The sequence below is a fragment of the Streptomyces sp. NPDC029122 genome, assembly GCF_055569445.1.
In genome coordinates this window covers 135,426-191,007 of the sequence record NZ_JBVHWK010000005.1, presented here as the reverse complement: position 1 = coordinate 191,007, position 55,582 = coordinate 135,426, and the positions used below count along the sequence as shown (strand labels likewise).

At 74.0% G+C, this 55,582-nt stretch carries 50 protein-coding genes (1 of these 50 running past the window's edge); 24 read left to right on the top strand and 26 right to left on the bottom strand.

Features of this window, described 5'->3' with window-relative positions:
- The 6 genes from ACZ4WZ_RS09010 to ACZ4WZ_RS08985 form a co-directional block, all read left to right on the top strand.
- On the top strand, positions 1-823 hold the 3' portion of the coding sequence (locus ACZ4WZ_RS09010) for an amino acid aminotransferase (RefSeq protein WP_467887078.1). Its footprint begins 365 nt before the window's first position; only the last 823 of its 1,188 coding nucleotides appear in the window; the start codon falls outside the window, past its left edge; it ends in the stop codon at positions 821-823.
- Positions 824-1,249: 426 nt separating this feature from the next.
- A complete protein-coding gene (locus ACZ4WZ_RS09005) occupies positions 1,250-1,867 on the top strand; it encodes a hypothetical protein (RefSeq protein ID WP_467887075.1) in 618 nt (205 codons plus the stop codon).
- Complete coding sequence (locus tag ACZ4WZ_RS09000; RefSeq protein WP_467887073.1) at positions 1,864-3,081, top strand: MAB_1171c family putative transporter; 1,218 nt, start codon at positions 1,864-1,866, stop codon at positions 3,079-3,081. The genes ACZ4WZ_RS09005 and ACZ4WZ_RS09000 overlap by 4 nt, the downstream gene beginning before the upstream one ends.
- A complete protein-coding gene (locus ACZ4WZ_RS08995; RefSeq protein WP_467887070.1) occupies positions 3,078-4,001 on the top strand; it encodes a DNA-binding protein in 924 nt (307 codons plus the stop codon). The genes ACZ4WZ_RS09000 and ACZ4WZ_RS08995 overlap by 4 nt, the downstream gene beginning before the upstream one ends.
- A gap of 102 nt (positions 4,002-4,103) precedes the next feature.
- Positions 4,104-4,583 (top strand): DUF3574 domain-containing protein, encoded by a 480-nt coding sequence (locus tag ACZ4WZ_RS08990; protein ID WP_467887068.1) that lies wholly within the window; start codon positions 4,104-4,106, stop codon positions 4,581-4,583.
- Positions 4,584-4,939: 356 nt separating this feature from the next.
- Positions 4,940-7,009, top strand: a complete 2,070-nt coding sequence (locus ACZ4WZ_RS08985; protein WP_467887065.1) for a SpoIIE family protein phosphatase — start codon at positions 4,940-4,942, stop codon at positions 7,007-7,009.
- Between the two features lie 19 nt (positions 7,010-7,028).
- On the opposite strand, the gene ACZ4WZ_RS08980 is transcribed toward ACZ4WZ_RS08985, so the two are convergent.
- On the bottom strand, positions 7,029-9,830 hold the full coding sequence (locus tag ACZ4WZ_RS08980; RefSeq protein ID WP_467887062.1) for a SpoIIE family protein phosphatase: 2,802 nt from the start codon (positions 9,828-9,830) through the stop codon (positions 7,029-7,031).
- Positions 9,827-10,813: a GlxA family transcriptional regulator gene (locus ACZ4WZ_RS08975; protein WP_467887060.1), complete on the bottom strand. Its 987-nt coding sequence runs from the start codon at positions 10,811-10,813 to the stop codon at positions 9,827-9,829. Before ACZ4WZ_RS08975 ends, ACZ4WZ_RS08980 begins: the two co-directional genes overlap by 4 nt.
- 112 nt (positions 10,814-10,925) lie before the next feature.
- On the opposite strand from ACZ4WZ_RS08975, the gene ACZ4WZ_RS08970 reads away from it, so the two are divergent.
- Entirely contained in the window at positions 10,926-11,528 is a 603-nt protein-coding gene (locus ACZ4WZ_RS08970) for a cysteine hydrolase family protein (protein ID WP_467887058.1), read from the top strand.
- 100 nt (positions 11,529-11,628) lie between these two features.
- On the opposite strand, the gene ACZ4WZ_RS08965 is transcribed toward ACZ4WZ_RS08970, so the two are convergent.
- Complete coding sequence (locus tag ACZ4WZ_RS08965; protein ID WP_467887055.1) at positions 11,629-12,777, bottom strand: glycerate kinase; 1,149 nt, start codon at positions 12,775-12,777, stop codon at positions 11,629-11,631.
- 142 nt (positions 12,778-12,919) lie between these two features.
- Here ACZ4WZ_RS08965 and ACZ4WZ_RS08960 point away from each other — a divergent pair, with 142 nt between their 5' ends.
- From ACZ4WZ_RS08960 to ACZ4WZ_RS08950, 3 genes are all read left to right on the top strand, one after another.
- Positions 12,920-14,635: a BCCT family transporter gene (locus ACZ4WZ_RS08960; RefSeq protein ID WP_467887053.1), complete on the top strand. Its 1,716-nt coding sequence runs from the start codon at positions 12,920-12,922 to the stop codon at positions 14,633-14,635.
- Between the two features lie 70 nt (positions 14,636-14,705).
- Positions 14,706-15,206: an NUDIX domain-containing protein gene (locus tag ACZ4WZ_RS08955; protein ID WP_467887051.1), complete on the top strand. Its 501-nt coding sequence runs from the start codon at positions 14,706-14,708 to the stop codon at positions 15,204-15,206.
- A 43-nt stretch (positions 15,207-15,249) separates the two neighbouring features.
- The gene (locus ACZ4WZ_RS08950; protein WP_467887048.1) at positions 15,250-15,678 is read left to right on the top strand and encodes a hypothetical protein; all 429 of its coding nucleotides are present in this window, start codon (positions 15,250-15,252) and stop codon (positions 15,676-15,678) included.
- 1 nt (position 15,679) lies between these two features.
- Here the strand turns inward: ACZ4WZ_RS08950 and ACZ4WZ_RS08945 are convergent, their stop codons facing one another.
- The 11 genes from ACZ4WZ_RS08945 to ACZ4WZ_RS08895 all read right to left on the bottom strand — a co-directional run bounded on the left by ACZ4WZ_RS08945 (position 15,680) and on the right by ACZ4WZ_RS08895 (position 28,918).
- Positions 15,680-16,186, bottom strand: coding sequence for a methylated-DNA--[protein]-cysteine S-methyltransferase (locus ACZ4WZ_RS08945; protein WP_467887046.1), 507 nt, complete (start codon positions 16,184-16,186; stop codon positions 15,680-15,682).
- Positions 16,183-17,673 carry an AlkA N-terminal domain-containing protein gene (locus ACZ4WZ_RS08940; RefSeq protein WP_467887043.1) on the bottom strand — a complete coding sequence of 497 codons (1,491 nt, stop codon included), beginning with the start codon at positions 17,671-17,673 and terminating at the stop codon, positions 16,183-16,185. The genes ACZ4WZ_RS08945 and ACZ4WZ_RS08940 overlap by 4 nt, the downstream gene beginning before the upstream one ends.
- A gap of 167 nt (positions 17,674-17,840) precedes the next feature.
- Positions 17,841-18,701, bottom strand: coding sequence for a CDP-diacylglycerol--serine O-phosphatidyltransferase (gene pssA / locus ACZ4WZ_RS08935; RefSeq protein ID WP_185911220.1), 861 nt, complete (start codon positions 18,699-18,701; stop codon positions 17,841-17,843).
- Positions 18,688-19,344: a phosphatidylserine decarboxylase gene (locus ACZ4WZ_RS08930; protein ID WP_467887039.1), complete on the bottom strand. Its 657-nt coding sequence runs from the start codon at positions 19,342-19,344 to the stop codon at positions 18,688-18,690. Before ACZ4WZ_RS08930 ends, pssA begins: the two co-directional genes overlap by 14 nt.
- A 186-nt stretch (positions 19,345-19,530) precedes the next feature.
- Positions 19,531-20,736 carry an acyl-CoA dehydrogenase family protein gene (locus ACZ4WZ_RS08925; protein WP_467887036.1) on the bottom strand — a complete coding sequence of 402 codons (1,206 nt, stop codon included), beginning with the start codon at positions 20,734-20,736 and terminating at the stop codon, positions 19,531-19,533.
- A gap of 2 nt (positions 20,737-20,738) precedes the next feature.
- On the bottom strand, positions 20,739-21,251 hold the full coding sequence (locus ACZ4WZ_RS08920) for a MaoC family dehydratase (protein ID WP_388942681.1): 513 nt from the start codon (positions 21,249-21,251) through the stop codon (positions 20,739-20,741).
- 3 nt (positions 21,252-21,254) lie between these two features.
- The gene (locus tag ACZ4WZ_RS08915) at positions 21,255-22,229 is read right to left on the bottom strand and encodes an HpcH/HpaI aldolase/citrate lyase family protein (protein ID WP_388942678.1); all 975 of its coding nucleotides are present in this window, start codon (positions 22,227-22,229) and stop codon (positions 21,255-21,257) included.
- Positions 22,226-24,295: a protein meaA gene (locus tag ACZ4WZ_RS08910; RefSeq protein ID WP_467887032.1), complete on the bottom strand. Its 2,070-nt coding sequence runs from the start codon at positions 24,293-24,295 to the stop codon at positions 22,226-22,228. The genes ACZ4WZ_RS08915 and ACZ4WZ_RS08910 overlap by 4 nt, the downstream gene beginning before the upstream one ends.
- 31 nt (positions 24,296-24,326) lie before the next feature.
- On the bottom strand, positions 24,327-25,664 hold the full coding sequence (gene ccrA / locus ACZ4WZ_RS08905) for a crotonyl-CoA carboxylase/reductase (RefSeq protein ID WP_467887029.1): 1,338 nt from the start codon (positions 25,662-25,664) through the stop codon (positions 24,327-24,329).
- Between the two features lie 469 nt (positions 25,665-26,133).
- Positions 26,134-26,949, bottom strand: a complete 816-nt coding sequence (locus tag ACZ4WZ_RS08900) for a TetR family transcriptional regulator (RefSeq protein WP_467887026.1) — start codon at positions 26,947-26,949, stop codon at positions 26,134-26,136.
- Between the two features lie 166 nt (positions 26,950-27,115).
- Positions 27,116-28,918 (bottom strand): 3-hydroxyacyl-CoA dehydrogenase family protein, encoded by a 1,803-nt coding sequence (locus ACZ4WZ_RS08895; RefSeq protein WP_467887022.1) that lies wholly within the window; start codon positions 28,916-28,918, stop codon positions 27,116-27,118.
- A 384-nt stretch (positions 28,919-29,302) separates the two neighbouring features.
- Between ACZ4WZ_RS08895 and ACZ4WZ_RS08890 the strand changes: the two genes are divergently transcribed.
- The gene (locus ACZ4WZ_RS08890; protein WP_467887019.1) at positions 29,303-29,872 is read left to right on the top strand and encodes a HEAT repeat domain-containing protein; all 570 of its coding nucleotides are present in this window, start codon (positions 29,303-29,305) and stop codon (positions 29,870-29,872) included.
- A 25-nt stretch (positions 29,873-29,897) separates the two neighbouring features.
- Here ACZ4WZ_RS08890 and ACZ4WZ_RS08885 read toward each other — a convergent pair whose 3' ends face one another.
- From ACZ4WZ_RS08885 to ACZ4WZ_RS08875, 3 genes are all read right to left on the bottom strand, one after another.
- Positions 29,898-30,335, bottom strand: a complete 438-nt coding sequence (locus ACZ4WZ_RS08885) for a RidA family protein (RefSeq protein WP_467887016.1) — start codon at positions 30,333-30,335, stop codon at positions 29,898-29,900.
- Between the two features lie 24 nt (positions 30,336-30,359).
- On the bottom strand, positions 30,360-31,946 hold the full coding sequence (locus ACZ4WZ_RS08880) for an alpha/beta hydrolase (RefSeq protein WP_467887013.1): 1,587 nt from the start codon (positions 31,944-31,946) through the stop codon (positions 30,360-30,362).
- Between the two features lie 134 nt (positions 31,947-32,080).
- Positions 32,081-33,115 carry an Rv2578c family radical SAM protein gene (locus ACZ4WZ_RS08875; protein ID WP_467887009.1) on the bottom strand — a complete coding sequence of 345 codons (1,035 nt, stop codon included), beginning with the start codon at positions 33,113-33,115 and terminating at the stop codon, positions 32,081-32,083.
- A 203-nt stretch (positions 33,116-33,318) separates the two neighbouring features.
- On the opposite strand from ACZ4WZ_RS08875, the gene ACZ4WZ_RS08870 reads away from it, so the two are divergent.
- From ACZ4WZ_RS08870 to ACZ4WZ_RS08855, 4 genes are all read left to right on the top strand, one after another.
- The gene (locus ACZ4WZ_RS08870) at positions 33,319-33,762 is read left to right on the top strand and encodes an SRPBCC family protein (protein WP_467887007.1); all 444 of its coding nucleotides are present in this window, start codon (positions 33,319-33,321) and stop codon (positions 33,760-33,762) included.
- Between the two features lie 199 nt (positions 33,763-33,961).
- Positions 33,962-34,795: a M55 family metallopeptidase gene (locus tag ACZ4WZ_RS08865; protein ID WP_467887004.1), complete on the top strand. Its 834-nt coding sequence runs from the start codon at positions 33,962-33,964 to the stop codon at positions 34,793-34,795.
- A gap of 1 nt (position 34,796) precedes the next feature.
- Positions 34,797-36,197, top strand: coding sequence for a M20/M25/M40 family metallo-hydrolase (locus tag ACZ4WZ_RS08860; RefSeq protein WP_467887395.1), 1,401 nt, complete (start codon positions 34,797-34,799; stop codon positions 36,195-36,197).
- Positions 36,197-38,206 carry a prolyl oligopeptidase family serine peptidase gene (locus ACZ4WZ_RS08855; RefSeq protein ID WP_467887001.1) on the top strand — a complete coding sequence of 670 codons (2,010 nt, stop codon included), beginning with the start codon at positions 36,197-36,199 and terminating at the stop codon, positions 38,204-38,206. Before ACZ4WZ_RS08860 ends, ACZ4WZ_RS08855 begins: the two co-directional genes overlap by 1 nt.
- Before the next feature lie 14 nt (positions 38,207-38,220).
- Here the strand turns inward: ACZ4WZ_RS08855 and ACZ4WZ_RS08850 are convergent, their stop codons facing one another.
- The 4 genes from ACZ4WZ_RS08850 to ACZ4WZ_RS08835 are packed head-to-tail and all read right to left on the bottom strand — an operon-like array spanning position 38,221 to position 41,066.
- On the bottom strand, positions 38,221-38,631 hold the full coding sequence (locus ACZ4WZ_RS08850) for a hypothetical protein (protein ID WP_467886998.1): 411 nt from the start codon (positions 38,629-38,631) through the stop codon (positions 38,221-38,223).
- Complete coding sequence (locus ACZ4WZ_RS08845) at positions 38,624-39,484, bottom strand: heavy metal-binding domain-containing protein (RefSeq protein ID WP_467886995.1); 861 nt, start codon at positions 39,482-39,484, stop codon at positions 38,624-38,626. The genes ACZ4WZ_RS08850 and ACZ4WZ_RS08845 overlap by 8 nt, the downstream gene beginning before the upstream one ends.
- Position 39,485: 1 nt before the next feature.
- A complete protein-coding gene (locus ACZ4WZ_RS08840) occupies positions 39,486-40,316 on the bottom strand; it encodes a heavy metal-binding domain-containing protein (RefSeq protein WP_467886992.1) in 831 nt (276 codons plus the stop codon).
- A 36-nt stretch (positions 40,317-40,352) separates the two neighbouring features.
- Entirely contained in the window at positions 40,353-41,066 is a 714-nt protein-coding gene (locus ACZ4WZ_RS08835) for a hypothetical protein (RefSeq protein WP_467886989.1), read from the bottom strand.
- Positions 41,067-41,100: 34 nt separating this feature from the next.
- On the opposite strand from ACZ4WZ_RS08835, the gene ACZ4WZ_RS08830 reads away from it, so the two are divergent.
- Complete coding sequence (locus ACZ4WZ_RS08830) at positions 41,101-41,655, top strand: GNAT family N-acetyltransferase (protein WP_467886986.1); 555 nt, start codon at positions 41,101-41,103, stop codon at positions 41,653-41,655.
- Positions 41,656-41,916: 261 nt separating this feature from the next.
- On the top strand, positions 41,917-43,893 hold the full coding sequence (locus ACZ4WZ_RS08825; protein WP_467886983.1) for a DUF5107 domain-containing protein: 1,977 nt from the start codon (positions 41,917-41,919) through the stop codon (positions 43,891-43,893).
- Positions 43,894-43,967: 74 nt separating this feature from the next.
- Here ACZ4WZ_RS08825 and ACZ4WZ_RS08820 read toward each other — a convergent pair whose 3' ends face one another.
- On the bottom strand, positions 43,968-44,819 hold the full coding sequence (locus ACZ4WZ_RS08820; protein ID WP_467886981.1) for a methyltransferase domain-containing protein: 852 nt from the start codon (positions 44,817-44,819) through the stop codon (positions 43,968-43,970).
- Between the two features lie 205 nt (positions 44,820-45,024).
- Between ACZ4WZ_RS08820 and ACZ4WZ_RS08815 the strand changes: the two genes are divergently transcribed.
- The 3 genes from ACZ4WZ_RS08815 to ACZ4WZ_RS08805 all read left to right on the top strand — a co-directional run bounded on the left by ACZ4WZ_RS08815 (position 45,025) and on the right by ACZ4WZ_RS08805 (position 48,133).
- Positions 45,025-45,597 (top strand): TIGR03086 family metal-binding protein, encoded by a 573-nt coding sequence (locus ACZ4WZ_RS08815; RefSeq protein ID WP_467886978.1) that lies wholly within the window; start codon positions 45,025-45,027, stop codon positions 45,595-45,597.
- A gap of 136 nt (positions 45,598-45,733) precedes the next feature.
- Positions 45,734-46,978: an aminotransferase class I/II-fold pyridoxal phosphate-dependent enzyme gene (locus tag ACZ4WZ_RS08810; RefSeq protein ID WP_467887393.1), complete on the top strand. Its 1,245-nt coding sequence runs from the start codon at positions 45,734-45,736 to the stop codon at positions 46,976-46,978.
- A 45-nt stretch (positions 46,979-47,023) separates the two neighbouring features.
- The gene (locus tag ACZ4WZ_RS08805; RefSeq protein ID WP_467886975.1) at positions 47,024-48,133 is read left to right on the top strand and encodes an MBL fold metallo-hydrolase; all 1,110 of its coding nucleotides are present in this window, start codon (positions 47,024-47,026) and stop codon (positions 48,131-48,133) included.
- Here ACZ4WZ_RS08805 and ACZ4WZ_RS08800 read toward each other — a convergent pair.
- The 4 genes from ACZ4WZ_RS08800 to ACZ4WZ_RS08785 form a co-directional block, all read right to left on the bottom strand.
- Positions 48,130-48,798, bottom strand: a complete 669-nt coding sequence (locus ACZ4WZ_RS08800) for a helix-turn-helix domain-containing protein (protein ID WP_467886973.1) — start codon at positions 48,796-48,798, stop codon at positions 48,130-48,132. The genes ACZ4WZ_RS08805 and ACZ4WZ_RS08800 overlap by 4 nt on opposite strands.
- Before the next feature lie 66 nt (positions 48,799-48,864).
- Positions 48,865-49,200, bottom strand: coding sequence for a MazG-like family protein (locus tag ACZ4WZ_RS08795; protein ID WP_388942611.1), 336 nt, complete (start codon positions 49,198-49,200; stop codon positions 48,865-48,867).
- Complete coding sequence (locus tag ACZ4WZ_RS08790; protein WP_467886969.1) at positions 49,197-49,838, bottom strand: DedA family protein; 642 nt, start codon at positions 49,836-49,838, stop codon at positions 49,197-49,199. Before ACZ4WZ_RS08790 ends, ACZ4WZ_RS08795 begins: the two co-directional genes overlap by 4 nt.
- On the bottom strand, positions 49,835-50,611 hold the full coding sequence (locus tag ACZ4WZ_RS08785; protein ID WP_467886967.1) for an MBL fold metallo-hydrolase: 777 nt from the start codon (positions 50,609-50,611) through the stop codon (positions 49,835-49,837). Before ACZ4WZ_RS08785 ends, ACZ4WZ_RS08790 begins: the two co-directional genes overlap by 4 nt.
- 127 nt (positions 50,612-50,738) lie before the next feature.
- Here ACZ4WZ_RS08785 and ACZ4WZ_RS08780 point away from each other — a divergent pair, with 127 nt between their 5' ends.
- The 4 genes from ACZ4WZ_RS08780 to ACZ4WZ_RS08765 all read left to right on the top strand — a co-directional run bounded on the left by ACZ4WZ_RS08780 (position 50,739) and on the right by ACZ4WZ_RS08765 (position 55,451).
- Positions 50,739-51,143, top strand: a complete 405-nt coding sequence (locus tag ACZ4WZ_RS08780) for a hypothetical protein (RefSeq protein ID WP_467886964.1) — start codon at positions 50,739-50,741, stop codon at positions 51,141-51,143.
- A 213-nt stretch (positions 51,144-51,356) separates the two neighbouring features.
- Positions 51,357-53,477 carry an alkaline phosphatase family protein gene (locus ACZ4WZ_RS08775; protein WP_467887390.1) on the top strand — a complete coding sequence of 707 codons (2,121 nt, stop codon included), beginning with the start codon at positions 51,357-51,359 and terminating at the stop codon, positions 53,475-53,477.
- A gap of 75 nt (positions 53,478-53,552) precedes the next feature.
- Positions 53,553-54,968 (top strand): amino acid permease, encoded by a 1,416-nt coding sequence (locus ACZ4WZ_RS08770; protein WP_467886962.1) that lies wholly within the window; start codon positions 53,553-53,555, stop codon positions 54,966-54,968.
- A 42-nt stretch (positions 54,969-55,010) separates the two neighbouring features.
- Positions 55,011-55,451: an SRPBCC family protein gene (locus ACZ4WZ_RS08765; RefSeq protein WP_467886959.1), complete on the top strand. Its 441-nt coding sequence runs from the start codon at positions 55,011-55,013 to the stop codon at positions 55,449-55,451.
- The last annotated feature ends 131 nt before the right edge of the window (positions 55,452-55,582 follow it).

Here is a 55,582-nt window from a genome sequence, read left to right as displayed (position 1 = left end):
CAGCGACCCCGCCTACGTCAACCACCGCCCCATCCTGGAGGCCGCGGGCCTGGAGGTCCGTACCTTCGGCTGGTGCGACGCCGAGGGCGGCTTCGACGCCGCCGGGGTCCTGGGCGACCTCGCGGGGGCGCGGCGCGACGACGTCGTCCTGCTCCAGGGGTGCTGCCACAACCCGACCGGCGCCGACCCCGCGCCGCAGGACTGGGAGGCGCTGGCGGAGCTGGCGGCCCGCAACGGCTGGGTCCCCTTCGTCGACCTCGCCTACCACGGACTCGGCGACGGGCTGGAGGCCGATCTGGCGGCCACGCGCCTGCTGGCCGGGCGGGTCCCGGAGATGCTCATCGCCGTGAGCTGCTCCAAGAACTTCGGCCTCTACAGCGACCGCACCGGCTGCGCCATCGTCCTCGGCGCGTCCGCCCGGGCGGTGCGGCACGCCGAGACGGCCCTGCAGAACGCCGCCCGGACCCTGTACTCCATGCCGCCCGAGCACGGGGCCGCCGTCGTCACCACGATCCTGGACGACGCGGGGCTGCGGGACCTCTGGCGCGCGGAACTGGACGCGATGCGCGGCCGGATCGAGGCCAACCGGGCGGACCTGACCGCCCGCCTGGACGCCATGGGACACCGCTCACAGGCGCGTTCGCTCGCACGGCAGCGGGGCATGTTCTCGATGCTGCCGCTGACGGCGCACGAGATGCTCCGGCTGCGCCGGGAGTACGCGATCTACGGGACCACCGCCGGGCGGATCAACATCGCGGGCATCCCGGCCGACCGGATCCCCTGCCTCGCGCGGGGCATCGGGGGAGTGCTGGCGGGCCGCTGACGAGCCGAGGGGGCGTCGGGAGCGAGAGCGCCGGGGGGCACGCGGGCGGCGGAACGCGGAAGTGAGGGAACGCGCAACCCGTTCCACGGGCACCCCCGGACGTGACAGTCCCCGGTCGTTCCGCCGGTGCCATGAGCCATCCGCCGTCGCCGATGGCTCCCGTGGTCCGCGAGAACGGCCGGGGGCCTGGCCAGAGCCTGGACAAGGGTCACGCGGGCCTCGGAACGTCTCCCGAGGGAGGTGCGGCTCTTTCCGGTATTCCGGTGTATCACCAATTTTCCTCCGCGTCATCCCGTAGTCAAGGGGAATGGGCGGATGAAATCCAGGAGCGAATGGCCGGATAGAACTGGCCTTGCGCAGGGCTGAGTTGGGGTGTGGCATCATGGCCGCATTGTCCGACCGCTGGGTTCGCCGGAGGACTGAGGGATGAAGTTACCTGGCTCCGCGTTACCGGCGTCGGAGGACAGGCGGCTCAGGCGCCGTCTCAAGAAGGTCCGCCACACCTGCGAGGGACTGCTCGCGCAGTGGGGCATGGAGCACGGATGCGGCATCGACGAACTCCACGCATATCTCAGCGAGCAGCGTGGACGCCCCATCCATTTGATTCCGACGGCCTTCCCCGAGCGGCATCTCTTCGGCGTATGGCTGAAAACCGATGACTTCGACATCATCGCCTTCGAGAAGGCCGCTTCGGCGTCGCACAAGGAACACATCATCGCCCACGAGCTCGCCCACATCGCCTTCGACCACAACGGATCCGTCCAGCTGGACCAGCTCGGCGGCCCCGCCGAGGCCCCGGCGGCCGACGCCGACGGCTCCGGCGGGCTGTTCTCGGACGTCGACCCCGACGCCGTCCGCGGCGTGCTGATGCGTTCCCGCTACAGCGACGACGAGGAGCAGGAGGCCGAGACCATGGCCTCGCTGATCCTCGCCCGGGCCACCAAGCGCTGGACCGAGCGCGCCTGGGGCGTGCCGGACGAGGCCGCCGAGATCGTGGCCCGGATCGAGAGCGGGCTCGGCAGGCCCGACCAGGGGCCCGCGTGATCTACACCGTCCTCGCGTGGGTCTGCGCCTTCGTGGGCCTCGCGGCCTTCGCCTACCGGCTCCCGGACCTGCTGCGCCGGAGGAACGACATCGCCCTGTGGGCGCTGTGCACCTACTTCCTGTGCTCCGGGATCAGCTTCCTCGTCGACCTGGACCAGCTCCGGCTGCACATTTCCGCCTTCTTCGGCCTGCCCAACATCACCTCGCTGATCACCCAGGCCGCCGTGGTGGTGCTGACCGCCGCGCAGCAGGTCGTCCTCGTCTACTGGTCCTCGCCGCCCGCCGAGGCCCGGCGCATGGCGCGCCGCCGCGTCCTGTTCTTCGGGGCGGCCCTCGCGGTCCTGGTCGTCGCCTCCTTCGCCGTCGGCCCGGTGGCGCACTCGGAGACGGCCACCTCCACGATCCTGCTCAGCATCCAGCACGGCAGCTACGCCCTCTACATGTCCTTCTACCTGCTGATCTGCGCCGTGGGCCAGTTCGAGACGGTGCGGCTGTCGCTGCGCTTCACGACGATGGCCAACCGGCAGTGGCTCAAGGTCGGCATGCGCACCGTCACCGTCGGCGCCAGCATGATCCTCGTCTACTGCGTCACCCGCGGCATCCAGATCGCCGGGACCCGCCTGGACTTCGACGCGGCCGTGCTCGACCCGATCCAGTGGACCTGCGGCAGCGTCGGCGCCCTCCTCCAGATCGCCGGCTGGACCATCCCCTCCTGGGGGATCCGCATCACCCGCGCCCGGGGCTGGGCCCGCAGCTACCGCTCCTACCTGCGGCTGCGGCCCCTGTGGTGGGCGCTGTACGAGGCCACGCCCGACATCGCGCTGGACCCGCCGCGCTCCTGGCTGCGCGACCTGGTGCCGCCCCGGGACCCGCACTACCGCCTCTACCGGCGCGTCATCGAGATACGCGACGGCCAGCTCATCCTGCGCACCTCCCTCTCCCTGGAGGACTTCGTCCGCGTGGCCCGCTCCCTGGACCTCCCCGAGGACCCCACCTCCCCCCTGGGCGAGGCGCTCCAGGTGCGCGCCGTCCTGAGCCGCCCGGCCGAGGAGCGGGCCGAGCGCGCCGAGCGGGCCGACACCTCCGACATCCCCGTACGGCCCCCGTACGAGGACTTCCGCGACGAGGTGGACTGGCTCAGCAAGGTGGCCTCCTCCTTCGACGACCTCCGCCAGCGCCGCGCCGGCGGGGTCGACGCCGGTCTGCTGTCATGACGGCGCCCGCCGGCCCGCCGGGCGGCGCCGAGGCACGTGACGCGGCGGTCCGGCTCGCCGTACGCACCATCGGCCGCCTCGTGGCCCTGGACACGGAGCGCGGCGCGACGGCCGCCCTGCCCGCCGTACACGAGGCCGTGCGGCGGATCCCTGAACTGGCGGCCGACCCGCCGGCCCTGCGCGCGTACGACCCGGACCGGCTCGCGGCCCTCGCCGAGCTGAGCGAGGTCATCGGCTGGATCCTCTTCGACGCGGGCCGCTACCGGCAGGCCCGCCGGATGAACGCACGGGCGCTGGCCCTGGCGGAGCTCTGCGGCGACCGCTGGACGGCCCGGCTGGTCCTGCTGAACCACAGCATGCTCACCGCCCACACCGGACGGCCGCGCGCCGCTCTGGAGGCCGCGGCCCGGGTGGGCGGACCACGGCCGCTCCCGGCGAGGGTCGCGAGCCTCGTCCTGATCCGGCAGGCCCACGCCACGGCCCTGCTCGGCGGCCGGAGGGAGCCGCTGGAGCTGGTGTCCCGCGCCCGCAGCCGGTTCCTCGACGGCGTCTCCCGCCGGGATCCGCACTGGGCCTGGTGGATCGACGAGACCGAACTGCTGGGCCACGAGGGCTGGGTGCAGGCCAGGCTGCGCCGCTGGGACCGGGCCATCGCGCTGCTGCACCGGGCGGCCACCGCCCCGGGCCCCTCCTACCGGCACCTGTTCACGGCGCAGCTGCTCGCGGCCCTCGCGGGCGCAGGGGCCTGGCGCGAGGCGGAGGAGCTGATCGCAAGGGTCGCTCCGGGCGCCGCCGCCATCGGGTCGGTACGGACCACCGAGACCCTCGGCGGGACGGCGCGCGCCCTCCGCCGTGACGCGGGCGTTCCGGCCCGGCTGCGGGACGCGGCGGCCTTCCTCCAGGAATCGCTGCCCGCATAGGACCCCGCAGGACCGGCAGCCGGAACCGCCCGTCGGGCGGGGGCCGCGGACCAGCAGGTCCGCGGATCACCGGACAACACACGGAACAGACAGGACGACCCCATGCGCCCCTTAAGGATCTCCACGCCCGCCGCCGGCCTGCTGGCGGCGGCCGCGCTCCTCTTCGCCTTCGGCGGACCGGTGTCGCAGGCCTCCCTCGGCACCCGCACCGCCTCGGCGGCGTCGGCGGAGGCGGACGCCGCCGCGACGGGCAGTGCGTACATCTCGACGCACCTCTACTTCGGTACGGGCAGGCACGACGGGCACCCGCCCATCACCGAGGAGGAGTTCAACCAGTTCATCGCCGACGTGGTCACGCCGCGCTTTCCTTCCGGGCTGACCCTCCAGGAGGGCCGTGGCCAGTGGCGTGACAAGGAAGGCGACATCAACCGGGAGAGATCGTACGAGCTGACGGTCATGTACCCGGTGCGCGAGGCCCACGCCCGGAACGCCGACATCGAGTACATCCGCAGGCTCTACTGCACGATGTGGGAACTGGAGTCGGTCGGCCGGGCCGATGTCCGGGCGGCGGTCGACTTCTGACGGACGACCGGTCCGGGGCCGTCGGAGGACGACCGCCGTTCCGGTGCGGCCCCGGTCCGTGCACCCCCGGACCGGGGCCGCCCGCCGCCGGCCCCGGGGAGCCCGCCGCCGTGCCGCCCGTCAGCGGCGGCACCGGCCGCTTCCCGCGGCCCGGAAAGCCGGGTACGGTGATCGCCACGACGGGCCGACCCGTGTGCGGCCTCCGGCGCCGATCGGCCGCCCGCCCGTCCGCCCGCGGCGCCGACCGCCGCCGGCCGCCCGTACCGGGTGCCGGCGCTCGACGCAGAGCCCCGCGCCGGGCCCTCGGATAGGGTGAATCGGTACGAATCAGGCCCCCTCGGGGTGAGGTCGGTGCATTGGACACTTACCAGTCGACGAGCAAGGTGCCCGATCCGCCGGCGGCGGCGGTCGGGTACGCCGGCGTACTGCGCGAACTGCTCCCGATCGCCCTGTGGCGGGAGGACGCGGACGGCCGCGTCGTGGAGTGGTCCCTGGCCGCCCAGGACCTGCTGGGCCACCGCCCCGAGGACATCCTCGGCCGCCCCGGCACCGCCGTACTCGTCCCCGAGGCCAACCGCGAGCTCGCCGACGACCTGACCCGCCGGGTCCAGGCCGGCGAAACCGTCGTCGGCACCCTGCCCGTGCGCCACCGCGACGGCCACCGGGTGGCGATGGAGATGTGGATCGTGCCCGCCGCCGACCCCCAGGGCCGTACCGGCGCCATGCTCATCGCCGTCGAGACCTCCGAGGTCCTGCGCATGCGGGACTCCCTCGCCGCCCTCCAGAGCCTCTTCACCCAGTCACCCATCGGCCTCGCCACCCTCGGCCCCGACCTGCGCTTCCTCCGCGTCAACGACGCCCTCGCCCGGATGAACGGCGTCTCCGCCGCCGAGCACCTCGGCAAACGCCTCACCGAGGTCGTACCCGGCGTCAACGCCACCGCCCTCGAGGACACGATGCGCCAGGTGCTCGAACAGGGCACCGCCGTCGTCGACGTCCGCCGCACCGGCCGCACCCCCGCCGACCCCGACCAGGACCGCACCTGGTCCTGCTCCTACGCCCCCCTGCTCGACGGCGGCGGCCGCCCCCTCGGCCTGATCGCCTCCCTCATCGACATCACCGAGGGCCAGCGGGCCCAGCTGGAGGCCGAGCGGGCCCGGGCCCGCTTCGCCCTGCTCGCCGAAGCCGGCACCCGCATCGGGACCACCCTCGACCTGCGCCAGACCGCCCAGGAGATCGCCGACCTGCTGGTCCCTCAGCTCGCGGACTCGGCCGACGTACAGCTCCTCGAGGCCGTACTGGACCCCGACGAGAGCGCCGTCGCCGCCGCCTCCGCCCACGGGCTGCTGCGCAGGCTCGCCGCCACCTTCCCCGACCCCTCGGCCCCCACCTCCCGCCTCGCACCGGGCCAGACCTTCCGCATCCCCGCCGGGACCGTGTACGAGCGCGTCATCGCCGAGGGCGTGCCCATGAACCTGTACGTCTCCGACATCCCCGCGCTGATCACCGACCCGCGCGCGGACGCCCTGCGCGACTACCTGGCCACCCTCGGATCGGCCCGGATGGTGCCCCTGGTCGCGCGCGGCAAGGTGCTCGGGGCGGTCGCCGTGACCCGGCTGCGCTCCCGCGAGCCCTTCGACGCGGAGGACTGCGTGCTCATCGACGAACTCGTCGCCCGGGCCGCCCTCAACATCGACAACGCCCGGATGTACACCAGCCAGCGCCAGGCCGCCCTCACCCTCCAGCGCAGCCTCACCAACAGCGCCCTGCCCGACGTGCCCGGCCTGGAACTCACCGGCCGCTACCTGCCCGCCAGCGAACACGACGTCGGCGGCGACTGGTACGACGTCATCCAGCTGCCCGGCGGCCGTACCGGACTCGTCATCGGCGACGTCATGGGCCACGGCATCCACGCGGCCGCCGTCATGGGCCAGCTGCGCACCGCCGTGCGCACCCTCGCCCGCCACGACGTACCGCCCGGCCGACTGCTGCGCTCCCTCGACGCGGTCGTGGCCGACCTCGGCGAGGACGTGATGGCGACCTGCGTCTACGCCGTCCACGACCCGGCCGCGGGAGGCTGCGTCATCGCCCGCGCCGGCCACCCGCCGCCCGCCGTGGCCACCCCCGACGGACGGGTCGCCTTCCTCCAGGGCCCGCCCAACACCCCGCTGGGCACCGGCGGGCGGGAATTCCGCACCGAGGAGGTCCCGCTGCCCCCCGGCAGCCTGCTCGCCCTCTACACCGACGGGCTGATCGAGTGCCGTGACCGGGACCTCGACGAGGGGATGGACCGCCTCGCCGGGGTCCTGCGCCGGGCGGGCAGGCCGCTGGAGGAGCTGTGCGACGGCATCCTGGCGCGGCTGCTGCCCGCCGCCCCGCAGGACGACGTGGCCGTACTGCTGGCCCGTACCGCCCGGACCGGGTGACGGCCCGCCCGGGCGGAGCTCACCAGCCCAGGTCCTCCAGGGCTTCCAGGTCCATGCCCAGCGGCAGCGGGGCCTCACCGCCCGACGGTGACAGCTCCGCCCAGATGACCTTTCCGCGCTCCGTGTAGCGGGTGCCCCACCGTTCGGCGTACTGCGCGACCAGGAACAGGCCCCGGCCCCCTTCGTCGGTGGTGGCCGCGTACCGCAGGTGCGGCGAGGTGCTGCTGCCGTCGGCGACCTCGCAGATCAGGTTCCGGTCGCGCAGCAGGCGGACCCGGATCGGTTCGTTCGCGTACCGGATGGCGTTGGTGATCAGCTCGCTGAGGATCAGCTCGGCCGTGAAGGACGCCTCGTCCAGCCCCCAGTCCCGCAGCTGGGCGGCGGCCTCCCGGCGCACCCGCGAGACGGCCGCCGGATCGTCGGGCACGTCCCACTCCGCGATCCGGTCCGGCTCCAGCCGCCGGATGTCGGCCACCAGCAGCGCGATGTCGTCGCTCGGCGCCGGGAAGAGCATCGCCGCCAGCACGTCCGCGCAGGCCTGCTCGGGGCTGCGGCCGCGCCGCGACAGGGTCTCGCTCAGCAGCGTCAGCCCGTTGTCGAAGTCCCGGCCGCGGTCCTCCACCAGCCCGTCCGTGAACAGCACCAGCCGGCTCCCCTCGGGCAGCACCAGCCCCGCCGTCTCGAAGGGCATGCCGCCCACCCCGAGCGGGAGCCCGGTGGGCAGCTCGGGGAACTCGACCCGCCCGTCGGGGTGCACGAGGGCGGGCCCCGGGTGGCCGGCGCTGGCCATCGTGCACTGCCCCGACACCGGGTCGTAGACGGCGTACAGGCAGGTGGCGCCCGTGATCCCGGCGGGCGGCTCCTCCGTCCCCCCGGCGAGGCCCGCGCCCCCGGCGTCGCCCTCGGCCGGCCCGCCGTCCTCCAGCTGGTCGATCCGGTCGGTCAGCTCGTCCAGATGGCCCAGCAGCTCGTCCGGCGGCATGTCCAGCGTGGAGAAGTTGTGCACGGCGGTCCGCAGCCGGCCCATCGTCGCCGCCGCGTGCACCCCGTGGCCGACCACGTCACCCACCACCAGCGCCACCCGGGCCCCCGGCAGCGGGATCACGTCGAACCAGTCCCCGCCCACCCCCGCCTTCGCCGGCAGGTACCGGAAGGCCGTGTCCACCGCGCTCAGCTCCGGCAGCACCCGGGGCAGCAGGCTCCGCTGGAGGGCCACCGCCGTCGCGTGCTCGCGCGTGAACCGGCGGGCGTTGTCGACGGAGACCGCCGCCCGTGCCCCCAGCTCCTCCGCGAAGGACAGGTCCTCCTCGTCGAAGGCCTCCGGGGTGTCCGCCGCCCGCCAGAAGTTGGCCATGCCCAGGACCACGCCCCGGGCCTGGAGCGGTACGGAGATCAGCGAGTGGAGCCCGTAGTCCAGGGCCTGCCGCGTCCCCGCCTCGTCCTGGGCCCGCCAGCCCATCGCCGCGTTCAGGTCGGCGGCCAGCACCGCGTGCCCGTCGGCCAGGGCCGCCGCCATCGGGGCCGTGGGCACCTCGAAGCGGATGACGTCCCCGACCGGCTGGAGCGGCTGGTCGGTGCGCCTCCCGCTCATCGCCGCCCGGCGCATCTCCGTGTGCACCCCCGCCGCCGGCGAGGGCTCGTCCCCGCGCAGCACCGGCTCCAGCAGCTCCACGGTGACGAAGTCCGCGAAACGCGGCACGGCCACCTCCGACAGCTCCTCGGCCGTCCGCACCACGTCCAGGGTGGTGCCGATCCGCACTCCCGCCTCGTACAGCATCTGGAGCCGCTCCCGGGCGACCTCGGCGCGCCCGGACAGCGCCGCGAGCTCGGTGGTGTCGCGCAGGGTGGTGACGCTGCCCGACGGTCGCCCGGCGAAGGGCTCCGTGGGGCGTACGTTGACGGCGAGCAGCCGGTCTCCCGCCAGATGGACCTCGTCGGTGGCGACCCGCCCCGACAGCAGCAGCTCGGTGGTGCGCGGGTCCAGGCCGAGGTCGCCGACGTGCCGCTGCTCGGCATCGGGCGGCAGGTTCAGCAGCCGCCGGGCCTCGTCGTTGGCCAGCAGCAGCCGGTGATCGGCGCCGACGATCAGCACGCCCTCGCGCACGGCGTGCAGTACCGCCTCGTGGTGCTCGTTCATCCGGGCCATCTCCACGGCCCCCAGGCCGCGGGTCTGGCGCCGCAGCCGCCGGCTGACCAGGGCGGCGCCGCCGGTGCCCAGCAGCAGGGCGCCCGCCGCGGCGCCGAGGAGCAGCGGCAGCTGGCCCTCCACCGTCTCGCCGACGTTCTCCACCTCGATGCCGGTGGCGACCAGCCCCACGACGGCGCCCCGCGCGTCCCGTACGGGGACCACGGCGCGGACCGCGTCACTGGGATCGCCCGTGAACACCTCCGTGAAGGACTCCCCGGCCGCCGCGCGGGCGAGGTCTCCCGTGGCGCGCTGCCCGATCAGCTCGGGCCGGGAGTCCGTGTAGCGGACCCCGTCGGTGGTCATGACGGCGACGAAGTCCACCCCGGAGGCGCGGCGGGCACCGTCGGCGAGCGGCTGCAGTTCGGCGGTGGGGTCGGGGGACTTCAGGGCCGCGGGCAGGCCCGGGGCGTGGGCGAAGGCCTCGGCGGCGGCCAGCGAACGGTCGCGGGCGTTGCGCTGGCTGTCGTAGCGCGCCTGGAACACCAGGGCCAGCGCGGCCGTGGTGATCAGTACCAGCACGATGACGGCGGTGACGGAGAACACCTGGCCGGCGATGCTGTTCCGGGCCAGCCAGAGGCGCGCGGGCAGGCTCGCCGGCCGCGTCTCCCTGTGCCGACCCGAACGTCCGGTCATGAGCCCTTTCTAACACTGTCGCCGCTCGCCGGAGCGCTGGCCGCGGCCGCCCGGTACGCGCGGGGGCTCAGACCGAAGGCGGCGCCGAAGTGCTGGCGGAAGGTGACCTCGCTGGCGAACCCGGCGCGCCGGGCCACCTCGGGCACCGGATGGTCGGTGCGCTCCAGCAGTTTGCGCGCCTCGTCCAGACGGCGGCTCAGCAGCCATTTGTGGGGTGTGGTGCCGGTGGCCGCGGTGAAGTGCCGGGCGAAGGAGCGCGGGGACATGCCCGCCCAGCGGGCCAGTGCGGCCACGTCCAGCGGCTCGTGCAGCCGCCGCAGGGCCTGCTCCCGCACGGCGGCCAGCGCCTCGGCGGTACGGTCCGCCGCCGGGGTGGGCCGGTCGAGGTACTGGGCGTGGTCCCCGGTCCGGAAGGGGCCGGTCACCATCGAGCGGGCGATGGCGGCGGCGGCCTCGGCGCCGTGGGCCTCGCGGACCAGGTGCAGGCACAGGTCGATCCCGGAGGCCACCCCGGCGGAGGTCCACAGCCCGTCGTCCTCCACGAAGAGCGGGGCCTCCTCGACCAGCACCGCCGGGTAGCGGGCCGCGAGCTGAGGGGCCAGCCACCAGTGCGTCACCGCGCGGCGGCCGTCCAGCAGACCGGCCTCGGCGAGTACGAACGCCCCGGCGCAGAGCGCGGCCACCGGCACCCCGCGGGCGTGGGCGGCGCGCAGGGCGGCGAGGACGGGCTCGGGCGTCGGGTCGGCCGGTTCGGCCAGCGCCGGTACGACGATCAGGTCGGCCCGGCCGAGCCAGTCCAGGCCCCGGTCGGGCATCAGGGTCAGCCCGCCGGGCAGGCGGATCGGCCCGTCGTCCAGGGCGCAGCGGCGCAGCTCGAAGGGGGGCACCCCGGAGCGGCTGCGGTCCGGGCCCCAGACCTCCGTGATGACGGCGAGGTCGAAGCTGCGGATCCCTGGCTGGGCGACGATGGCGACGCGCTGCATGCGGCCACTGTGCCAGAGCCGGACCGGAACGACTGCCAACCTGGCAGGATCTCATCGGTTCCCGGCTGCGTCGCCCCTGGGGCGGGAGCGGCCGCGGAGACACGATGGAGCCATGACAGAGAACGCGATCGAGATCGCAGCCGACAGTGCCCTGCTCGTCATCGACGTCCAGAAGGGCTTCGACGACACCTCCTTCTGGGGGCCGCGCGACAACCCGGCCGCCGAGGGGAACATCGCCGCCCTCATGGACGCCTGGCGGGAGACCGGCCGTCCCGTGGTGCTGGTCCGGCACGCCTCGCGGCCCGGCTCGGTGCTGGCCCCGGACCAGCCGGGACACGCCTTCAAGGACTTCGTCGAGAACCGGCGCGGACAGGAGTCCCTGCTGGTCACCAAGACCGTCAACTCCGCCTTCTACGGCACCCCGGACCTGGCCGGGTGGCTCGACGGGAACGGTGTCCGCCAGCTGGTCGTCGCCGGGATCCAGACCAACATGTGCGTGGAGACCACGGCCCGGATGGCGGGGAACCTCGGTTACGAGGTGCTGGTCCCGCTGGACGCCACCCACACCTTCGACCTGGCCGGCCCGGACGGCCTGTCCCTCACCGCCGGCGAGCTGGCCGCCGCCACAGCGGTCAACCTCCAGGGCGGCGGCTTCGCCCGCGTGGTGACCACGGCCCGGCTGCTGGAGGCCGCCGCGGCCGTTCGGACCCCGTAGCGGCCTTCGCCGCCGCCCGGGCGTCGAACGCCCGGGGCCCGGCACCCCCGGGCGGGGGGTACCGGGCCCCGCGGGTCCGGGCGCGGTGTGTGGGAGGGCCTCAGAGCACGTCGGCGGCGATGTTCTCCGCGACCCGCTCCAGCAGGGGACCGGCGTTCGGAATGGACTTCGCCGGGTCGGGCTCCAGGTCCGTCAGCGGGTACGCCTTGCGGATGCCCGCCGCCTCCAGCGCCTCCTGGCCCAGCAGCAGCCGGCCGCAGACCGCCACCACCGGCTTGCCCGCGGCGCGCGCCGCGGCGGCGACCCCGGCCGGGGCCTTGCCGTGCAGGGTCTGCTCGTCCAGGGAGCCCTCGCCGGTGATGACCAGCGTGGCCCGCTCCAGCGCGGGGGCGAAGCCCAGCACCTCCAGCATCAGCTCGATGCCGGGCCGGAACGTCGCGCCGAGCAGCAGGGCCCCGTAGCCGATGCCGCCCGCGCCGCCCGCGCCCGGGAGCACCGCGCAGTCCGCGGCCTTCGCGCCGATCGACTTCTCCAGCACCACCGCGAAGTGCGCCAGCGCCGCGTCGAGCGTGGCCACGTCCTCGGGCGAAGCGCCCTTCTGCGGGCCGTACACCGCCGCGCAGCCCTTGGGGCCGGTCAGCGGGTTGTCCACGTCGCTGGCCAGGACGAAGTCCACCTCCGCGAAGCGGGGGTCGACACCGGAGAGGTCCGCCGACGCCAGGGACGCCAGCGCGCCGCCGCCCGGACCGACCGGTTCGCCGTTCGCGTCCAGGAACACGGCGCCCAGCGCGGCCAGCATGCCCGCGCCGCCGTCGGTGGTGGCGCTGCCGCCCACGCCGAAGACGATGGAGCGCGCGCCCGCGTCCAGCGCGGCCTTCAGCAGCTCGCCGGAGCCGTACGTGGTCGCCGTCAGCGGGGCGAAGGTGCCCGCCGGCAGCAGCTGGAGGCCGGAGGCCTCCGCCATCTCGACCACGGCGGTGCCGTCGCGCAGGGCGAAGGCGGCCGTGACCTGGTCGCCGAGGGGTCCGGTGACCCGTACCTCCCGGCGTTCGAAACCGGCCGCGACGGCGGCCGCGACCGTACCGTCGCCGCCGTCCGCGACCGGGAGGGTCTCGACCTCCACGCCCGGGACGGCCCTGCGAAGGCCGGCCGTCACCCGCTCGGCGACCTGAACGGCCGTGAGCGAACCCTTGAATTTGTCCGCGGCGATGAGCACGCGCGCGGCCTCAGTTACTGCTCCGTCCGTCACCTTGCTATCCCTTGCTATCGAACAGTGCAGTCGCGCCACCATGAGCTTATCCGGAGGATCCTCCTATGCCCACGAGTGGCCTGGGCCACATGCGGCGCGCCATACCGCTAAATAGGGATATATGCCTGCATAGTGTGGCCGCATGAGCGCGGAATCACTGGAACAAGCAGCTGCGGACGCCCCCGCGGCGGGGTTCGGCGGCCCGGCGGACGCCTCCCCCGACCTCGGCGTCGTCACCGTCGGAGTGCTCGCCGTGCTCGCCGTCGTCGCCTGGGCGGCCCTCGGCAAGGACTCCTTCGAGACCGCCTCCAGTACCGCGCTCGCCTGGGTGCTGAACAACTTCGCCTGGCTGTTCGTGATCGCCGCCGACGTCTTCCTCGTCATGTGCGTCCTCCTCGCCATCAGCCGCTTCGGCCGGATCCGGCTCGGCGCCGACGGCTCCGAACCGGAATTCGGCAACCTCGCGTGGATCGCGATGATGTTCAGCGCGGGCATGGGCATCGGCCTGATGTTCTACGGGGTGGGGGAACCGCTCACCCACTACCTGAACCCGCCCCCCGCCAGCGGCGCCGCCCCCGGCACCGGGGCCGCCGCCCGCGCCGCACTGGACTACTCCTTCTTCCACTGGACGCTCACCCCCTGGGCCATCTACGGCATCGCCGGCCTCGCCCTCGCCTACGCCACCTTCCGCAAGGGCCGCGGCAACCGCCTCAGCTCCGCCTTCGTCCCCCTCATCGGCGAGGCCAGGGCCAACGGCCGGCCCGGCCAGGCCATCGACCTGCTCGCCGTCTTCGCCACCGTCTTCGGCACCGCGACCAGCCTCGGCCTCGGCGCCCTCCAGGTCGCCAAGGGCCTCGACATCACCACCGGCATCCAGGACTCGACCGGCGTCGAGCTGATCATCATCGCCTCGCTCTCGGCCGCCTTCGTCCTGTCCGCCTTCTCCGGCCTGCACCGGGGCGTGAAGTGGCTCAGCACCCTCAACATCGTGCTCGCCGCCGCCCTCATGCTCTTCGTCTTCGTCCTGGGCCCGACCGTCTACGTCCTCGACGTCATCCCGGCCGGCGTCGGCAGCTACCTGCACGAACTGCTGCCCATGGCCTCCCGCACCGGCGCCTTCACCGACAGCGCCTGGCTCGGCGCGTGGACGATCTTCTACTGGGCCTGGTGGCTCTCCTGGGCCCCCTTCGTCGGCACCTTCATCGCCCGCATCTCCCGCGGCCGCACCATCCGGGAGTTCCTCGTCGGCGTCCTGCTCGTCCCGAGCGGAGCCACCGTCGTCTGGTTCTGCGTGATGGGCGGCACCGCCATCCGCCTCGACTCCACCGGCGCCGCGGACCTCGCCTCCAAGGTCAAGGAGGGCGCCGAGGCCTCCCTGTTCGCCATGCTCGACGCGCTCCCGCTCGGCACCCTCACCTCCTGGGTGGCCATGGCCCTGGTCATGACGTACTTCGTCACCAGCGCCGACTCCGCCTCCCTGGTCATGGGCTCCCTCACCAGCCGGGGCTCCCTGCACCCGCCCACCTGGCTCGTCGTCACCTGGGGCGTGCTGATGGCCGCCGTGGCCGCCGTACTGCTCGTCGCGGGCGGCCTGAAATCCCTGCAGACCGCGACCATCCTGGTCGCCCTGCCCTTCGTGATCGTCATGCTGCTGCTGTGCTGGGCCCTGCTGAAGGAACTGCGCGCGGACCCCGGCGCGGGACCGGCCCGCCACCCCGCCCTCCACGGACTGCGGGACGCGGTCAAGGCCATGGTCGGCGACGCCATCACCGAGCAGGGCCAGACCCGCCACCCCCGGCTGCGCCGCGTCGCCGAATCCCGCGGACGGGACCGGACGGACGGCGGCGACACCCCTTAGGCCCCGTCCGCGGACATCGGCGCGGGCCCGCCCGGGACGGCGGTCCCGGACGGCGGCTAGGGTGGCCCGCGTGACCACCACGGATGACTTCGCCACCTACGTCGCGAGCCTGCCCCGGGTGCTGGCCGGCGCCGCCGCCCTCTACCGCGACGCCGGGGGCCGCGTCCTGCTCGTCGAGCCCAACTACCGTGAGGGCTGGGCCCTGCCGGGCGGAACCATCGAGTCGGACCGGGGCGAGTCACCCCGGACGGCCGCACGGCGCGAGAGCGCCGAGGAGATCGGCATCGACATCCCGCTCGGCCGGCTCCTCGCCGTCGACTGGAGCCTGGGAGCCGGCCGCCCGCCGCTGGTCGCCTACCTCTACGACGGCGGCGTGCTCGACGCCGGACAGCTCGCCTCCATCACCCTCCAGGAGGACGAACTGCTCTCCTGGAAGCTCGTCGGACCCGACGAGCTCACGCACCACCTCCTCGGACCGCTCGGCCTGCGCGCCCAAGAGGCGTACCGCGTCCTGGAGTCGGGCGAGGGCACCGTGGAACTGGAGAACGGCCGACGGCCCGTCAACCGCTGAACCCCGCGCACCCGCACTCCTGCGACCAGGGCAGAATCAACAGATGATCACGATGTACGCCTGGCCGAGCACGGCCGACGGGCCCGACGCCCTTCCCATGGTCCACTTCACCACCGACGAGCAGTCGGGCGGCGAGGTCTCCGACGAGGGAATGCCGGTCTGGCTGTTCGACACCGCGATACGCGAGGGCGGCTGGTCCTCCTTCGAGGACTTCGAGGGCTGGTCCGCGCCCGCCGAGGGCTGGCAGGCCTTCTACCGCCGCGAGGACGACGTCCTCGCCGTCACCGGCCCCGGCGCCTGCGAGGGCTGGTACCAGGGCCGGCTCGGCGCCGACGACGACTGGATCAAGGCGGCCGCCGCCCAGAACAGCGTGGTCCTGCTCGCCGCACCCGTCCAGCACCCGTCCCTCTACGCCTACGCCGTCGAAGCCGGCGCCGGCTTCGCGCTGCTCGTCCCGCTGGTGGTGATCTGAGCTACCGGGCCCCCGCGCCGCTCTCGAACTCCAGCAGCCGCACCTTGCGCTCGATGCCACCGCCGTACCCGGTCATCGAGCCCGAGGCTCCGATCACCCGGTGGCAGGGGACGATGATCCCGACCGGGTTCTTGCCGTTGGCCAGGCCGACCGCGCGCGAGGCGTTCGGCTTGCCGAGCTCCGCGGCGAGCCGCCCGTACGACCACGTCTGCCCGTACGGGATCCGTACGAGCTGCTCCCAGACGCTGCGCTGGAAGTCGGTGCCCTCCAGCCGGACCGGCACGGTGAACTCGGTCAGGTCGCCGGCGAAGTACGCGGCCAGCTGCCGCACCACCTCGGGGAACGGCTCCTCGGCGGCCGAGACCCGCTCACCGAAGGACTCCTCGGCCGGCCGGTGGCGCTGGCCGGTCATGTAGAGCCCGCTGAGGACGCCGTCCGCGGCGACCAGGGTGAGCGACCCGTAGGGGCTGTCCACGACGGTGTACTGCTTGCTGGCGGTGCTGCTCACGACTGTGCTCCTCGTTCGGGCATGCGGTTGATCGGGTGGGCGTCGGTGGCCCACAGGTACTGGACGGCGTACGCGCGCCAGGGCCGCCAGCGGCCCGCGCAAGCGGTCAGGGCGGCGGGCGTGGACGGCAGCCCCAGCCCCCGGGCCGCCCGGCGGACTCCCAGGTCGGCGGGGAGGAAGGCGTCCGGGTCGCCCAGCGCCCGCATCGCGATGATCTCGGTGGTCCACGGCCCGAAGCCGGGCAGCGCGGAGAGCCGTGCGCGGGCCGCCTCCCAGTCGCTGTCGATCCCGAGCGGCAGCGAACCGTCGGCCAGGGCGGCGATCAGGGTGGTGAGGGTGGTGCGGCGGCCGCGCGGCATCGACAGGGACTCCGGGTCGATGGCGGCCAGCGCCGCGGGGGAAGGGAACAGGTGGGTCAACCCGCCGTGGGGGTCCTCGACGGGCTCCCCGTACGCGGTCACCAGCCGGGCCGCGTGCGTACGCGCGGCCGCGGTGGACACCTGCTGCCCGAGGACCGCCCGTACGGCGAACTCCGCCGCGTCGACGGTACGGGGAACCCGGCGACCGGGGCCCCGGTCCACGAGCGGGGCCAGCAGCGGATCGGTGCGGAGCTGACCGTCGACGGCCTCCGGGTCGGCGTCCAGGTCCAGCATCCACCGGCAGCGGCTGATGGCGATGGTCAGGTCCCGCAGGTCGGTCAGCGCGAGCCGGCAGCCGATGTGGTCGGGGCCGGGCGACAGCGCGACCACCCCGGAGCCGTACGGCAGCCTCAGGGTCCGCCGGTAGGCCCCGTCACGCCACTCCTCGACCCCGGGGACGGCGGTGGCGGCGAGGTGCCCGAAGAGGTTGTCCGGGTTGAGCGGGGCCCGGTACGGCAGCCGCAGGCTGATCGTCCCGGGGATCCGCGGCTCCTGCCGCCCCGCCCGCGCGGCGCGCAGCCGCAGCTCGCCGGGGGTCAGCGCGAAGACCTCCCGTACGGTCTCGTTGAAGTTCCGGATGGAGGAGAAGCCGGCCGCGAAGGCGACGTCGCCCATCGGCAGCTCGGAGGTCTCGATGAGCAGCCGGGCGGTCTGGGCGCGCTGCGCCCGGGCCAGGGCCAGCGGCCCGGCCCCGAGCTCGGCGTTGAGCTGCCGTTCCACCTGCCGGGTCGAGTACCCGAGCCGCACGGCCAGGCCCGGTACCCCTTCGCGGTCGACCACCCCGTCCCGGATCAGGCGCATGGCGCGGGCGACGGCGTCGGCGCGGGCGTTCCACTCGGGGGATCCCGGGCTGGTGTCGGGCCGGCACCGCTTGCAGGCCCGGTACCCGGCCTGCTGGCAGGCGGCGGCGCTGGGCAGGAAGCTCATGTTCTCGACCTTGGGCGGCACGGCCGGGCAGCTGGGCCGGCAGTAGATGCCGGTCGTCCGGACCGCGGTGAAGAACCACCCGTCGAACCGGGCGTCCTTCGACTGCACGGCCCTGACGCAGCGGTCGGTGTCGGTGTACATGGCTCCAGCATCCCGTCCGCCCCCGGCCGGGGCTGGCGGTTTTCCGACATCAAGATTAGCCCCGCAGCCGGGGTCGGGGACGGCGCCCCCGTCCGCAAGCGGCCGGGAACGCGGGAAGGCCCCGGGTCCGGGGACCCGGGGCCTTCCCCGTGCGACGATCGGCGGCGCTACGGCAGCTGCGCCGCGCGTGCCTCGCGCCGGTTGTGGCGGAACGTGTTCGCGCGACGGGTCGTCGCGAACAGCGGGATGGTCGCCGCGAGGGCGATCTGCAGGGCGCAGCCCGTCTGGAGGAGCAGCTGGCCGCCCGGGGCGTCGAACGCCCAGGCCGCCAGGAGGCCCATCGCCCCGACGATCCAGCTCAGCATCGCCGCCGCGAGGACACCCCGCGGCTTGGGGTACTCGACCCGGCTCACCATCAGCCACGCCACCCCGATGATCGCCAGCAGCGTCGGGACGAACGGGAGCTCCAGCAGCACGATGGAGACCACCGTCAGCGCCCCGAAGGGGCTCGGCATGCCCTGGAACATGCCGTCCTTCATCGTCACGCAGCTGAATCTCGCGAGCCTGAGGACGACCGCCAGCAGGACCACGATCGCCGCGAGCGCCGACATCTTCTGGTGCGCGTCGTCGGCGACCATGCCGTAGACCAGCACGAAGTACGCCGGCGCCAGCCCGAAGCTGATCAGGTCGGAGAGGTTGTCCAGCTCCGCGCCCATCGGCGAGCTGCGCAGCTTGCGGGCGACGATGCCGTCGAAGAGGTCGAAGACCGCCGCGAGCAGCATCAGTATCACCGCGGTCGCCGCACTGTGCCGGGCCATGCCCGACTCGCCGCTGCCGGTGAGGTGCGGGATGAGGATTCCGGTGGTGGTGAAGTACACCGCCATGAACCCGCACGTGGCGTTGCCGAGGGTGAGGGTGTCCGCTATCGACAGCCGCAGCGAGAGCGGCATGTCGTCCTCGGCGGACTCCTCCTCCGCGGACTCGGGCACCCAGCCGGTGGCAGGAGTCTCGGGGTCAGTCACGGTCAATTCGGGTCACCCCCGCGGTGGTGGCCTGACCGACCTCGACCGCGACCTCGACGCCCTCCGGGAGGTAGATGTCGACGCGGGAGCCGAAGCGGATCAGACCGATGCGTTCGCCCTGCTCCACCTTGGTTCCGGCCGGCAGGTACGGGACGATGCGGCGCGCGACGGCGCCGGCGATCTGCACCATCTCGATGTCGCCGAGCTCGGTGTCGAAGTGCCAGACAACGCGCTCGTTGTTCTCGCTCTCCTTGTTGAACGCCGGGACGAACCCGCCGGGGATGTGCTCCACGGACGTCACCGTGCCCGCGAGGGGCGCGCGGTTGACGTGGACGTTCAGCGGGCTCATGAAGATCGCGACGCGGGTGCGCCCGTCCTTCCACGGCATGATGCTCTGCACCACACCGTCGGCGGGCGAGATGACACGGCCCTGGGCGATCTCGCGCTCGGGGTCGCGGAAGAACCACAGCATGCCCGCCGCGAGAGCGGTGACGGGCACGGCCGCCGCGGCCCAGCGTCCGGACTTGCGGGCCCGGGCGAGGCTGAGCGCCGCGGTGGCGACGGTCGGCAGAAGCCACGGCGATGCTCCGCGCGCGAGGCGTACGCCGGTAAGGCTGTCGCGGTGTGCAGAGGTTTGGCTGTGGGGCATGGATGACCTTCGTAGCGGGTGATTGCCGCGCCGCAAACGGGGGGACGGGACGGCGGCTTTACTGGAATGCTATCGGTTGCGCGCAACAACTGGGCAAGCCAGAAGCCGAGTCGATGGCCGTCGGCCAGTGACTGCTGGTGACTCTTCTGCGGTGGATCATCGGATGATCCACCGCAAAAGGGACATTCAGCCCTGGAGTCGGTACTCCTCGAGCAGGCGTCGCCCGATGATCATTTTCTGGATCTCGGCGGTTCCTTCACCGATCAGGAGCATCGGTGCTTCGCGGTAGAGGCGCTCGATCTCGTACTCCTTCGAGAACCCGTACCCGCCGTGGATACGGAAGGCGTCCTCGACGACCTCCTTGCAGTATTCGGAGGCGAGGTACTTCGCCATCCCGGCTTCGAGGTCGTTTCGTTCCCCGGAGTCCTTTTTGCGTGCCGCGTTCACCATCATGGCATGGGCGGCCTCGACCTTGGTAGCCATCTCGGCCAGCTTGAACTGGATGGCCTGGTGCTCGGCGATCGCCTTGCCGAAAGTGTGACGTTGCTGGGCATACGAGACACCCAGCTCAAAAGCACGCTGCGCGACGCCGCAGCCACGGGCCGCCACGTTCACCCGGCCGACCTCGACGCCGTCCATCATTTGGTAAAACCCTCGGCCCGTCCGGCCCCCGAGGACCCTATTGGCCGGAATGCGCAGTCCGTCCATGATGAGCTCGGTCGTGTCGACGCCCTTGTAGCCCATCTTGTCGATCTTGCCCGGGATGGTCAGGCCCGGACGGACCTCCCCGAAGCCCGGCTCCTTCTCGACGAGGAAGGTGGTCATCGACTTGTGGGGCGCCGTGCCCTCGGGGTGTCCTTCGTCACTCCGGACCAGAACGGCCACGAGGGTCGAGGAGCCGCCGTTCGTCAGCCACATCTTCTGGCCGTTCAGGACGTACTCGTCACCGTCCTTCACCGCCTTCGACGTGATGGCCGACACGTCCGAGCCCAGCCCGGGCTCCGACATCGAGAAGGCGCCGCGCACCTCGCCCAGGGCCATGCGCGGGAGGAAGTGGTCCTTCTGCTCCTGCGTGCCGTGCTGCTTGAGCATGTACGCCACGATGAAGTGGGTGTTGATGATGCCCGAGACGGACATCCAGCCCCGCGCTATCTCCTCGACGCACAGCGCGTAGGTGAGCAGCGACTCACCCAGGCCGCCGTACTCCTCGGGGATCATCAGGCCGAAGAGGCCGAGCTCCTTGAGGCCGTCGACGATCTGCTGGGGGTACTCGTCGCGGTGCTCCAGCTCGGTCGCGACCGGGATGATCTCCTTGTCGACGAACTCCCGGACGGTCTTGAGGATCTCCTGCTGGACGTCCGTGAGCCCGGCGGTCTGGGCGAGTCGTGCCATGGCTACTTCCCCTGTTCCTTCAGCTGAGGCCGGCCGGGCTGCTCGCCGCCGCGCGCCGTGATGTACGTCTCGGTCGGGACCATCACCTTGCGCCGGAAGACGCAGACGAGGGTGCCGTCCTGCTTGTAACCCTTGGTCTCCACGTAGACGATGCCGCGGTCGTCCTTGGACTTCGACGGGGTCTTGTCCAGGACCGTGGTCTCGCCGTAGATCGTGTCGCCGTGGAAGGTCGGCGCCACGTGCCGCAGGGACTCGATCTCCAGGTTGGCGATGGCCTTCCCGGAGACGTCCGGCACGGACATGCCGAGCAGCAGCGAGTAGACGTAGTTGCCCACGACCACGTTCTTGCCGAAGTCGGTCGTGTTCTCGGCGTAGTTGCTGTCCATGTGCAGCGGGTGGTGGTTCATGGTCAGCAGACAGAAGAGGTGGTCGTCGTACTCCGTGACCGTCTTCCCGGGCCAGTGCTTGTAGACGGCCCCGACCTCGAACTCTTCGTACGTGCGTCCGAACTGCATGGATCAGCCCTCCGGGATCTCGAACTTGCTGGTGCGCTGCATGCCCGCGGCCCGGCCCTTGCCGGCGATGACCAGGGCCATCTTGCGGCTGGCCTCGTCGATCATCTCGTCGCCGAGCATCGCGGAGCCCTTCTTGCCGCCCGCCTCGGAGGTGCACCAGTCGTACGCGTCGAGGATCAGCTCCGCGTGGTCGTAGTCCTCCTGGGAGGGGGAGAAGACCTCGTTGGCCGCGTCGACCTGGCCCGGGTGCAGCACCCACTTGCCGTCGAAGCCGAGGGCCGCGGCGCGCCCGGCGACCTCGCGGTAGGCGTCCACGTCGCGGATCTGGAGGAAGGGGCCGTCGATGGCCTGGAGGTTGTGCGTACGGGCCGCCATCAGGATCCGCATCAGGATGTAGTGGTAGGCGTCCGCCGGGTAGCCGGGCGGCTGCATGCCCACGACCAGGGACTTCATGTTGATCGAGGCCATGAAGTCGGCCGGGCCGAAGATGATCGTCTCCAGGCGCGGCGAGGCGGCGGCGATCTCGTCGACGTTCACCAGGCCCTTGGCGTTCTCGATCTGCGCCTCGATGCCGATCTTGCCGACCTCGAAGCCCATGGTCTTCTCGATCTGCGTCAGCAGCAGGTCCAGGGCGACGACCTGCTGGGCGTCCTGCACCTTCGGCAGCATGATGCAGTCGAGGTTCTGGCCGGCGCCCTCGACGACGGTGATGACATCGCGGTACGTCCAGTGGGTGGTCCAGTCGTTGACGCGGACCACGCGGGTCTTGCCGGTCCAGTCGCCGTTGTTCAGCGCGTCCACGATCGTGTGGCGGGCGCCTTCCTTGGCGAGCGGGGCGCAGGCGTCCTCCAGGTCGAGGAAGACCTGGTCGGCCGGCAGGCCCTGGGCCTTCTCCAGGAACCGCGGGTTCGAGCCCGGGACCGCGAGGCAGGAGCGGCGCGGGCGCAGCCGGTTCACGGGGGAGAGGGGCGTGGTCATGCGGGGACCTCCGTGCTTTCAGCGATGGTGAGAGGGTGGAGCTTGTTGGCCTTGCGGATCTCGTCGACGATACGTCCGATGATCTCCGTGATGCCGAAGTCCTTGGGGGTGAACACGGCGGCCACCCCGGCGGCCTTCAGCGTGACGGCGTCGGCGTTCGGAATGATGCCCCCGACGATGACGGGGATGTCGCCCGCCCCCGCCGCGCGCAGGCGTTCCAGGACGTCCGGGACGAGTGCGCTGTGCGAACCGGACAGGATGGACAGTCCCACGCAGTGCACGTCCTCGGCCAGGGCCGCCGAGGAAATCTCCTCGGGGGTCAGCCGGATGCCCTGGTAGACCACTTCGAAGCCGGCGTCGCGGGCCCGCACGGCGATCTGCTCGGCGCCGTTGGAGTGCCCGTCCAGGCCGGGCTTGCCGACCAGCAGGCGCAGCCGGCCGGAGCCCAGCTCGTCCGCCGTCCGGGAGACCTTCTCGCGGACCAGGGCCAGCGGCGTGCCCTCCTCGGCGGTGACCGCGACGGGGGCCGAGGAGACCCCGGTCGGGGCACGGAACTCGCCGAAGACCTCCCGCAGGGCACCGGCCCACTCGCCGGTGGTGACACCGGCGCGGGCGCACTCCAGGGTGGCCTCCATCAGGTTCTCGGTCCCGGCGGCCGCCTCCTTCAGCCGGTCCAGGGCCTGCCCGGCGGTCGGGAAGACGAACGGGTCGCCGCCGCCCTGCCGGTCGGAGGACTCCTGGCGCTCGGCCCGCCAGCGGACGATGCGCTCGACGGTGAGCGCCTCCACCGCGGGGTCGACGGTCATGATGGCGCCGTCGAGGTCGGCGGTGAGCGGGTTCTCCTCGGTCTGCTGGAAGCAGTTCACTCCGACGATCTTGTCCTGGCCCGCCTCGATCCGGGCGCGGCGCTCGGCGTGCGAGGAGACCAGCTGCGACTTCAGGTACCCGGACTCGACGGCGGCCATCGCGCCGCCCATCTCCTGGATCCGGTCGATCTCGGCCAGGCAGTCGGCGACCAGGGAGTCGACTTTGGCCTCGATGACGTGGGAGCCGGCGAAGATGTCCTCGTACTCCAGCAGGTCGCTCTCGTGGGCCAGGACCTGCTGGATGCGCAGCGACCACTGCTGGTCCCAGGGCCGGGGCAGGCCCAGCGCCTCGTTCCAGGCGGGCAGCTGCACCGCGCGCGCCCGGGCGTCCTTCGAGAGGGTGACCGCGAGCATCTCCAGCACGATCCGCTGGACGTTGTTCTCGGGCTGCGCCTCGGTCAGGCCGAGGGAGTTCACCTGGACGCCGTAGCGGAACCGGCGCTGCTTGGCGTCCTCGATGCCGTAGCGCTCCTTGGTGACCTTGTCCCAGATGCGGCCGAAGGCCCGCATCTTGCACATCTCCTCGATGAAGCGGACGCCCGCGTTCACGAAGAAGGAGATGCGCGCGACCACCTCGCCGAAGCGCTCCTCGGGCACCTGGCCGGAGTCGCGCACCGAGTCGAGTACGGCGATCGCGGTGGACATCGCGTACGAGATCTCCTGGACCGGGGTGGCCCCGGCCTCCTGGAGGTGGTACGAGCAGATGTTGATCGGGTTCCACTTCGGGATGTGGTTGACCGTGTACGCGATCATGTCCGTCGTCAGGCGGAGCGAGGGCCCGGGCGGGAAGACGTGCGTCCCGCGCGAGAGGTACTCCTTGACGATGTCGTTCTGGGTGGTGCCCTGGAGCTGGGAGATGTCCGCGCCCTGCTCCTCGGCGGCCACCTGGTAGAGCGCCAGCAGCCACATGGCCGTGGCGTTGATCGTCATCGAGGTGTTCATCTGCTCCAGGGGTATGTCCTGGAACAGCCGTCGCATGTCGCCCAGGTGGGAGACCGGGACCCCGACCCGGCCCACCTCGCCGCGGGCGAGGATGTGGTCGGGGTCGTAGCCGGTCTGCGTCGGGAGGTCGAACGCGACCGACAGGCCGGTCTGGCCCTTGGCGAGGTTGCGGCGGTACAGCTCGTTGGACGCCTCGGCCGTGGAGTGGCCGGCGTACGTCCGCATGAGCCACGGACGGTCCTTCTGGCGCTCTGTCATCTCAGGCGATCCTTATGGCCTTTGAGCGGACTCAGACGTTACGGAAGCGGTTGATGGCGTCGAGGTGCTCGGCCCGCATCTCGTGGTCGCGGACGCCGAGGCCCTCCTCGGGGGCGAGCGCGAGGACGCCGACCTTGCCCTGGTGGAGGTTGCGGTGGACGTCGTAGGCCGCCTGGCCGGTCTCCTCCAGGGAGTAGACCTTGGACAGGGTGGGGTGGATCTTGCCCTTGGCGATCAGGCGGTTGGCCTCCCACGCCTCGCGGTAGTTGGCGAAGTGCGAGCCGATGATGCGCTTGAGGGACATCCACAGGTAGCGGTTGTCGTACTCGTGCATGTAGCCCGAGGTGGAGGCGCAGGTGGTGATCGTGCCGCCCTTGCGGGTGACGTAGACCGAGGCGCCGAAGGTCTCGCGGCCCGGGTGCTCGAAGACGATGTCGATGTCCTCGCCGCCGGTCAGCTCGCGGATCTTCGACCCGAAGCGCTTCCACTCGCGCGGGTCCTGGGTCCGCTCGTCCTTCCAGAACTTGTAGCCCTCGGCGTTGCGGTCGATGACCGCGGTGGCGCCCATCTTGCGGCAGATCTCCGCCTTCTCCGGGGAGGAGACGACACAGATCGGGTTGGCACCGCCGGCCAGCGCGAACTGGGTGGCGTACGAGCCGAGGCCGCCGCTGGCACCCCAGATCAGGACGTTGTCGCCCTGCTTCATGCCGGCGCCGTTGCGGGAGACCAGCTGGCGGTACGCGGTGGAGTTGACCAGGCCGGGGGAGGCGGCCTCCTCCCAGCTGAGGTGGCCCGGCTTCGGCATCAGCTGGTTCGACTTGACCAGGGCGATCTCGGCGAGGCCGCCGAAGTTGGTCTCGAAGCCCCAGATCCGCTGCTCCGGGTCGAGCATCGTGTCGTTGTGGCCGTCGGAGGACTCCAGCTCGACCGACAGGCAGTGCGCGACGACCTCGTCGCCCGGCTTCCAGGAGTTGACGCCGGGGCCGGTGCGCAGCACGACGCCCGCGAGGTCGGAGCCGATGACGTGGTACGGGAGGTCGTGGCGCTTGGTGAGCTCCGAGAGGCGGCCGTAGCGCTCCAGGAAGCTGAAGGTGGACACCGGCTCGAAGATCGAGGTCCACACCGAGTTGTAGTTCACCGAGGAGGCCATGACGGCGACCAGGGCCTCGCCCGGACCGAGCTCCGGAACCGGGACCTGGTCCAGGTGCAGGGACTTGCGCGGGTCCTTCTCGCGGGTGGTGAGCCCCGCGAACATCTCCGCCTCGTCCTTGTGCACGGTGACCGCGCGGTACGAGTCGGGGAGCGGCAGCGCGGCGAAGTCTGCGGCGGTGGCGGACTGCGACTGAATCGCGTCCAGGATGTCCTTCACGGTATTGCCTCCTGAGGGTCTCCCCGGACGGAGTTTGGGGGAGGGCGCTGATGAGGGTGCGCTGAGGGATACGCGGGTGCGCGGATACGGGTGTGACGGGTGTTGCGGGTGCCGTCGGTCCTGAGGTCCCCCGGGCCGAGGACCGGGGGGAGGAGCTGTGGTGCTGGCGCGCCTGTGGTGGGGCGGGCGGGGGCCTGGTGACGCAGGCATCCGGGGCGCGTTCCTTGCCGAGTGGGCGCGGGCCGCGGGGACATCCGGACGGGACTCAACGTATGGCACCCCGTGTCACTCGGCAAGGCACTGCGTGCCAAAAATTTCTCTCACTTGCCGATTGACCTGCGCAGATGAGCGATGATCGATCAGAGTTACCGGCGAGTAGGGGCAACTCGGACAAACGAAAACGGCCGCCCCCGGAACGGGAGCGGCCGCTGTGACGAGGGTCGCCCGGTGGTGCTCCGGGGGCGACCGCCTACTTGTTCTTGAGCGCCTCTTCGATGGTCCGCATGACCTCGTCGAGCGGAGCGTCCGTGCGCGCCACCGCGACGAGCACCTCGCCCTCCGTGCGCACCGCCGTACTCGGCACCCCGGCACCCGCGCCCGGCGTGCGGCCGGCGCCGATCCCTGACCCGAAGGTCTTGCGGACGATCGCGAAGGCGTGGTCCAGCTGCGTCTCCACGTCCCCCTGGCCCCCCGCCCGCAGCCAGCGCCGCAGCACGTGGTTGTGGGCGGTCACCACCGCCGAGGCGGCCACCTCGGCCAGCAGCGGGTCGTCGTTGCCGTCGTGGTGCTCGGTCTCGTCGAAGTGGGCCAGCAGATAGCGGGTGAAGAGCCGCTCGTAGCGGGCCACCGAGGCGATCTCCCGCTCCCGCAGCGCCGGCACCTCGCGGGTCAGCCGGTAGCGCTCCACCGACACCGCCGGCGAGGCGGCGTACATCTTCATGACTTCCTTGATCCCCCGGCACACCGTGTCGAGCGGGTGCTCGTGCGCCGGGGCCACGTCCAGAACGGCCTCGGCACGGGTCAGGGTGTCGTCGTGGTCCGGGAAGATCGCCTCTTCCTTCGAGCGGAAGTGCCGGAAGAAGGTCCGGCGCGCCACCCCGGCGGTCGCGGCGATCTCGTCGACCGTCGTGGCCTCGTACCCCTTGGTCGCGAAGAGCTCCATGGCCGCGGCCGCGAGCTCGCGGCGCATCTTGAGCCGCTGGGCGGCCGCCCGGGTGCCGGCGGCGCTCTCCTGGGAGTCGCCGGCCGAGGCGGCGCGGGGTGAGGTCTTGGCGGGCTGGGACATAGAGCGAAAGTACTTCATTCGCGCAGGCGCGCGCGCCGGAGGGGGGTGAGAGGGGGGTGGATGCGGGGGAGGGCCCGCACTGGGCTCGGGAGGGTGTGTCCGCCGTGAGGGTCCGGCGGACCCGAGCAGCCCTCCCCACGCATCCTGCTCAGGGCCCGGCCGGGGGTTACCGGCGGGCGTACTCACGGAATCCGCGGCCGGTCTTCCGGCCCAGGCAGCCCGCCGCCACCAGGTGCTCCAGCAGCGGGGACGGCGCCAGGCCCGGGTCGCGGAACTCCTGGTGGAGGACCTTCTCGATGGCGAGCGACACGTCCAGGCCGACCACGTCGAGGAGCTCGAAGGGCCCCATCGGGTAGCCGCCGCCCAGCTTCATCGCGGCGTCGATGTCGTCGATCCCCGCATAGTGCTGCTCGACCATCTTGATCGCGTTGTTCAAGTACGGGAACAGCAGCGCGTTCACGATGAAGCCGGCCCGGTCCCCGCAGTCCACCGGGTGCTTGCGCACCTTGGCGCAGACCTCGCGGACCGTGGCGTGCACGTCGTCGGCGGTCAGGACGGTCCGGACCACCTCGACCAGCTTCATGGCCGGGGCCGGGTTGAAGAAGTGCATGCCGATCACGTCCTGCGGACGCGAGGTGGCCCGCGCGACGGCGATCACCGGCAGCGAGGAGGTGGTGGTGGCCAGCACCGCGCCCGGCTTGCAGACCTTGTCCAGGCCCGCGAAGAGCTGCTGCTTGACCTCCAGGTCCTCGGCGACCGCCTCGACCGCCAGGTCCACGTCGGCGAAGGCCTCCAGCGACCCGGCCGGGGTGATCCGCTCCAGGGTCCGCGCGGCGGCCTCCTCGGTCAGGCGGCCCCTGGACACCGCACGGTCCAGGGACTTCCCGATCGCGGCCTTCGCGGCCCCGGCCTTCTCCTCGCTGCGGGCGGCCAGCACCACGTCGTAGCCGGCCTGGGCGAAGACCTGGGCGATACCGCTCGCCATGGTCCCGGAGCCCGCGACGCCGACCGAGGAGACCGGACGGCCCGCGCCGAGCAGGGACCCGTCCAGCGGGGTCTGCAGGTCACGGACGGCCACCGGGCTGCCCGGAGCCTCGTACGTGTAGAAGCCGCGCCCGGCCTTCTGCCCGGTCAGGCCCGCCTCGACGAGCTGGCCCAGGATCGGCGCCGGGGCGTGCAGCCGGTCACCGGAGGACGCGTACATGGCCTCCAGCACGGTGCGCGCGGTGTCGACGCCGACCAGGTCGAGCAGGGCGAGCGGGCCCATCGGCAGACCGCAGCCGAGCTTCATCGCCGCGTCGATGTCCTCGCGGGAGGCGTACTTGGCCTCGTACATCGCGGCGGCCTGGTTGAGGTAGCCGAAGAGCAGGCCGTCGGCGACGAAGCCCGGCCGGTCGCCGACCGCGACGGGCTGCTTGCCGAGCTCCAGCGCCAGCCCGGTGACGGCCTCCACGGCGGTCGGCGCGGTCAGCACGCTGGAGACGACCTCGACGAGCTTCATCGCCGGGGCCGGGTTGAAGAAGTGCATGCCGAGCACCCGCTCGGGGTGCAGGGACTCGGCGGCGAGCCGGGTCACCGACAGCGCGTTGGTGCCGGTGGCCAGCACGGCGTCCGGCCGGACGATCGCGTCGAGCTCGCCGATCACCCGGCGCTTGAGGTCGTAGTCCTCCGGGACCACCTCGATGACGAGGTCGGCCTCGGCGGCCGCCGCGAGGTCCGTGAAGGTGCGGAAGCGGGCCAGGACCGCCTCGCGCTCCTCCTCGCTGAGCTTCTGCTTGGCCACCGAGCGGGCCGTGGCGGCCGCGAGGGACCCGGCGGCACGGCGGGTGGCGGCCTCGCTGACGTCGATGCCGATGACCTCGCGGCCGGCCCGGGCGAGGACCTCGGCGATGCCGGTGCCCATCGTGCCGAGGCCGACGACGGCGACGGTGCGGAGGGAGGACTGACTGGACGTGGACGGAAGGTCCATCGCGGGACTCCAGTGGAAGAGGGTGACGACTGGGGAGCGCGCGGCGCACAGCGCGCGCGGATGCCGTACGGAAGGGCCGTGCGGAGCACGCCCGGCGGTGCGCCCGGAGAGGGAGAGAGGGGCGCGGCGGGCGGAACGGCGGAACCCTGTCCCGGGGTCCAGCCGAAGAGGTGGAACGGACGAGCGGACGAACCGACTGGTACGGGGCGGCTGCGTCACCAGGCCGGCTCCGTACGTGTGGAGTGACATTAACCCGGCGGTAACTGGTCCGCCAGAGCGCGGAGATGTGACCTGTACCGCCCAAATGTACCGATCATCGATCATCGATCAACCAGGTCGGCGGAAGGCCGCCTGCCGGGGCCCGCGTACCCCTAGGGTGGCGGCGTGAACGACGTCCTGGAACGCCTGCGGGCGGAGGCCGGCCGATCGGCGGCGTACGAGGAACTGTGCGCGGCGGAGCCGGACGCGCTGGCCGCCTCCCTGACCTCCGCCGGACTGCCCCTGTGGGCCCGCGAACTGGCCGCCTACCGACTGGGGATGGGCGGCGACCGGCGGGCCTTCGAGCCACTGGTCCTGCTCCTCAACCACCGGGACCCCGCCCGCTGCGCCGCCGCCGCGCAGGCGCTCGGCGTCCTCGGGGACCCGCGCACCGCCCGCGCGGCGGCCGCCCTGGCGACGAACTCCCTGCGCACCGCCTACGCCCTGCACCCGGTCCGGCTGCTGACCGCGCTGCGGGCGCCGGAGTCGGCCCCGGCCCTGATCAGGACCCTGTCGCGGCTGCTCGCCCCGCACGACCCGTACTGGCGGGTGGCCCTGGCCTGCGTCGAGGGCCTGGGCACCCTGGCCGACGCCCGGGCCCGCGACGTCCTGGTCCGCGCCCAGGCCCACCCCCGGCTCGCCGTGGCGGCGACGGACGCCCTGAACCGGCTGACGGTCCGGCACCCGGACGCGTAGGCCGCGGGTGAGGGGCGGGCGGGGCCTACTCGGCCGCCGGCACCACGGCGAAGGCCTCGACCTCCAGCAGGAGCTCCGGGCGGAACAGGGCGGCGACCTGGACCGCCGAGGAGGCCGACAGGCGGTCCGGGGCGATGACCTCGTTCCGGGCCGCCCGGATCGCCGGCAGGTGGGCCACGTCCGTGACGAAGTACGTCAGCTTCACCACGTCATCGAAGCCCGCCCCGGCCGCCGCCAGGCACCGCCGCAGGTTCTCGAACACCTGCCGGGCCTGCGCGGCGGGGTCGCCCTCCCCGACCACCTCGCCCTTCTCGTCGAAGGCGCACTGCCCCGAGACGGCCACGAACCGCCCGGTGCCCCAGACGACGTGGCTGTACCCGGTGCCGGGGCTGACGCCCTCGGGGGCGGCGATACGGGTGAGGTGGCTGCTGCCGTTGTTGCTGCTCTGCTCGAACGAGGTCATGCGGACGATCTTGCCCGCCGGATGTCAGCCGCGGAAGCCCAGCAGGCCGTGGAGGGCCGCACCGCCCGCAGAGGGCGGCACCGCGCGAGTCGCCGTGGTCGGCTTCGGGGCCGGCGGCGCCGGGCAGGTCGCGTCCGCCGCCCGGCCGGTCCTCAGGTACGCCGCCAGCTTCTCGTCGAGGCACTTGTTGCCGCTCAGGGCGATGCCGTGGTTGCCGCCGCCCTCCTCCACCACCAGCGCCGAGCCCGCCAGCTTGTCCCGCATGCTCACCGCGCCCTCGTAGGGGGTGGCCGCGTCCTCCGTCGCCTGGAACAGCAGCGCCCGGGGCAGCTTGGTGTTCGTCACGTCCGTGGCCTGGAGGGGCTGCGCCGGCCAGAACGCGCACGGCGCGTTGTACCAGGCGTTGTTCCACGTCATGAAGGGCGCCTTCGCGTGCGTGCGCCACATGTCGGCCCGCCAGCGGTTCCAGTCCCTCGGCCAGGCCGAGTCCCGGCACTGCACCGCCGTGTACACGCTGTAGCTGTTGCCCGCAGCCGGGTCCACCGCGCCCAGCCGCTCGTACGCCGCCACCAGCGGCTTGGCGTCCCGCTTCACCGCGTACGCCGCGAAGGCCTCGGCCAGGGACGGCCAGTAGCCGTTGTAGTAGCTGCCCGGCATGTACGTGTCCTCCAGCTCGGCCGGGCCCACCTTCCCGCCCGCCGGGGCGGTGCGCAGCGCGTCCCGCATCTCGTACCAGCGCGCCTCGACCCGGGCCGGGTCGGTGCCCAGGTGGTACGTGGAGTCGTACTGGGCGACCCAGGCCAGGAACGCCTTGTGCCGGGCGTCGAAGGCCAGGTCCTGCGCGAGGTTGTCCTCGTACCAGACGCCGCCCGGGTCGACCACGGAGTCCAGCACCAGCCGGTGCACCCGCTCCGGGTGCAGCTTGGCGTACACGGCGCCCAGGTAGGTGCCGTAGGAATAGCCGAAGTAGCTGAGCTTCGCCGCGCCCAGGGCGGTGCGCAGCACCTCGATGTCGCGGGCCGCGGAGACGGTGCCGACGTGCGGGAGCACGTCCGCGTGCTTCTCCTGGCAGGACACCGCGAAGGAGCGCACCCGCACCAGGTTGGCCCGCTCCGTCGCCCCGTCCCTGGGCACGGAGTCCGGCCGTACCGGCGTGAAGTGGCCGGGCCCGCAGTCCAGCGCGGGCTCGCTCTTGCCCACGCCCCGCGGGTCGAAGCCGATCACGTCGTACTGGGCGGCGACGTCCTTGGGCAGGGCGGAGGCGACGAACCCCGCCAGGGCGCGGCCGCTGCCGCCCGGGCCGCCGGGGTTCACCAGCAGCGGCCCCTGGGAGGTGGCGGCGGTGTGCGGGACGCGGGTCAGGGCCAGGGAGATCTGCCGCCCGGCGGGCTGCCCGTGGTCGAGCGGGACCTTGAGGGAGGCGCACTGCAGGGTCGGGTAGCGGGGGGTCGCGCAGCCGGTCCAGTGCAGCCCGGCGGCGGCCGCCGGGGCGGGCGCGGCGGCGGGCGCCGCGGCGGTGACGGGGGTCGCTAGGGCGGCGGCGACGGTGGAGATCGCCAGCAGGACGGCGGCGCGCTTCTTCGCGGGGCGCAGCTTCGAGGGGTGGAGCATGGGGCCTCCCAGCCGAGGGTTCTGGGCGGAATCGTCCCGGAAACCCTGGCGGGAAGACGGGATTGGGCCGCTCATTGGCCCGATGTGATGACCCGTCGGGAGGCGTCCGGGTCGCGGCGCGGCGCGCGGCGCGCTCACATCAGCGTCAGCTGCGTCGCTCCGGAGGGGGCCGGGCGGGCCGTCAGCTCGCGCGCGGCGGCGGCCCGTGCCGCCCCGCGCCGGGCGGGGCCGATGCCGAATTCGGCGGCGAGTTCGTGGACTTGGCGGGTGATCCGGCGCTGGTACCAGGTGGGGGCGTACGACCCGCCCGCGTACATCCGTTCGTACCGTCCGGTCAGGTGCGGGTGGTGCCGGCCGAGCCAGGCCGTGAACCACTCGCGCGCTCCGGGCCGCAGATGGAGTACCAGGGGTGTCACGGACGTCGCCCCGGACGCGGCGATCGCCCGGACGGTCGCCCGCAGCTGCTCGGGGGAGTCGCCCAGGAAGGGGATCACCGGCGCCATCAGCACCCCGCACTCCAGGCCGGCGTCGGTCAGGGCCCGTACGGCGGCCAGCCGGGCGGCGGGGGAGGGGGTGCCGGGCTCCACGGTCCGCCACAGGCCGGCGTCGGTGAACCCGACGGAGACGCAGACGCCGACCTCGGTGACCTCGGCGGCCTGCCGCAGCAGGGGGAGGTCGCGCAGGATCAGCGTGCCCTTGGTGAGGATGGAGAAGGGGTTGGCGCGCTCGCGCAGCGCCCCGATGATGCCCGGCATCAGCCGGTAGCGGCCCTCGGCGCGCTGGTAGCAGTCGACGTTGGTGCCCATCGCGATGTGCGCGCCGGTCCAGCGCGGCGCGGCCAGCTCGCGGCGCAGCAGCTCCGGGGCGTTGACCTTGACGACGATCTGGGAGTCGAAGCCGGTCCCGGTGTCCAGGTCGAGGTAGCCGTGGGTCTTGCGGGCGAAGCAGTAGACACAGGCGTGACTGCAGCCGCGGTAGGGGTTGACCGTCCATTCGAACGGCATCCGCGAGGCTCCGGGCACCCGGTTGAGGACCGAGCGCGCGCGCACCTCGTGGAAGGTGATCCCGCGGAACTCGGGGGTGTCGAAGGTGCGGGTGACGACGGAGCCGGCCCCGAACAGGGCCGCCGGACCGCTGCCCGGTGTCCCGGTCAGATTTTCCCAGCGCATGGATGCCTCCTCGGTGACGGGGTCCCGAGAATAGAACAAACGTTCCCATGATCGTGCGGGAGGCTCCGCTTGGGGGCAGCGGGGGCGGAGCCCGGACCGCGGGCCCCTGCGGCCGGGCGGGGCGCCGCCCCCGGATTTGGGCGGCCGCCCCGGAGGTGGTTGGCTTGCCGCGACGCACGATCCCAACTGCTGGAGGAACAGGTATGGCGCAGGTCGAGGCCACCACGGAGCGCATCATCAAGGCCGACGCGGACACCGTGTTCGACGCGCTGGCCGACTACACCGGCACCCGGGCCAAGCTGCTCCCCGAGCACTTCAGCGAGTACGAGGTGCGCGAGGGCGGCGACGGCGAGGGCACCCTCGTCCACTGGAAGCTCCAGGCCACCAGCAAGCGCGTCCGGGACTGCCTGCTCGAGGTCACCGAGCCCACCGACGGCCAGCTCGTGGAGAAGGACCGCAACTCCTCCATGGTCACCACCTGGACCGTCACCCCCGCCGGCGAGGGCCGCTCCCGGGCCGTGGTCAGCACCGTGTGGAACGGCGCCGGCGGCATCGGCGGCTTCTTCGAGCGCACCTTCGCCCCCAAGGGCCTCGGCCGCATCTACGACACCGTGCTCGAGAACCTGGCCAAGGAAGTCAAGGGCTGACCGGCGGGTCCCGGCTCAGGCCGGGGCCGACGACGGCACAACCCCCGGGGACGGCTCACCGGTTCGGGTGGAATTCCCGCCCGCCGCGAGCCGCCCCCGAACCGGCGCGCGCCCGCGCCCGGCCCGGGCGTGGCCCAGGGCCCGCGGGGCGCCGGAGGGCTAGGGTGGGGCTCCGCGACCCGACCCACCGGGGGGCCCGTTGAAGATCCTCGTCTCCGCCGACATGGAAGGCGCCACGGGCGTCACCTGGCCCGCCGACGTGCTGCCCGGGACCCCCCAATGGGAGCGCTGCCGGGGAATGTTCACCTCCGACGTCAACGCCGCCGTACTCGGCTTCTACGACGGCGGCGCCGACCGGGTCCTCGTGAACGAGGCCCACTGGACCATGCGCAACCTCCTCCTGGAGAAACTCGACGCCCGCGCCGAGATGATCACCGGCCGCCACAAGTCCCTCTCCATGGTCGAGGGGGTCCAGCACGGCGACGTCGACGGCATCGCCTTCGTCGGCTACCACACCGGCGCCGGCAGCGAAGGGGTCCTCGCCCACACCTACCTCGCCAACTCCATCACCGGCGTCTGGCTGAACGGCCTGCGCGCCAGCGAGGGCGTGCTCAACGCCCATGTCGTCGCCGAGTACGGGGTCCCCGTCATCCTGGTCACCGGGGACGACCTCACCTGCGCCGACGCCGCCGGGTACGCCCCGGACGCCCGTACCGTCGCCGTCAAGGACCACGTCTCGCGCTACGCGGCCGTCTGCCGCACCCCGGCCCGCACCGCCGCGGACATCCGCGCCGCCGCCACCGAGGCGGTCAAGCTCGCGGTCCGGCACGAGCCGGTGCGCGGCGGCCCCTTCGCGATGGAGGTCGAGTTCGACGCCGAACACCTGTCGATGGCCGCGACCGTCGTCCCGGGCGTCGAGCGCTCCGCGGAGCGCAGGGTCGCGTACACCAGCGCGACGATGTACGAGGGGATCCGGACCTTCAAAGCGGTCACGACGGTCGTCTCGGCGGCCGTGGAGGAGCAGTATGGCTGACATGCAGCGGGTGGAAGGCGCCCCTCGGGAGGTCGCCCACACGGAACACGGAGGAACGGCACCGCGGGACGGCGGCCCCCGCGGCGGCCTCGACGCCGCCGCCCTCGACGAGGTGGTCGAGTTCACCTCCGGCCTGATCCGGATCGACACCAGCAACCGCGGCGGCGGCGACTGCCGCGAGCGGCCCGCCGCCGAGTACGCCGCCGAGCGCCTCGCCGGGGCCGGACTGGAACCCGTACTGCTGGAGCGCACCCCGGGCCGCACCAACGTGGTGGCCCGGATCGAGGGCACCGACCCCTCCGCGCCCGCCCTCCTCGTCCACGGACACCTGGACGTGGTCCCCGCCGAGGCCGCCGACTGGAGCGTCGACCCCTTCTCCGGCGAGGTCCGCGACGGGGTGGTCTGGGGCCGCGGGGCCGTCGACATGAAGAACATGGACGCGATGGTGCTGGCCGTCGTACGCGCCTGGGCGCGCCGGGGCGTGAGGCCGCGCCGGGACATCGTCATCGCCTACACCGCCGACGAGGAGGACAGCGCGGTCGACGGATCCGGCTACCTCGCCGACGAGCACCCGCACCTCTTCGAAGGCTGTACGGAGGGCCTCAGCGAGTCCGGGGCCTTCACCGTGCACCCCCGGCCCGGCCAGGCCCTCTACCCGATCGCCGCCGGCGAACGCGGCACCGCCTGGCTCAAGCTGACTACCCACGGCACCGCCGGACACGGCTCCAAGCCCAACCGGGACAACGCCGTCAGCCGGCTCGCCGCCGCCGTGGCCCGCATCGGCGCCCACGACTGGCCGGTCCGCCTCACCGACACCGTCACCGCCTGCATCACCGAACTCGCCGCCCTCCAGGGCCTGACCGTCGACCCGCGCGCCCCGGGCACCGACCTCGACGACCTCCTCGGCAAGCTCGGCCCGGCCGCCGCCCTCGTCGCGCCGACCCTCCGCAACAGCTCCAACCCCACGATGTTCAGCGCCGGTTACAAGATCAACGTCATCCCGGGCCATGCCACCGCCCACGTCGACGGACGCACGGTGCCCGGCGGCGAGGCGGAGTTCACCGCCACCCTCGACGAGCTCACCGGCCCCGGCGTGCACTGGGAGTTCGAGCACCGGGAGGTGGCCCTCCAAGCCCCGGTGGACGGGCGGACGTACGCGGTCCTGCGCGAGTCCGTCGAACACTTCGACCCCGACGGGCACGTGGTCCCCTTCTGCATGGCCGGCGGCACCGACGCCAAGCAGTTCTCCCGGCTCGGCATCACCGGCTACGGCTACTCCCCGCTCAAGCTGCCGCCGGGCTTCGACTACTGGTCCCTCTTCCACGGCGTGGACGAACGGGTCCCCGTCGACGCCCTGCACTTCGGGGTCCGCGTCCTCGACCGTGCATTGCGGGCCTTGTGATGGGGCCCAGGGCGGCGGCCGCCGTCGCGGGCCCCTACGGCAGCTGGCCCTCCCCGATCGCCGCCGCGCACGCCGCCGCGCACGACGGCCGGCCCGAGTACGTGGGCACCGTCGGGGCCGAGGTGTGGTGGACCGAGCCCCGCCCCGCTGAGGGCGGCCGCCGCACCCTGGTGCGCCGGCCCGCCGACGGCGTCGCCCCCCGGTCGGTGCTGCCCGCGCCGTGGAACGTGCGCAGCCGCCTCACCGAGTACGGAGGCCTGCCCTGGGCGGGCACCGAACGCGCCGACGGCGGCCCGCTGGTGGTGTTCGTCCACCACGCCGACCAGCGGCTGTACGCGTACGAACCCGACGCGCCCGGCACCCCCCGGCCGCGCCCGCTCACCCCGGTCTCGGCGGTCGGCGGCGGGCTGCGCTGGGCCGACCCGGTGCTGCGCGGGGGCGAGGTCTGGTGCGTGCTGGAGGAGTTCACCGGCCCCGCCCCCACCGACGTACGGCGGGTGGCGGCCGCCGTCCCGCTGGACGGCTCCGCCGCCGGGGACCGGGCCGCCGTGCGGGAGCTCACCGACGACCGGCACCGCTTCCGCACCGGGCCGAAGCTCTCCCCCGACGGGCGCAGCGCGGCCTGGCTGGTGTGGGACCACCCCCGGATGCCCTGGGACGGCACGGAGCTCCAGCTGGCCGGGGTACGCCCCGACGGAACGCTCGGCGCGCCCCGCACCGTGCTGGGCGGGCCGGCCGAGGCCGTGGCCCAGGTGGCGTGGGCGGCCGACGGGACCCTGCTCGCGGTGAGCGACCGCAGCGGCTGGTGGAACCCGTACCGGGTGGACCCCGACAGCGGGGAGGCGGTCAACCTGTGCCCCCGCGAGGAGGAGTTCGGCGGCCCGCTGTGGAAGCCGGGGCTCAGCTGGCTGGCCCCGCTGCCCGAAGGGCCGGTGGCCGTGCTGCACGGCCTGGGCGCCCCGGTGCTCGGCGTCCTCGACCCCGGCACCGGCGACCTGGTCGACGCGGCCGGTCCCTGGACGGCCTGGCAGCCGGCGCTGGCCGTCAGCGGCACCCGCGTCTACGGGGTCGCCGCCAGCCCGCGCAGCGCCTACGAGGTCGTCGAGCTGGACACCGCCACCGGCCACGCCCGGGTCGTCGGAGCCCGCGCGGCCGACCCGGTGGACCCGGCGTACTACCCGGAGCCGCAGAGCCGCACCTTCCCCGGCCTCGTCGGCCGGGAGATCCACGCCCACGTCTACCCGCCGCACCACCCCTTCCTGCGGCCGCCCGCCGACGAGCTGCCCCCGTACGTGGTGTGGGCGCACGGCGGCCCCACCGACCACGTGCCGCCCGTACTCGACCTGCGGATCGCCTACTTCACCTCGCGCGGGATCGGCGTCGTCGAGGTCAACTACGGCGGATCCACCGGCTACGGCCGTGCCTACCGCGAGCGGCTGCGCGAACAGTGGGGCGTGGTGGACGTGGAGGACTGCGCGGCCGTGGCGCGGGCACTGGCCGCCGAGGGCACCGCCGATCCCGCCCGGCTCGCGATCCGCGGCGGCAGCGCGGGCGGCTGGACGGCGGCGGCCTCCCTGGCCGCCACCGACCTGTACGCCTGCGCGGCGGTCAGCTACCCGGTGCTCGACCTGCGGGGCTTCGCCGCCGAGACCCACGACCTGGAGTCCCACTACACCGACGGCCTGGCGGGACCGCCGGGCACCCTGGCGGTGCGCTGCCGGGAACGCTCCCCGGTGGCCCGCGTCGACCGCATCGCCGCCCCCTTCGTCCTGCTCCAGGGGCTGGACGACCCCGTCTGCCCGCCCGCGCAGGCCGAACGCCTGCTGGCCGCCCTGCGCGGCCGCGAGCCGGCGGTCCCGCACGCGTACCTCACCTTCGAGGGCGAGGGCCACGGCTTCCGCCGCGCGGACACGATGGTGCGGGCCCTGGAGGCGGAGCTGTCGCTGTACGCCCAGGTCTTCGGCATCGAGCGCGATGACGTGCCGCGGCTGGAGCTGCGTACGGAGTGAGGGCCCGGGAACGGCTAGGTCAGGAACCGTTCGAGGGCCTCCCGGGCGCGGGCGTTCGAGGCCGCGGCGTCCGCCAGCGCCCCGGCCAGGGCGCCGATCCACTCGTCCAGGGCCACCCGGCGCCGCGAGAGAACGATCCCCCGCACCTCGTGGCAGACCTCGCCGACGGTCCGGCCCCGGTCCGTGCGCAGGGAGAGCCGCTGCTCCCCGAGCACGACGTCCAGTCCCTCGACCGGCCCCTCCCGCCCCGCCAGCAGCCGCGCCACGGAACGCCTGCGGCTGACCCGGACGGCGCCGGGCGGCAGCGAGTCGGCGAGGCCCGCCGACAGCACACCGGCATAGAGTTCCAGGTCGGCGCTGTCCCGGCGCAGCGCCGCGGCCAGCAGTTCCACGTCCACCGGGGCCGTTCCCTTCCCGTCAGTCATCGAGGCCCAGCACCATGGTCGGCCGGTCGATGACGTGGTCCTCGCGCAGCGGCCGCACCGCCGTCCCGACGGCGAAGAACTCGGTGGTGTGCGACCCCCAGCCGTGCGAGTGCTGCTTGAGCCGCACCGCCACGATCCCCTCGGCCCCCAGCGCCTTCCCCTCCGCCCGCATCCGGCTCATCGCCAGCTCGCGGGCCTCGTAGAGGGCCTGGGTGAACGGCTCGATCTCGACGTTGCGGCCCGTGGTGCCCAGCGCCTGCACGAAGCCCTGGTGCGCCACGTGGTAGACGCAGGAACCCATGACCAGGTCCAGCGGGGCGTACCCGGCGCGGACCAGCGTCCAGAATTCCTGGCCGGAGAGGTCCGAGGTGAACGGCTTGCCCTTGTTGTTGAGCCAGGTCCCGGCCGGCCCCGGGTCGGCGCCCGCCGCCTTGACGGCCGTGCCCACCGCGATGAACTCGGCGAGGTCCGAACCGAATTCCTTGAACTCGATGTCCAGTCGGACGCCGACGATCCCGTCCGCCCCCAGCGCGCTCGCCTCGGCCTCCATCCGGCTCATCGCGAGTTCGCGGGCGTCGTACATGGCCTGGGACAGCTTGGTCAGCTCCTGGTTCTTCGACCAGCGGCCGACCTGGAAGCCGACGTGGTAGACGGAGCAGCCGAGGACCAGGCCGAGGGGGCGGAAGCCGGCCTCGCGCACCAGCAGGAACTCGTTCACCGTCAGGTCCGAGGTGAACATGGGGCCGCTGTCGTCGTCCGGCCGGAGCTGCGCCAGGCGCCGCATCGCCTCCTCGGACAGGTCTCGCCCGTCCGGTATCCGGTCCGTTCGCCCGGTGGTGTTCTGCCCGGTCATGTCAGTGCTCGCGCTCCAGTCTCATGAGGGTCAGCGGCCCAGCCGCGGCGGGCCGCCGGGACCGCCCGAACCGGGTGAGGGAAGTGCCGACGAAGACGGCTTCCGCGATGACGTCCCGCGCGCTCCCGCCCTCGGCGCCGGGGCACTCGGTCTTCCGCAGCCGGAGGCCGGCTTCGTCCACGACGACCCCGTCGCCGCCGCCGTGCTTGCGGGCGTCGAGGGCGAGGCGGGCACGGGCGTCCTGGCGGACGTGGTCGATCAGCCGGGTGTAGCCGTCGACCTCCTGGTTGCCCGCGAACCGGCGGCCGGCCAAGGCGCGCCAGTCGTCGTGCCGGATCGCGAGCGAGACGCCGAACGCGAGGCCGGTGGGGACCCAGCCGCCGTGCAGCAGCCGGGCGAAGTCCTGTCCGCCGAGGTGCGAGGTGAAGGGCTGCCGCGGGCGGACGCCGGAGCGCGCCCGGACGGCGGTGCCGATGACGGTGAACTCCGTCGCCTCGCGCGGGTGTTCGTGTGACGTCAGCCGTACCGCGACGATTCCGTCGCCGCCCAGCGCGCGGCATTCGGCCACCGCGCGGCTCAGCGCCAGCCTGCGCGCCGCGTAGACGGCCCTCGTCAACGGCGCCAGGGAGGGGCTCCCGGGCGAGGACGGCGCCGAGGGGCCGCTGGTGGCCGTCCACGCGCCGGGGCATCCCCAGGCACCGGTGTCGCCCAGGTGGAAGACGGCCGTGCCCATCACCTGCCCGACCGGCTCGAACCCGACGCCGGCGACGGCGGCGAACTCCCGGGCAGACAGCGTCGAGTCCCAGGTACCGTCGGCCTGTTGGTACGTCATCGCCCGGAAGCGTATACGAGAGGCGAACGGATACGCCTATGCGGTGTGCAGCCACACCCGCAGCGGGCCGAGCGGGGCGAACCCGGCGCGTACGGCCGTGTCGAGGTCCTCGCCGTGTTCGTAGCCCACGACCGGCAGCTCCGGCCAGTGGCGGCCGGCCGCGTCGAGGGCGGCCGCCCGGACGGCGTCGGCGTCCGCGTCGTCGTGGGCGAACACGTTGGAGACGCCGACGACCCCGCCGCCGGTGCTGACGACGGCCCCGGCGATGATCCGGGCCCCGTCACGGCCCGCGAGGAAGACGATCCCCTCCCGCAGCAGCCCTTCGTGGAAGAGGCCCGTGCTCCCCTCGCCGTCCCAGGCGGTCTCCCAGGCCGCCAGCTCCGCGGGGCTCGCCACCTCGTCCCACTCCAGCCGGCCGGCCCGCGCCGCCTCGGGAACGGCGGCCCCCGCCGGGCGGTGGATCCACTGCGCCTCGAACAGCACCTCGAAGCCGGCCGGGGCCAGGTCGAGCGCGGCGAAGCTGTCCTTCACCGAGCAGCCGGGGGCAGCCGTGTCGATCCCGGCGGCCACATCGGCGGCCGTGGCGTCCGGGGCGAGGGTGACTGCGTCGGGGTACAGCGGCGGGGTACGCCTCGGGCTGCACCAGTGGGAGTCGCGGAAGTGGCCGGTGCGGGAAACGGCCGCGCACCACTCGGCGTTGTTGCGGGCGGCCGCGCGCAGCAGCCCGCCGGTGCTCGGGATGATCGTCACTCCGGGATGCTGTCACAGTGCTTAGCCTGGGGCGATGCCTTATTCCACCGAGTACGTCCGCACGGGCCGGCGGGTCGGCCTGCGGCCCCTGTCGCCCGCCGACGGCCCCGAGTTCACGGCCCGTGTCCGGGAGAGCCGCGCTCTGCACCGGCCCTGGCTGTTCCCGCCGCAGACCCCCGAGGAGTACGGTCCCTACGCGGCCCGGCTGACCGGCGGCGACGGGAGCCGGGCCGGGTTCCTCGTCTGCGAGCTCGCCACCGGGGCCGCCGCCGGCTTCGTCAACGTCAACAACATCGTCCGCGGCGCCTTCCAGTGCGGGGCGCTCGGCTACGGGGCCTTCGCGCACGCCGCGGGGCGCGGACTGTTCGGCGAGGGCTTCGACCTGCTGCTGGCGCACGCCTTCGCCGAGCCGGGGGCGGGTCTCGGCCTGCACCGCCTGGAGGCGAACATCCAGCCGGGCAACGACGCGTCCATCGCCCTGGTCCGGGGCCGGGGCTTCCGCCTGGAGGGCCTCTCCCCGGAGTTCCTGTACGTCGACGGCGCCTGGCGCGACCACGAACGCTGGGCCCTGACGGCGCCGCCGGGGTGAGGGCGCCGCCGGAGGGGTCGCGGTCGCGCCGGCGGGGTGAGGGCTGAGCCGGCGGGGTGAGGGCTGAGCCGGCGGGGTGGGGCTGCGCCGCGCCCGCGATCCGCCGGGCCGCCCGCCCCCGCCCGCCCTCGGGCCCGTTCCCGCTCCGGGCGGGCTCCGCCCTCCCCGGGTACCCGGCCGCGCGGCCTTTGCGTAATCCTGACCGGTGGTGATGTGCGGAACCCCTGTGCACGGGGCCGCACCCGAGTGTTCCATTCCCCCATGGCCACCACAGTCCGACGTGCCCAGCTGACCCTCCCCGCCGCCCCCTTGGGCCCCGACAACCCGCTCCCCGCGCTGCGCGCCCCCGACGGGGTGCACGAACTGGACGAGCGTTCGCGCCACGGCCTGCCGCGCGACATGGCGCGGCAGATCGGTTACGAACCGCTGCGCTCCCTGCTGCCCGTCCGGCTCCGCGACGGATACGGACGGCGGCGCGAGGAGCGGGAGTTCGAGGCGGTCGTCATCGAGAACGGGCGGCTGCGGGTGACCGTCCTGCCCGGCCTCGGCGGCCGGATCCACTCCCTCGTCCACCTCCCCACCGGGCGCGAACTCCTCTACCGCAACCCGGTGTTCCAGCCGGCCCACTTCGCGCTCAACGGAGCCTGGTACTCCGGCGGCGTCGAATGGAACATCGGCGCCACCGGACACACCGCACTGTCCTGCGCCCCGCTGCACGCCGCGCTCGTACCGGCGCCCGACGGGGGCGTGATGGTGCGGCTGTGGGAGTGGGAGCGGCTGCGCGACCTGCCCTTCCAGGTGGACCTGTGGCTGCCGGCGGACTCGGACTTCCTGTACGTGGGCGTCCGCGTGCGCAATCCGCACGAACGGCCCGCCCCCCTCTACTGGTGGTCCAACATCGCCGTCCCCGAGGACGCCGGCACCCGCGTCCTGGCCCCCGCCGAAGAGGCCTGGCACTTCGGCTACGAGCGCACGCTGCGCCGCGTCCCCGTGCCGCACTGGCAGGACGCCGACCGTACGTACCCGCTGAACAGCACCTACCCCGCCGACTTCTTCTACGAGGTCCTGGCCGAGGACGCGGACCGCCCCTGGATCGCCTCCCTCGACGCCGACGGGCACGGCCTGGTGCAGGCCTCCACCGGGCGGCTGCGCGGCCGCAAGCTGTTCGTGTGGGGTGCGGGACCGGGCGGCCGGCGCTGGCAGGAATGGCTGACGGAGCCCGGCACGGGCGGCTACGCCGAGATCCAGGCCGGGCTGGCACGGACCCAGCTGGAGCACGTACGGCTGGAGGCCGGCGCGGAGGTCAGCTGGCTGGAGGCGTACGGGCCGCTGTCGGCGGAGCCCTCGGCGGTGCACGGCGCCGACTGGACGGCGGCGCGCGGGGCGGCGTCCGCGGCGCTCGACACCGCCCTGCCGGCCGGGGCCCTGGACGCGGCGTACAAGGCGTGGCGCGGGCAGGCCGACACCGAACCGGGGGAGCGGCTGGCGGACGGCTCGGGCTGGGGCGCGCTGGAGGTGCTCTGCGGGGGCTTCGACCTGCCCGGCACCCCCTTCCCGGAGTCCACCCTGGAGGAGGACCAGCAGCCCTGGCTGGAGCTGTGGCGCACCGGCGTCCTCCCGGCGCCCCGCGCGGCCGCCCCGCCCGGCCCCGGCCTCGTGGCCCCGCACTGGCGCGACATGCTGGAGACCGCCCCGGCGGACCCGCTGACCGAGTACCACGTCGGGGTGGCCCAGTGGCACGCCGGCGACGTCGCCCAGGCGGTACGCAGCTGGGAGCGCGGGCTGGCGCAGGCGCCCTCGCGCTGGCCGCTGCTGCGCTGCCTGGCGGCGGCCGACGCCCTGGCCGGGAACGCGGAGCGGGCCGCCGACCGCTACGCGGCGGCCTTCGAGGGGCTGGCGGGGGAGAGCCGGGGCGGTGGGGCCTGGACGGCCGCCGAGGCCGCGCTGGGCCGGGAGGCCATGACCGCCCTGCTCGCCGCCGGCCGCCTCGCGGCGGCGCGGGCCGTCTGGGACCGGCTGCGCCCGTCGCTGCGCGAGCAGGGCCGCTTCCGGCTGCTCGCCGCCCGGCTGCTGGCGGCCGAGGGCCATGTGGGCGCGGCCCGGCGCGTCTTCGAGGAGGGCTTCGAGATCGCCGACCTGCGGGAGGGCGAGGAGACCCTGTCCGAGGTGTGGGCCGCCCTGACGGACCGGCCGCTGCCGCCGGAGTACGACTTCCGGATGCGCCCGCCGCGAGAATGACGGGCCGGGCGGCCGGGGTGGCCGATGCGGTGGGGACGGTTGGGACGGCCGGGGCGGCCGGGGCGGTCAGACGGTCAGGCCCGGCACAGCAGTTCGCCGTGCAGGACCGAGAACCACGCGTCCGGGGCCGCGCCCCAGGCGTGCCAGGCTCCGGCGGCGGCGGCCAGGCCCTCCGGAGTGGCGTGGCCGCCGTCCGTGGCGGCGGCCGCGTAGGAGGAGGCGGTGGTGCGGTCCGCCCACAGGGCGGACCACCAGGCGGCCTCCTCCGGCGTCGCGTAGCACCAGGCCGTCGCCGACGCCCGTACGTCGGTGAACCCGGCCGCCCGCGCCCAGGACAACAGCCTGCGCCCGGCGTCCGGTTCGCCGCCGTTGGCCCGGGCGACCCGCCGGTACAGGTCCAGCCACTCCTCCAGGCCGGGGGTCGCCGGGTACCAGGCCATCGCCGCGTAGTCGGCGTCCCGCACCGCCACGATCCCGCCCGGCCGGCACACCCGGCGCATCTCGCGCAGGGCCCGCACCGGGTCGCCGACGTGCTGGAGCACCTGGTGCGCGTGGACCACGTCGAAGGAGTCGTCGGGGAACTCCAGCGCGTGCACGTCCGCCGTGGCGAAGTCGACCGACCCGGACAGCCCCCGCTCCGCCGCGTGGGCGCTCGCCCCGTCCAGTACGCCGGCCGCCGCGTCGACCGCGGTGACGTGACCGCCCGGCGCGACCAGCTCCGCCAGGTCCGCCGTGATGGTGCCCGGACCGCAGCCCACGTCCAGCACGCGCATGCCCGGCCGCAGTTCGCCGATCAGGTACGCGGCCGAGTTGGCGGCGGTGCGCCAGCGGTGCGAACGCAGGACCGACTCGTGGTGGCCGTGGGTGTACACGGCCGTCTCGCGGGGTTCGCGGGCTCCGTGCCTGCCGTGGGCGGCGGTGCTCATGGCTCACTCCTCGTCGTCGTGGCGGATCGCTGGGGCGTGGTGATCACCGTAGGGGACCGGCCCGTACTTTGAGATATCCGTTTTGACATGTGGACACCATCACTGTGGCACAAGGGGATTGGCCGGGTCGGTGGCAGGGCAGAGGTGGGGCGAGGACAGTGGGCCCCGGGGGCGGCGCACCCCGAGGTGAAGGACGGTGAGACCGATGCCGAAGACGTTGCCGGAATGGCACGCCGCGGCGCTGAGGCTCTTCGGTGAGCGGGTACGGGCGGTCACGGCCTCCCAGTGGGGCGCGGCCACCCCCTGCACCGAGTGGACCGTGCGGGACCTGGTCAACCACGTCACCGGGGAGCAGCTCTGGATCCCGCCGCTGGTCACCGAAGGGCGCACGGTGGCGCAGGTCGCCGAAGAGCTCTCCGGCGACCTGCTGGGCGAGGACCCGCCGGCCGCCTGGGAGCGGGCGGCGGCCGCCGGGCACGCCGCCTTCGCCGCGCCCGGTGCGCTGGAGCGGACGGTCACGCTCTCGTACGGGCCCACGCGCGTGTCGGCGTACTGCTCGGAACTGACGGCGGACTGCGTCGCGCACGCCTGGGACCTCTCGCGGGCCATCGGAGCCGACGACCGGCTGCCCGACGACCTGGTCGAGTTCTCCATCAAGGAGGTCATGCCGTACGCGGACGGCCTCGCCGCCAGCGGGATGTACGCGGAGCCGCTGGAGGTTCCGCCCGGCGCCGACGCGCAGACCCGGCTGCTCGCCCTCCTGGGCAGGAAGGGCTGAGCGGCGCAAGGCCGACGGGGACGCAGCGGTCAAGACGACACGGTTGACGGGCGTATCGGTGTAAATAATCGTATAAAGGTCAGGTCGATCGGTGGCGGAGACGGAAGGCGGGCACGTGTCGGGGATGGCCGAGGGCATGACGGAAGGGCTCGCCGGGCTCTGGCACCGCCCGGCCCCGGAGGGGCGCGGCCCCGTCCGGTACGGTCCGCCCGCCCCCGAGCCGGGACTCCCGGTCCTGCCCGAGCTGACCTCCGTACTCGCCGCCGCCGCGGACCGGCCAGCTCCGGAACCCCCCGGCGGCGGGCAGCCCCTGCGCGAGGCCGCCTGCCGCCACTGGGCCCGGCGCGGCCTCCCCACCGCCCCCGAGAACGTGGCCGCCGGCCCCGGCGCGCCCGCCCTGCTGCTGGCGCTGCTCGGCGCGTACGGCGGCGACGTGCTGCTGCCCAGGCCCTGTCCCGCCTGGTGGACCCCGCAGGTCCGGCTGCTGGGACGGCGGGCCTACCACGTGCCCACCCCGGCGGAATGCGGCGGCGTCCCCGACCCCTACGCCCTGCTGGAGACCGTACGGCGGGTCCGCGCCGAGGGCGGCGACCCGCAGGTCCTGCTGCTCTCGGTGGCCGACGACCCGACCGCGAGCGTGCCGCCGCCGGAGATGCTGCGCGAGGCCTGCGAGGCGGCCGAGGCCGCCGGACTGTTCGTCGTCAGTGACGAGAGCTGGCGCGACACCGTGCACCGGCCGCACGACACGCTCGTACTGAGCCCCGCCGAGATGCTCCCGGACCGGGCGGCCGTACTCGTGGACCTCGCCGGAGCGCTGCTCCCGGCCGGCTGGCCGGCCGCCGTGGTCCGCTTCCCCGGCACTCCGAGCGGCACCTGGCTGAGGGCCCGCACCCTCGACGTCCTCACCGCCACCGGCGCCCTGGTGGCGGGCCCCGTGGCGGTGGCCGCCGCACACGCCCTCGACGAAACCGACGCCGTCGCCGGGCGGGCCTACGCGGCGGCCGCCCTGCACGGCGCGGTGGCCGCCGCCGCGCACCGGGAGCTGCTGGCCGCGGGCGCCCTCGCCCGCCCCCCGCAGGCCGGCCGGCACCTGTACGCCGACCTCACCCCGCTGCGTGCGGGTCTCGCCCGGCACGGCGTGGGGGACGCCATGGAACTGGAGGACTGGCTCGGCGCCCGGCTGGGCACGCCGACACCCGGCGGGCAGCGCTTCGCCGACGAACTGGGCGCCCTGCGCGTACGGCTGTCGACCGGGCCGCTGCTGGGGGCCGCCCCGCAGGAGCGGCTCGCCGCGCTGGGCGCCCGCGATCCGCTGACGCTGCCACAGGTCCGGGGCGCGCTCGACCGGCTCGGGTCGGTGCTCGCCGGACTGGCCGACTGACGTGCGGCCCGTGCCAGCCGGCCGCCGCCGAACGGAGACTTCGCGATGAGGGACCAGCCGGACGCCCCCGTGACGACCGCCCCGCCGGCCGGCGGCCCCGGCGACGCCGCCCCCGCGCTGCCGGACCACCCGCCCCGGCGCCCTCCGGCCCCCGCCGCGCCCTCCGGCACCCCGCCCAGCCCGCCGGCCGCCCCGTCCGCACCCCGCCCGCTCGGCGAACACCGGCTCTGGCCGCGCTCGTTCGCGGACCGGCTCACCACCCCGCTGCCCGGGCTGCGCGCCTTCGCCCGGCTGGCCCGGGAGGGCGCGTTCCGGCCCGGCGCGGAGGGGCTGAGCGGTATCCCCGACCTGCCGTACGAGCCCGCGCCGCTGCCGGCGGCGCCGCCGGGCACGCTGTCCGTGACCTGGGCCGGGCACGCCAGCTGGGTGCTGCGGACCGGCGGCCTGACGGTGCTCACGGACCCGGTCTGGTCGCGGCGGATCCTGGGGACCCCGGCGCGGATGACACCCGTCGGGGTGCCGTGGGAGGAACTGCCGCCCGTGGACGCCGTGGTGATCAGCCACAACCACTACGACCACCTCGACGCCCCCACCCTGCGGCGGCTGCCCCGCGACACCGCGCTCTTCGTCCCGGCCGGACTCGCCCGGTGGTGCCGCCGCCGGGGCTTCACGAGCGTGACGGAGCTCGACTGGTGGGAGTACGCCGAACTGGGCGGCGTCCGATTCGAGTTCGTCCCGGCGCACCACTGGTCCAAGCGCTCCCTGCTGGACACCTGCCGCACCCTGTGGGGCGGCTGGGTGCTCACCGACACGGCCGCCGGGCGCACGGTGTACTTCGCGGGGGACACCGGCTACGGCCACTGGTTCGGCGAGATCGGCCGCCGCCACCCCGGCATCGACCTCGCGCTCCTGCCGATCGGCGCCTACGCCCCGCGCTGGTGGCTGCGCGACGTGCACGCCGACCCGGAGGAGGCGGTGCGGGCCTGCCTGGACCTCGGGGCCCGCAGGATGGCCCCGATGCACTGGGCCACCTTCGTCCTGTCGGCGGAGCCCGTCACGGAGCCCCTGCACCGCACCCGCGCCGCCTGGACCCGCGCGGGCCTGCCCCGCGAGGACCTCTGGGACCTCCCGATCGGCGCCTCCCGGACGCTCTAGGCGGCCGGCTTCGGCTTCGGCTTCGGCTTCGGCTTCGGCTTCGGCTTCGCCACCACGTGCATGCGCTCGCCCTGCTGGCCGAACAGGCTGAGGATCTCCACGGGCCGCCCGTCGGCGCTGCCGAACCAGTGCGGGGTCCGGGTGTCCCACTCGGCGGCCTCGCCCGGGCCCAGGACCAGGTCGTGCCCGGCCAGGACCAGACGCAGGCGGCCGTTCAGGACGTACAGCCACTCGTAGCCCTCGTGCGTGCGCAGGTCCGGCTCGGTACCCCGGTCCGGGATGACCATCTTGTACGCCTGGAGCGGGCCCAGGCCCTGGGTCAGCGCCACCGCCGTACCGCCGTCCCGCATCGCGCGGGGCGTCATCCGTACCCGGGGGTCGCCCACCGGAGGCGCCCCGACCAGGTCGTCCAGGGCCACCCGGTAGGCACGGGCGAGCGGCAGCAGCAGCTCCAGGCTGGGCCGGCGCTGCCCCGACTCCAGCCGGGACAGGGTGCTCTTGGAGATGCCGGTCTCCTCCGACAGCGCCGCCAGGGTCAGCCCGTGCCGGTCCCGCAGCCGCCTGAGCCGGGGGCCGACCTCGTCGAGGACGGCGCGGTGGGACGGCGGTCCGTCCGGGCGGGCGGGCGTGGGGGCGTGCGTGTGGGCATCCGGGCGCGCATCCATGCGGGCATTCCATCCGACCGTCCCGGAAACGGCAACACGGGGCCGGCGGCCGCCGGCCCGGCGGGCTCAGGGGGCGCGCTCGGGCAGGAAACGGGCCGCCTTCAGGGCCAGCTGGTCCCCGAAGTAGGCCGCCGCGTCGGGCCGCATCCGCGCCAGCGCCACCATGCCGGTGATGATGACGTCGCACACCTCGTCGTGCACGTCGTCCCAGCTGTGCGAGTACCCCTTGCGCGGGTTGCTCCCCGTGGCGCCGATCACCGCCTGCGCGGCCTCGCCGAACTCCTCCCCGATCTTGAGCACTTGGAGGAGGTGGCTCTGCGGAGGATGCACCCCGCGAGCGGCCGCGGCCACCTCGAAGCGGTCTGCGAGGGCGCGGACGGTGTCCCAGGAGGTGGAGTTCACGGCCCGACCCTGCCCCGCCGCAGCCGCCGCCACACCCCCGGAGCCACGCCGATCAGCACCGTCAGGGCCACCGCCAGCACCACGCCCTTCCACGGCTCGGAGAAGAGCGAGCCGCCCAGGATCCCGATCAGCCCGTACGTCGCGGCCCACGCCAGGCAGGCGGGCGCGTCACCCCGGGCGAACCGGTGCAGCGGCAGCCCGCCCAGCAGGCAGGCCAGCATCACCGGGATCCGGCCCGCCGGCACCAGCCGCGACAGCACCAGCACCAGCACCCCGTGCTCGTCCAGCTTCAGCCGCGCACGCTCCAGCCGCTCCGGCGCGGTCCGCCCCCGCAGGGACTCCAGCCACCGCGAGCCGCCCCGCGAACGCACCCCGCGCGACCCCAGCCAGTACAGCGCGACGTCGCCCGCGAAGGCGGCCAGCGCGGCCACCACGACGACGAGCAACACGCCGAAGGAGAGCGACCGCTGATGGAACGCCACCACCACCGCCGAACTCACCAGCGCCCCCGTCGGGATCACCGGCACCAGCGCCCCAAGCGCCACCAGCACGAACAACGCCGGGTATCCGACCGCCTGCTGGGTCGTCTCCGGCGGCACCCGCCCCACCACGTCCGCCGCCACCCGCCACGGCGTCACGGCAGCCGCACCCGCTCCCCGTGCGCGAGGACCCGCACGGCCACCTTCGGCGCGAGCACCCCCGCCCGCCGGGCGAACTCCCCGCCCGGCGCGTGGAACTCGTGCGGCCGCACCGCGTCCATGCCGATCGGCCAGTACGTCCCGTAGTGCACCGGCACCGCCGCCGCCGGAGCCAGCTCCGCCACGGCCCTCGCCGCGCGCTCCGCGTCCAGGTGCCCCGGACCCAGGTACGGGCCCCAGCCGCCGACCGGCAGCAGCGCCACGTCCACCGGACCGACCTCCTCGGCCATCGCGGCGAACAGCCCGGTGTCCCCGGCGAAGTACGTCCGCGCCGAACCCTCGACCACGTACCCCAGCGCGGGCGCCCGCCGCGGCCCGAACGGCACCCGCCGCCCGTCGTGCCGGGCGCTCACCGCCCGCACCCGCACGCCCTCCCGTACGCCGACCTCCTCGCCCGGGACCACCTCCGTCACCACCAGTCCCCGGGTCCCCGCCAGCCGCGCCAGCCCCGGCACCGCCCGGCGCGCCCCGCGCGGCACCACCAGCCGGGTTCCGGGCGCCAGCAGCGCCAGCGACGGCAGGTGCAGATGGTCGGCGTGCAGGTGCGACACCAGCACCACGTCCGCCTCCGCAGCCTCCGGCGGGGGCACCGCCCCGCGCCGCCGCCGCAGGTGTGCCAGACGCCGCGCGAACAGCGGATCGGTCAGCACCCGCACCCCCGAGTCGCGCACCGCGCACGTGGCATGACCCCACCAGGTGATCTCCACCGGCACCCCCGCACCCCTTCCCTCGACAGGACGAGCCTAGGACCTCCCCCGCCCGTCCGCCCGCCCGTCCGCGCGGAAGCGGAACCCGCAGCCCCCTCCTCCCCGGGCCCGGATCGGAGTAGGGTCGGGCGCCATGGATGCGCTGCGCGTGGCCGCTATCGCCAGCCTGGCCCCGCTCGAGGACCTCGACGCCGACCCCTTCACCGTGGACACCCGCAGCCAGCACGCCATGTGCGAGCGGTGGGCCGCCGAGCACGGATACGTGGTCACCCGGCAGCTGCTCTTCTACGGACTGCGGACCGACCACTGCGGGCTCTGGCGCGACGTGGACGCCGGGCAGGTCGACCTGTTCGTCGCCCCCAACCGCCGGGTCCTGGCCCGGGCGCTGCGCTCCGTCGAGGAGTTCACCGCCGAGTGCGAGCGGCGCGGCGTACGGCTGGAGACGGCCGGGCTGGACGAACCGGCCTACACCTCCGCCATGAAGGCCGAGGTGCACCGCCGGCTGTCCATGCCGACCGCCGGCTACGACGGCACCTGACCGCCGCCCGCCCGCCGGGCCCGTACTCCCGTGCGCCACCCATGTCGACCGGTCGCTCCCGCCGCCCTGTGCGACGCTGGCGAGGGGACCGCGGGCCGGACGCGGGCCGGGGAGCGAGGCGGGTGCGGCGTGTGGCGGGAGCGGTTGCGCTGGCGGCCGGCGGGCCGGGCACTAGTACGCGTGGTGCTCGTCTGGGCGGCGTCGACCCTCACCATGCTCGCCCTCGCCGGGATCCTGCCGGACTTCCGCCTGCAGTCCGCCGACGGTGCCAGCGTCACCCGGACGGGTCTGACCGCTGCCTGGGGCGCCGGTGCCTTCGGCGTGCTGAGCGCGCTGGTGTGGCCGGTCCTGGTACGGGCCCTGCTGCTGGTGCCCGCCCTCGTGCTCGGGCTGCTCGTCTTCTTCCTCAACGGCTCGCTGCTGCTGATGGCCCTCAGCCTGATCCCCGCCGGGCGGGGCGCGGCGGTCGCACCCGAGACGGCGGTGGTCGTGGCCGCCGCGATGTCCGCCGTGGCCTCGGCCACCTCCACCGCGCTCGCGGTGCGCGACGACGAGGCCTACCGGCGCCGGCTGTACCGGCTCGCGGACCGGCGCCGCCGCCGGTTCGGGGCGCCCACCGGCGGCAGCTCCGGGCTGGTCTTCCTCCAGCTCGACGGCGTCGGGTACGAGGCGCTGCGCCGGGCGGCGGCCGAGGGGCTGATGCCCGCGGCGGCCGGCTGGCTGGAGCGCAGCCACCGGGTCATGCCCTGGCACACGGACTGGTCCAGCCAGACCGGCGCCAGCCAGCTCGGCATCCTGCACGGCTCCAACTTCGACGTGCCGGCCTTCCGCTGGTACGAGAAGGACACCGGCGAGGTGATGGTCTGCAACCGGCCCACCAGCGCCGCCGAGCTCCAGCGCCGGGCGGTCGCGCGCACGCGTGACGGCGGGCTGCTCTCCCTGGACGGCGCCAGCCGGGGCAACCTGTTCGGCGGGGGCGCCGACCAGCTGGCGCTGGTGCTGTCCGTCGCGGCCCGACGGGGCCGCGCCCACCGCTCCCGCGCGGGGTACTTCGCGTACTTCTCCGACCCGGCCAACGCCGTGCGCACCGCGCTGTCCTTCGTCACCGAGGTGGGCCGCGAGATCAGCCAGTCGCTGCGCTCACGGATCCGGGGGGACCGCCCCCGGGTGGCGCGGGGCGGGCTCTACCCGCTGATCCGGGCCTTCGCGACGGTGGTCGAGCGGGACGTGGTCGTCGCCGCGGTGATCGGGGACATGCTCGCGGGCCGTGCCGCCGTCTACGCGGACCTGGTGGCCTACGACGAGGTCGCGCACCACTCGGGCCCGCACAGCCGGGACGCCGACCGGGTGCTGGCCCGGCTGGACCGGAGCCTCGCGCTCATCGCCAGGGTCGCCGAGCACGCCCCGCGCGAGTACCGCATCGTGCTGCTGTCCGACCACGGCCAGAGCCCCGGGGAGACCTTCCTCGGCCGGTACGGGCTCAGCCTGAAGGACCTGGTCCGGGCGGGCTGCGGGCTGCCCGTCTCCCGCCGGGCCGGCCGCACCCGCAGCGGGGCCGAGGCCCGGGCCGCGGTGCTGGCGGCCCTGCACCGGCCCGTGGAGGAGGGGGAGGAGGCCCACCCGGGACCCGGCCGCGGACCGGTGGTGCTGGCCTCGGGCAACCTCGGGCTGATCTCCTTCCCCGACGTGCCGGGGCGGGCGTCGAGGGCGCGGATCGAGCGGGCGCACCCCGCGCTGCTGCCCACCCTGGCCAACCACCCCGGCGTGGGCTTCCTGCTGGTGGACGGGGAGGTGCTCGGCCGGGACGGGGCGGTGGCGCGGCTTGACGTACCGGGGGAGGCCGAGGAGCTGCTGGCCCCCTTCGGCCCGGGCGCGGCGCGGGCCGTGCGCCGGACGGACTCCTTCCCGCACGTGGCCGACATCATGGTCAACTCGGCGTACGACCCGGCGACCGGTGCCGTGCACGCCTTCGAGGAGCAGATCGGCTCGCACGGCGGGCTGGGCGGGGAGCAGGCCCGCCCCTTCCTGATGTGGCCGACGGCGCTGTCGGAGCCGGGCCCGGAGCTGGTGGGCGCCGAGGCCGTGCACGCGGTGCTGCGCCGCTGGCTGCGCGAGGCGGACGGCCCCCAGGTCCCGTTGGACGGCCGGCCCGGGGAGGAGCCCGGGCAGCGGGTACCGGCGGCTTCAGGCCGGGAGGGCCGGGAGGGCCGGGAGGGCGGGGAGCCCGGTGGCGACCGCCCCGCGAGGGCCGCCCGGGAGGATTCGCGGCCCGGGGGCGGATCGGATGGAACCCTTCCTTCCGCAGGGGTGCCCGCACCGGACGAAACCCGGTGATTTGTCGCGCACTCCGCCGTGGTCAACCATGTGCTGACCTGCCCACCATGTGAGACACCCAGAGGCGCACCACCGATGACCAGCACCGCAGCCCCACCCGTCGAGGACAGCACCGCCCCCGGGGCCGCCGTACGGACACCCCTGGCCGCCGCGCCCCGGGGCGACCGGCACACCCGCCGCTTCGGACTGCCGGTGGCCGTCTGCCTGGTCATGGGCAACATCATCGGCGGCGGGATCTTCCTGCTCCCGGCCTCCGTCGCCCCCTTCGGCACCGTCAGCCTGCTGGCCTTCGGGGTCCTGACCGTCGGCGCGATCGCCCTCGCCCTCGTCTTCGGCCGCCTCGCCGAACGCCACCCGCGGACCGGCGGCCCCTACGTGTACGTGCGCGCCGCCTTCGGCGACTTCGCGGGCTTCCTCGCCGCGTACAGCTACTGGATCACCGCCTGGGTCTCGAACGCCGCCCTCGCGGTGGCCTCCGTCGGCTACCTCGCCGTGCTCTTCCCGGCCGTGGGCGAGCACCGGTGGTCGATGTGCCTGGCCGCGCTGGGCGTGCAGTGGCTGCCCGCCCTCGCCAATCTGGCCGGAACCCGCTACGTGGGCGCCGTCCAGGTGGTGTCGACCGTCCTGAAGCTGGTCCCGCTGCTGCTGGTGGCCGTGGGCGGCCTGTTCTTCTTCGACCCGGCGAACCTCGGCCCCTTCCAGGCCGCCGGGCAGAGCACCGTCGGGGCCGTCTCCGCCTCCGCCGCGATCCTGCTCTTCAGCTACATCGGCGTCGAGTCCGCCGCCGTCAGCGCCGGCGAGGTCCGCGACCCGGCCCGCAACGTGGGCCGGGCCACCGTCCTCGGCACCGTCGGCGCCGCCGTCGTGTACCTGCTCGGCACCCTGTCCGTCTTCGGGCTGGTCGCCCACGAGAAGCTGGTCTCCTCCCAGGCCCCCTTCACCGACGCCGTCAACGCCGTCTTCGGCGGCACCTGGGGCGGCACCCTGGTCGCCGGCGCGGCCGTGGTCTCGATGGTCGGCGCGCTCAACGGCTGGACCCTGCTCAGCGCGCAGACCCCGTACGCGGCCGCCAAGGACGGACTCTTCCCCAAGGTCTTCGAGAAGAAGCAGCGCGGGGTCCCGGTCGTCGGAGTGCTGGTCACGGTCGTCCTGGCCTCCTGCCTCACCGTCTACAACTACACCGCCGGCTCCGCGCGGGTCTTCGAGGTCCTGGTCCTGGTCACCACCTTCACCGCGACCGTCCCGTACCTGCTCTCCACCGCGGCCCAGCTCTACTTCCTGGCGTCGGGCCAGTCGGAACGGGTCCGGCGCGGGCAGCTGGTGCGCGACGCCGTCCTCGCCGGCGTGGCCTTCGCCTTCTCCATGTGGCTGGTCGCCGGGTCCGGCTACGCGGCCGTCTACCAGGGCGTGCTGTTCCTCTTCGCGGGCGTCCTCGTGTACGCGCTGATGGCGGCCCGCAAGCGGCGCGCGGCCGTTTCGGCCGGGGAGTAATTTGGGAGGAAAGACCGGCCAGGGGGGCGCCAAGGGGGCGCCATGTCAGCGATCAGCAAGACCATCGACATCGACCGGAGGCCCGAGGAGGTCTTCGCGTACGTGACGGACCCCACGCACCTGCCGGAGTGGCAGGACAGCGCCGTGTCCGCCGTCCCCATGGGAGACCTGCCCGTGCACGTCGGTTCGAGGGTCGCCGTCACCCGGCGGTACGGCAGGCGGAGGATCCCCACGACCGTGGAGTTCACCGAGCTGGACCCGCCGAGGAGCTGGCACGTCCACGGCGTCGACGGCCCGGTCAGGCCGGACGTGCGCGGCAGGATCGAGCCCCTCGACAACGGGACCCGCTCGCGCGTCACCCTCTCCGTCGACTTCGAGGGCCACGGCCTCGGCAGGGGCCTCGTCCCCCTCGTGGTGAAGCCCAGGGCCCGCAAGGAGATGCCCCGCAGCGAGGAGAAGCTCAAGCACCTGCTCGAGCACTGACCGCCGGCTGACAGCGGCTGTCAGCCCCGGCACCCGGGAAAACGCGGAGGGGGGGGGGGGGGGGGGGGGGGGGGGGGGGTGGGTGGGGGGGGGGGGGGGGGGGGGGGGGGGGGGGGGGGGGCACGCCAGGA

Coding starts and splice junctions, on each gene's coding strand:
- ACZ4WZ_RS08980 (WP_467887062.1), bottom strand. CDS start 9,830: ATGACCGGACGTTCGGGTCGGCACAGGGAGACGCGGCCGGCGAGCCTG.
- ACZ4WZ_RS08990 (WP_467887068.1), top strand. CDS start 4,104: ATGCGCCCCTTAAGGATCTCCACGCCCGCCGCCGGCCTGCTGGCGGCG.
- ACZ4WZ_RS08895 (WP_467887022.1), bottom strand. CDS start 28,918: ATGGACCTTCCGTCCACGTCCAGTCAGTCCTCCCTCCGCACCGTCGCC.
- ACZ4WZ_RS08970 (WP_467887058.1), top strand. CDS start 10,926: ATGACAGAGAACGCGATCGAGATCGCAGCCGACAGTGCCCTGCTCGTC.
- ACZ4WZ_RS08770 (WP_467886962.1), top strand. CDS start 53,553: ATGACCAGCACCGCAGCCCCACCCGTCGAGGACAGCACCGCCCCCGGG.
- ACZ4WZ_RS08910 (WP_467887032.1), bottom strand. CDS start 24,295: ATGACAGAGCGCCAGAAGGACCGTCCGTGGCTCATGCGGACGTACGCC.
- ACZ4WZ_RS08815 (WP_467886978.1), top strand. CDS start 45,025: ATGCCGAAGACGTTGCCGGAATGGCACGCCGCGGCGCTGAGGCTCTTC.
- ACZ4WZ_RS08875 (WP_467887009.1), bottom strand. CDS start 33,115: ATGCGCTGGGAAAATCTGACCGGGACACCGGGCAGCGGTCCGGCGGCC.
- ACZ4WZ_RS08840 (WP_467886992.1), bottom strand. CDS start 40,316: ATGACGTACCAACAGGCCGACGGTACCTGGGACTCGACGCTGTCTGCC.
- ACZ4WZ_RS08915 (WP_388942678.1), bottom strand. CDS start 22,229: ATGACCACGCCCCTCTCCCCCGTGAACCGGCTGCGCCCGCGCCGCTCC.
- ACZ4WZ_RS08855 (WP_467887001.1), top strand. CDS start 36,197: ATGGGGCCCAGGGCGGCGGCCGCCGTCGCGGGCCCCTACGGCAGCTGG.
- ACZ4WZ_RS08870 (WP_467887007.1), top strand. CDS start 33,319: ATGGCGCAGGTCGAGGCCACCACGGAGCGCATCATCAAGGCCGACGCG.
- ACZ4WZ_RS08960 (WP_467887053.1), top strand. CDS start 12,920: ATGAGCGCGGAATCACTGGAACAAGCAGCTGCGGACGCCCCCGCGGCG.
- ACZ4WZ_RS08765 (WP_467886959.1), top strand. CDS start 55,011: ATGTCAGCGATCAGCAAGACCATCGACATCGACCGGAGGCCCGAGGAG.
- ACZ4WZ_RS09005 (WP_467887075.1), top strand. CDS start 1,250: ATGAAGTTACCTGGCTCCGCGTTACCGGCGTCGGAGGACAGGCGGCTC.
- ACZ4WZ_RS08920 (WP_388942681.1), bottom strand. CDS start 21,251: ATGCAGTTCGGACGCACGTACGAAGAGTTCGAGGTCGGGGCCGTCTAC.
- ACZ4WZ_RS08775 (WP_467887390.1), top strand. CDS start 51,357: ATGCTCGCCCTCGCCGGGATCCTGCCGGACTTCCGCCTGCAGTCCGCC.
- ACZ4WZ_RS08975 (WP_467887060.1), bottom strand. CDS start 10,813: ATGCAGCGCGTCGCCATCGTCGCCCAGCCAGGGATCCGCAGCTTCGAC.
- ACZ4WZ_RS08805 (WP_467886975.1), top strand. CDS start 47,024: ATGAGGGACCAGCCGGACGCCCCCGTGACGACCGCCCCGCCGGCCGGC.
- ACZ4WZ_RS08780 (WP_467886964.1), top strand. CDS start 50,739: ATGGATGCGCTGCGCGTGGCCGCTATCGCCAGCCTGGCCCCGCTCGAG.
- ACZ4WZ_RS08930 (WP_467887039.1), bottom strand. CDS start 19,344: ATGCCCCACAGCCAAACCTCTGCACACCGCGACAGCCTTACCGGCGTA.
- ACZ4WZ_RS08885 (WP_467887016.1), bottom strand. CDS start 30,335: ATGACCTCGTTCGAGCAGAGCAGCAACAACGGCAGCAGCCACCTCACC.
- ACZ4WZ_RS08950 (WP_467887048.1), top strand. CDS start 15,250: ATGATCACGATGTACGCCTGGCCGAGCACGGCCGACGGGCCCGACGCC.
- ACZ4WZ_RS08940 (WP_467887043.1), bottom strand. CDS start 17,673: ATGTACACCGACACCGACCGCTGCGTCAGGGCCGTGCAGTCGAAGGAC.
- ACZ4WZ_RS08825 (WP_467886983.1), top strand. CDS start 41,917: ATGGCCACCACAGTCCGACGTGCCCAGCTGACCCTCCCCGCCGCCCCC.
- ACZ4WZ_RS08830 (WP_467886986.1), top strand. CDS start 41,101: ATGCCTTATTCCACCGAGTACGTCCGCACGGGCCGGCGGGTCGGCCTG.
- ACZ4WZ_RS08820 (WP_467886981.1), bottom strand. CDS start 44,819: ATGAGCACCGCCGCCCACGGCAGGCACGGAGCCCGCGAACCCCGCGAG.
- ACZ4WZ_RS08995 (WP_467887070.1), top strand. CDS start 3,078: ATGACGGCGCCCGCCGGCCCGCCGGGCGGCGCCGAGGCACGTGACGCG.
- ACZ4WZ_RS08800 (WP_467886973.1), bottom strand. CDS start 48,798: ATGGATGCGCGCCCGGATGCCCACACGCACGCCCCCACGCCCGCCCGC.
- ACZ4WZ_RS08880 (WP_467887013.1), bottom strand. CDS start 31,946: ATGCTCCACCCCTCGAAGCTGCGCCCCGCGAAGAAGCGCGCCGCCGTC.
- ACZ4WZ_RS08860 (WP_467887395.1), top strand. CDS start 34,797: ATGCAGCGGGTGGAAGGCGCCCCTCGGGAGGTCGCCCACACGGAACAC.
- ACZ4WZ_RS08925 (WP_467887036.1), bottom strand. CDS start 20,736: ATGGCACGACTCGCCCAGACCGCCGGGCTCACGGACGTCCAGCAGGAG.
- ACZ4WZ_RS08850 (WP_467886998.1), bottom strand. CDS start 38,631: ATGACTGACGGGAAGGGAACGGCCCCGGTGGACGTGGAACTGCTGGCC.
- ACZ4WZ_RS08810 (WP_467887393.1), top strand. CDS start 45,734: ATGACGGAAGGGCTCGCCGGGCTCTGGCACCGCCCGGCCCCGGAGGGG.
- ACZ4WZ_RS08900 (WP_467887026.1), bottom strand. CDS start 26,949: ATGTCCCAGCCCGCCAAGACCTCACCCCGCGCCGCCTCGGCCGGCGAC.
- ACZ4WZ_RS08845 (WP_467886995.1), bottom strand. CDS start 39,484: ATGACCGGGCAGAACACCACCGGGCGAACGGACCGGATACCGGACGGG.